We start from the raw sequence: 55,829 nt of genomic DNA, 5'->3' as shown, positions 1-55,829 counted from the left end.
ACGTGCACGTCGTTGTCGACGAAGAACTGCCGCGCCTGCTCCATGACGCCCCAGTCGACCCAGTCCGGCGGGGTCGCCGTCGCCTCGAGGTAGTCGCGCGCCGCGTCGGGCAGGCCGTCGGGAAGCGCTTGGCCGGAGGTCGTGAACCAGCGCATGAGGGTGTTGTACCTGCCCACCTGCCCGCCGCCGAACAGCGCTTCGACGGTCGCGTCGGCGAGCGGGTCGCCCTTCAGCCGCAGGGCGTCCATGTACCGGTCGGTGTACTCAGTCATCGGCGGTCACCTCGCTGATCAGTTGGGCCAGGGCGTCGGCGGCGTCGGGCCGGAAGCCGGCGAGCGCCGCGCGCGCGGCGTGCGCGCGTTCGTCGATCATCTGCCGGACGCGGTGCGGCGCCCGGGCGCGGAGCATGATCTCCCGGATCTCGGCGGCGCCGGCCGGGGTGAGCGGTCCGTCCAGCAGGTCCCGCAGGCGCCGGCGGTCGGGCTCGCACGCCTCGGTCAGGGTCAGCGCGAGCAGGGCGGTGGGCTTGCGGCCGGCCAGGTCGTCCAGCGGCGACTTGCCGGTCCGGCGCGGGTCGCCGAACACGCCCCACAGGTCGTCCCGCAGCTGGAACGCCTCGCCGAGCGGCCGGGCGTAGGCGGCCAGCGCGTCCAGGGTCGGCGCGGCCGCTCCGCCCAGCACCGCGCCGATCCGCACGGGCCCCTCGACGGTGTAGGAGCCGGTCTTGAACCGCACGATCGTCAGCGAGCGGGCCACGTCGGGCGCCGCCCCGGTCCGCAGGATCTCCAGGCACTCGCCCGCCACCAGCTCGCGGCCCATCGCCGTCCACAGCGGCACCGCCCGGCCGAGGAAGGCCCGCGGCAGGCCCGAGGAGTGGAACAGCTGCGCGGCCCACGCCACCAGAAGGTCGCCGACCATGATGGCGAGGCCGTCGCCGAGCCGCTCGTGCGCGCTCGGCCGCCCGCGCCGCATCGGGCTGCGGTCGATGACGTCGTCGTGGACGATCGCCGCGGCGTGCACCAGCTCCAGCGCCGCCGCCGCGCGCACGGCGGCGTCGGTGTCGGGCTGTCCGGCGGCGCGCCACCCCCAGTAGCAGAACGCCGGGCGGATCCGCTTGCCCCCGCCGACCGAGACGCGCAACTGGTCGGCGACGGGCGCCAGCTCGCCGTCCAGGGCCAGCAGCTCGGCGACCTCCGCCTCGACGAACTCCTCCAGCGCCCGGTCGACGCGGGTCCGAAGGTCAGCCATCCTGGAGCCGTGCGGCGGCCTGACGGGCCAGGATCTCCATGTGCGCCTCCGGAGCCGCGCCGTTGCGCCGCAGCGCCAGCTCACCGCGTGCGCGGAGCTCCTGCCGCACCTCCGCCGGACCGGGCATGCGCCGGGTCAGGCCCCGCAACCCCTCCGCCACCACGTCGGCGACCCCGGCCGCCAGGCAGAGCACCTCGTTACGCGAACCGGCTCTTCCGTCAAACTCCGCCATCATCACCTTCCGCTCCCTTGTAGTCGCAGTCAGTGATATCAGGAAAGCGGTGGGTCACCCCCGAAACGGGATGGCAGGACTGCCTCGCCGCCGCACAACGGAATAGTCACTCCCCGGCCGTTGCGATGCGGGGCCCGACCCGCGCGCCAGCATGGACGGGCGGCGTCTGGTTATGAGTGACCAGGTGACGTGCTCGGGGAGTACACCTCGTGGTCGCGCAGCGGGCCGACGGTCAGGCCGCCGGCGCGGCAGGTCGCCACCACGCCGGGCAGGGCGCCGAGGGACGCTCTCCACGCGCCCGGCGCCGAGGTGGCGTCGCTGTCGTGCAGGAGGAGCGTCGCGCCCCCCTCCAGGCCGGGGGAGAGCGTGGCCTGCACGGAACGGGGCGTCGCGGAGGCCGTCCAGTCCTTGCCCCAAGCCGTCCACAGGACGGGTTTCAGGCCGTCGCGGTGGGCCGCGAAGAGGGCCTCGGCGGTGAGGACGCCGTACGGGGGGCGATACCAGGAGGGAGTGGCGCCGCAGACGTCCTCGATGAGGCGGACGGTGCGGCGCACCTCGGCCGAGACGCGGCCGGGGCGGGACCTCAGGGCGTTGCCGTGGTGCCATCCGTGGACGGCGATCTCGTGGCCTTCGGCGACGATGCGCCGGCCCAGGGACGGGTCGCGCTGGAGCATCGCGCCGAGGACGAAGAAGGTCGCGTGGCAGTCGAGACGGGCCAGCTCGTCAAGGAACAGCGGCGTGGAGCGCGCGTCGGGCCCGTCGTCCAGGGTGAGCGCGACATGCCGGGCTCCGCCGCGGCCGGCGAGCCGGGGGGTCAGGAGGCGGACGGGCGGAAGCCAGGTCGCGGCGGGCAGGGCGTGCGCCAGGAGGACCCCGGCGAGAGCCCGCGTCAGGTGCGACATGGGACCAGTTTCACAGGGGGATCGATCGTATGGGCAAACGAGTCCTCATCCTCTCGGCCGCCATGGGAGCGGGCCACGACGCCGTCGCCGGGGAACTGGCGCGCCGGATCGCGCCGTGGGGCGTGGAGGTGTGCGTCGTCGACGTGCTGGACCTGGTGCCGCTGCGCCTCGGGCACGGGCTCAGGCGGATGTACGGGGCGATGCTCCGCGGGGCGCCGTGGCTGTATGAGTGGATCTACCAGGTCTTCTTCGTGGCGCCGCGCCCGCCGCCCGCCTCGCCGCTCACCCTGCTGATCGCCAGGGGGCTGGAGCGGCGGACGGCGGAGCTGCCGCCGGATGCGGTGGTGTCGACCTTCCATGTCGCGGCGCAGGCCGCGGGGTGGATGCGCCTGCGCGGGCGGCTGGAGGTCCCGTCGCTCGTGCTGGTGACCGACTTCGCCGCCCACCGGATGTGGGTCCACCCGGGCAACGACCGCTACCTGTGCCCGGACGAGGCCTCGGCCCGCGCGGTCGCGGATCGGACGGGATGTCCGGTCGCCCGCGTCGCCCCCGTGGTGCGGCCCGGGTTCCGGCGGGCGGACGACGGCGGACGGCTGCGGCGCGCGGTCGGCGCGCGGCCCGGGGAGCGGATCGTGCTGATCTCCGCGGGCGCCTGGGGCATCGGCGGGGTGGCCGAGACGGCCCGCGGGCTCGCGGCGTCCGGCCGGTACTTCCCGGTCGTGCTGTGCGGGCGGAACCGGAGGCTGCTCGCCCGGGTCCGCGAGGGCGGGACCGGGCACGCCCTCGGCTGGCGGGACGACATGCCCGGCCTGATGTCGGGCGCGTACGCGCTGGTCGACAACGCGGCGGGGCAGACGTGCAGGGAGGCGTTCGCGTGCGGGCTGCCGGTCGTCTCCTACCGGCCGATCCCCGGCCACGGGCGTGACGGCGCCGAGGCGATGGCGCGGGCGGGCCTGAGCGCTCTCGCGCGGTCGCCCGCCGAACTCCTCGACGTGCTGGACGGGCTCGGGGACGAGCGGGCGCGCCGGGCCCGGGAACGCCGGGTGGACGCCCTGTTCGACGCCGCTCGGGCCGATCACGTCATTCGCGCCGCGTTGGGGTGACGGCGCGCTCGTCGTGCAGCAGGGGGGACCGGGCGATGATGGCGCTGCCGAGCAGGATCGCCGCGATGCCGAGGACCTCCCCGGCGATCCACGGACCGGTCCGGATGCTCTCGTCGAAGAGGCCGACGCCCAGCAGGATGCTGGCGGCCGGGTCCGTGACCGTCAGGGCGGGCTGCACGGCCACGAGGCTGCCGCTCTGCAGAGCGTTCTGGAGCAGGAAGAGGCTCGCCGCCCCCGCCACGGCCATCGCGTACAGCTCCCAGGAGGTCAGGACGGCGACGACCCCGTCGGAGAACGCGCGCGTGGCCGTCCTCATGAACGCGGCCGTCAGCGCGAAGCCCAGGGACGTCGTCACGCCCAGGAGCACGCCGCGGAACGGTCCGCGGATGGACCACGCCGCCGCCACCAGGGCGGCGGCGCATCCCACCGTGGCGGCCGTCGCGATGATCCACTCGCCGGGCCCCGGCGTGCCGAGGCCCTCGCTGGGGGAGGCGGCGATGAGCAGCGCCGCCAGGCCCGCGGTGAGGACGGCGACCCCCGTCCACGGGACCTGGCGCAGCCCGCGCGGCGGCATCAAGGCGATGAGGATCATGGTGAACGGCAGCTCCGAGGCCAGCAGCGGCTGGACCAGCGCGAGGCCCGCCATCGACAGCGCCGCGGCCTGGAAGACGAACGCGGCGATGAGCGCGCCCACCCCGCCGAGCCAGAGCGGCTGCCGCAGCAGGTCGAGGATGAGGGACGGCTTGAAGGCGTCGGCCTCGGGCGCGGACCTGGCGGCCCGGCGCTGGAGCACCGACGCCAGGGCGTTGGCCGCGCCGCCCAGCAGGCTGAGGATGACGGCGATCATTGACCTCCGCCTCCGTCCCTGGACGTCAGTTCGCCCGGCTTGCCGAGGTACGGCGACCGGCCGAGGACGACGATGCCCGCCACCATGCCCGCCAGCCCCAGCGCCTCCAGGGCCAGGTCGCGGGTGGACAGCCGGATCCTCTCGCCGAAGATCGCGACACCCAGCGCGATCGCGGTCAGCGGCTCGGCCGCGGTGCTGGCGGGCAGCGAGATGCGCAGCGGCGCCGCGTCGAAGGCGCTCTGAGCGAAGAGCAGTGCGAGCGCTCCGATGAACACCAGGCCGTAGGGCTGCCACGTCGTGAAGGCGTCGGCCACGCCCGCGCCGAACAGCAGCACGACGCTGCGGGTCAGCGTGTCCTGGAGCCCGAAGAGCAGTCCGGCGGCCGAGGCGAGCAGCATCGCTCGGACGCGCAGGTCCCGGTGGCCTCCCCCCACCGCGACGAGCGCGGCGAGGGCCAGCACGACCGCTCCGCTCATCCACCGGAAGGACAGCGTCCCGGGCGGCGCGCCTCCGTGCGGCCGCCCGACGCCGAGGAACAGCGCGACCCCGCCGGTGAGCATCAGCGATCCCAGCAGCGCCCGGACGCCGAACGGCTCCCGGTAGATCACGTGCGCGGCGATGAGGGCGAAGACGAGGTTGACGGTCAGCACCGGCGTGGCCTGGGCGACGCCGGCGAGGTCCAGCGCGAACGCGAAGACGAGCTGACCGGCGATCATCAGGGCGATCCCCGCCAGCCACAGCCGGCTGTGCAGCAGGTCCAGCAGCAGCCTCGGATGCAGGATCCGTCCGAGCGGCTCCTGGAAGGCCGCGTGCTGCTGGGCCACGAACCCCAGGCCGATGAGACACGCTGCCGCCACCGCGACGACCATCCCGAGAAGGCTCATCCTCGTCCACGATCTCCCGCCGTGACTCCCGCGCGGGTCCCTACCCCGGTCGGGGTGTCCGAATCGGCACTCTGGACCTGGCCGAAAACTCCGGAGAGGTCGGCTCCTGGTGGAGGCCGCCCGCCGCTCTCCCGGCGTCGCCGCACGTCATGGCCATGCGGGCGGGCTCCGAGGCGATGCCCACAGGGATAAATCAGACTTCGGATTCCGATTCAAATAATGATCAACCCGTGCACCTGACCCAGTGTTGCTCTCGTCCGACCACGCCGCCATCGTGCGGGCCACGCTGCCCGGCGTCGCCGCCAACGGCACCGCGATCACCGGCGAGTTCTACGCCGCGATGTTCGCCGCGCACCTGGTGACGGAGGAGTCGTCCATCCCCTTCCAGCAGATTCTCTCGCGGATCGCGCACAAGCACGCCTCGCTCGGCATCCGCCCCGAGCAGTACACGATCGTGGGCCGGCACCTGATGGACGCGGTCGCCAAGGTGCTCGGCGACGCGGTGACGCCGGAGGTGCACGCGGCCTGGTCCGAGGTGTACTGGCTCTTCGCGGCGCTGCTGATCGCGGAGGAGGCCCGCCTGTACCAGGACGCCGCCTGCGACCCGGCGGCGCCGTCTCGACGTTCCTGCTCCACCACGTCGCCGCGGGCGACGTGGTGGAGCAGGACGACGGCGACCCCCTCGTCCTGATCAGCGCGGGGATCGGCATCACCCCGGTCGCCGCGATGATCGACCACCTGGCCGCCGAGCAGCCGGGCCGCCCCGTCCTGGCCGTGCACGCCGACCGGAGCCCCCGCACCCGCGCCCTGCGGCGCCAGATCGCGGAGGCGGGCGCCAGGACGACCGACTTCCGGCAGCTGACCTGGTACGAGGACCCGGACGGGACCACGGACGCCCGGCCCGGTCGGATCGACGTCGCCCGCCGGCCGTCCGGAGCGCGGTGGCGGCCGCCTATCGAACTGCACTGGAATGGTTCGTTAAAGCGAATCGAATGCGTTATCGGGCGTGAACCGAGTAGTACGCGGTTCTAGGGAATGAAAGTCTGAAAGATCTCTTGCATTGCAGGACATTGAATAGGAAACTTAATTATTAATAGCCCCCCGCCCCAAGGACTCCTCATGTCCGTACAGACATCTCTGCGGCCCTCTCCGCCCGCGGCGAACGTTCACCCGGCCCGCTACGCCCTCGCGACAGGACGGCTCTTCCTGGGCTGGACCTTTCTCTGGGCCTTCGTCGACAAGCTCTTCGGCCTCGGCAAACCCACGGAGAAGGGCTGGCTGGACGGCGTCTCGCCGTCCAAGGGCTTTCTCAGCCACGCCGAGGGCCCGTTCAAGGAGGTCTTCCACGCGATGGCCGGGAAGGTGTGGGTCGACGCCCTGTTCATGTTCGGGCTCGGCGGCCTCGGCGTCGCGCTGCTCCTCGGGATCTGCCTCCGCCTCGCCGCGATCGGCGGCACCGTCCTGCTCGTCATGCTGTGGGCGGCGTCCCTGTGGCCGGACACCAATCCCTTCATGGACATGCACTGGATCTACGCCGCCCTGCTGATCGCCGCCGCGCTCGCCGACGCCGGAAGGACGCTCGGGCTCGGCCGGTTCTGGGAACGGCTCCCGGTGATCCGCCGTCATTCCCTCCTCCGCTGACGGCGAGGAGGCGGAAGGCAGCGCCTTCTGAGGGGCCGGCCCGTCCTGACCCCTCGGAAGGCGCTCGCGCATTACCGGGCGTTCCAGTCGATGGCGGAAACAGCGGCGCGCCAGAAACGCGCGCCACACTGGCACTGGCCTGCCCCGCCGGCGGCGATGCCGGTGCGCCATTCTCCGGGAAGGGGTTCCGGCTGTGGCCGAAACCCCTTTTCCCTTGCGCTCCGCTCCTGGTGCCGGGCAGAGGCCTGGCCGTCGGCACATCCCGGCCGAGGCGATCCGGTTCATGGCCGACCACACCTGCTCGCGGGGCGCCCGGGAGATTCCCGGCGCGCCGCACGCCGTCGCGGCCTCCAAGCCCGGCTGAGCGCGCCCACGGGAAAGTCACTCCCTGTGATCGGAAAATAGCTGTTTGTGCGCCGGTGTGGAGGGGACTCGTCCTGCGAAGGGGGCATCCGGCCGTGTCGGCTCGCGACGCCTTCACCGGGGATGAGGGGACCGAGCGGGCGAGTCCAGGGGAGGCACGGTGCCGGCACTCCACGACCTTCTCCAGCGCTTCCGCCCTGCCGGAGCACCGGGCGCCGCGGCCGCCGTCCCCTCGGAGCCCCGCCCCGTGGAGGACGAGCTGGAGCCCGTCTTCTCCCGGCTGGAGGAAGCGGAGCAGGAACGGCGGCGCACCCTGGCGGTGGCGCACGACCTCGCGCTGACCCTCACGAGGTCGGCGCGAGAGCAGGCGGCCGGCCTGGTAGAGCAGGCGCGGACCGCGGCGCCCGGTGAACGGGCCTCGGCCGCGGCCCAGGCTCTGCGGGCCGTCGAGGACGAAGTGCGGGCCATGCGCGTCGCCGCGGAAGACGAAGCCGGGCGGATCCGGGAGGTCGCCGCCACTCGGCTGGACGGACTGGCGGCCCGCGCCCTGGGGTTCGTCGCGGGCTTCCTGGACGAGACGAGGGCCTCCCCGTGAGCGCGGGGTACGTCGCGGGCCAGGTCCGGGCCCGGGCGCTCGCGCGGAACGCGCTCGGCCCCGCGCGGGTCAGGGCGATCGCGCGGGCGGGCTCCCTCGCCGAGGCGCTCGCGAGCCTGGCGGCGACCCCCTACGGGAGGCGGCTTCCCGCCGGGCCGACGCTGGACGCGGCGCAGCACGCGGTCGCGGAATCGCTGCTCTGGGATCTGCGCGTGCTGGCGGGCTGGCTGCCGCCCCGCGGCGTGATCGCCCTGCGGGCCCTGGCCGGATGGTTCGAGATCGCCGGGATCGACGGCCTGCTCCAGCGGCTGGAGGGGCGGCCCGCCGAGGAGCCGTACGCGCTCGGCGCGCTCGCGACGGCATGGCCGGCGCTGGCGGACGCCCCGGACGCGGGGGCGGTGCGCGAGCGCCTCGCCGCCACCCCCTGGGGCGACCCCGGGGAGGCCGATCCGTACGACATCAGGCTGTTCCTCCGGCTGTCGTGGGCCTCGCGCGTCTCCGGGCTCGGTACGCACGCCGGCGCCTGGGCGGCGGGGGCGGCGGCCGTGCTGGTCGCGGGGGAGCGGTTCGGCGACGGCAGGGTCCTCCCCGAAGCCGCCCTCGTACGGGCTCGCAGGCTGCTCGGCGGCGCGGCGGTGGAGGCGCCCGACATCCCCGCCATGGCCGATCGGCTGCCCCGGGGCGTCCGCTGGGCCCTGGAGGGCATCGACGACCCGGCCGACCTCTGGCAGGCCGAGACGCGCTGCTGGCGGCGGCTGGAGCAGGACGGCGGCGCGCTGCTGCGGGGCTCGGCGTTCGGCCTCGGCCCGGTCGTCGGCGCGGTGGCCGTGATGGCCGCCGACGTCCGGCGGGTGCGCGCCGCGCTGGAGACGGCGGCGCTCGGCGGCGGACCGGTGGAGGCCTACGATGAGGTGGCCTGAGGGCCTGCGGCCGGTGCGGATGGCGCGCGTCGCGGTCGTGGCCCCCGCCGACGCGCTGCGCGACGCCCTGGCGCGGGTGGCGGACGCCGGGGTGGTCGAGCTCGATCCGGGACGCCGCCCGCAGGGCGCACGCGACGACACGGCACGTTCACCGCAGCGGGCGGAGGCCGCGGCCCTGGAACCGGCCGTCCTGCCGTCGGCTCCCGATCCGCGGCGACTGGCCGAGTGGAACCGCCCCGACCTGCTCGAAGGCGAAGCCCGGCTCCGAGAGCGCGCCGCCGCCGCGGTCCGCAAGGGACAGGTGGCCGCGGCCGTCGGCTGGACGCCCCGCGCGGCCCAGGCGGCGCTCGCCGCCCGGCTCGCCGAGGTCGGCGCCGCCCTGGTGCGGCTGCCGCACCCGCGCGGCGTGGAGGCGCCGTCCCTGCTGGCGGGGGAGGACCGCAGGGAGAGCCTGCGCGGTTCCCTCGTCCCGCTGGTGGCGACCTACGGTCCCGTCCCCTACGCCGACCTCGATCCCACCCCGCTCGCGTGGGCCGCCTACGTCCTGATGTTCGGGATCATGTTCGGCGACGCGGGCCACGGGCTGATGCTGATGGCGGCGGCCGCGGCCCTGGTCGCGGGCCGCCCGCGCCGGCCGGCGCGCTGGCGGCGGGCGTGGCCGTTCCTGCTGGGCGCGGGCGCCACCGGCACGGTCTTCGGCGTGCTGTACGGGGAGTTCTTCGGCCCGACCCGTGTCGTCCCGCGGCTGTGGCTGTCGCCGCTCGACAGCCCGGTAGAGCTCCTGGTCTCCGCGGTGGGTCTCGGGGCGGTGCTGCTCGCCGGCGCCTACGCGCTGGGCATCGTCAACCGGTGGAGGGAGGGGGGCTGGTCCGCCGCGCTGTACGAGCCTTCGGGCATCTCCGGCGCTTCGGTCTTCGTCGGGATCGGCGCCCTCGCCGCGGGCGGCTACCTCCACCGGCCCGCCGCCGCCCTCGCCGGCGCGGCCGTCGCGGTCCTCGGGCTGGCGCTCGCCCTCGCCGGCTTCCTCGCCAGGGCGGGCGGCGGCGGGACGGGCGCGGTCGAAGCGGTCGTGGAGCTGTTCGACCTGGTCGTGCGGCTGGGCGCCAACGTGGTGTCGTTCGCGCGCCTGGCGGCGTTCGGCCTGACGCACGCCGCGCTGGCCGCGGTCGTCTGGACGGGGACCGCCGCGCTGTGGCACCACGGCGGCGTCGCGCGGGCCGCCGCCGCGGCCGTCTTCGTCCTGGGGACGGCGCTGACGTTCGCCCTGGAGGCGCTCGTCGCCGGGGTGCAGGCGCTCCGGCTGGAGTACTACGAGCTGTTCTCGCGGCTCTTCACCACGCAGGGCCGGCCGTTCCGGCCCTGGCACATTCGCATGACGGCAGAGGAGGTGGACGCTCCGTGTCCACGGGTGTGATGGCGGCCGGGCAGGTGGCGGCCGCGAACTGGGCCCCGTTCGTGGGCGCGGGGATCGCGGTCGCCGGGGCCTCGATCGCCGCGGGCGTCGCGGTCGCCTACACCGGCGCCGCGGCGCTCGCCGCGCTGAGCGAGCGTCCCGAGCTGTTCGGCCGCGCGATGGTCATCGTCGGGCTGGCCGAGGGCATCGCCATCTACGGCCTGATCATCGGCATCATCCTGATCGGGAAGGCATGACCGCCGCAGGCCGCGTCGCCGTGCTGGGGGAGCGGGCCCGCGTGGAGGGCTACGGCCTCGCCGGGGCGCTGGTCAGCCCGGCGGACGGCCCCGGCGAGGTCCGGTCCGCCTGGGAGGCGCTCGGCGACCGGGCGGCCGTGGTCGTGCTGACGCCGGCGGCGGCCGCGGTCCTGGGGGACGCGCGCCGCCGGCGTCCCGGGGTCGTGACCGTGGTGATGCCGCCGTGACGGGCGGCAAGGGCATCGCGAGCGCGCTCGCCCCGGTGCGCGAGGCGCTGGCGGACGGCGCCCGCGCCGAGGCCGCCCGCCTGGTCGCCGGTGCCGAGCGCGACGCCGCCGCCATCGTGGACGAGGCCCGCGCCGAGGCGTCCCGGATTCTGGACGGCGCGCGGGCGGAGGGACGCGCCGACGGGGCACTGGCCGCTGCGGCGGCGCGGTCCCGGGCGCGCGCGGAGTCCCGGGCGATCGTCCTCGGCGCGCGCAGGCGGGCCTACGAGGAGCTGCGCCGACGGGTCGGCGGCGAGGTCCGGGCCCTGTTCGACGGCCCGGACGCCCCCGCGAACCGGGCGGCGCTGGCGGCGCGGGCCCGGGCGCTGCTCGGATCCGGCGCGCGGGTCGAGCGGGCGGGCGGGGGCGGTCTGGTCGCCCGCGTCCCCGACGCGGAGCTGGACCTGTCCGCGGGCGCCCTGGCGGACCGGGCGTTGGCGGCCCTCGGGACGGAGGTGGCGGACCTGTGGGCGCCGAGGTGACCCGCGTCAACGGGCCCCTCGTGGAGACCGCCGGGATGCGCGGCGCCGCGATGAACGACGTGGTCGAGCTCGGCCCGGCCCGTCTCCCCGGGGAGATCGTCGCTCTGGAGGGCGCCGCGGCCACCGTCCAGGCCTACGAGTACACCGGCGGCCTCGCTCCCGGCGCGCCGGCCGCCACGACCGGCCGCGCCCTGTCCGCGCCGCTGGGCGCGCACCTGCTCGGCGGCGTCTTCGACGGCCTGCTGCGCCCGCTGAGCGGCGCGGGGGTCTGGCTCGACCCCTCGGCCCGCGCCGTGCGGGCGGACGCGGACCGGGCCGAGCACTGGCCGATCCGGCGGCCGCGCCCCTACGCCGAGCGGCTGGACGCCGGCGCCCCCCTGCACACCGGCCAGCGCGTCATCGACCTGCTCTTCCCCGTGCCGTTCGGCGGGACGGTCGCCGTCCCCGGCGGCTTCGGCACGGGCAAGACGATGCTGCTCCAGCAGGTCGCCAAGTGGTGCGACGCCGACGTGATCGTCTATGTCGGGTGCGGCGAGCGCGGGAACGAGATGGCCGACGTGCTCGAGGAGCTGGCGGAGCTGGACGACCCGCGCACGGGTGGCCGGCTCACCGACCGCACCGTGGTCATCGCCAACACCTCCAACATGCCGATGATGGCCCGCGAGGCGAGCGTGCACAGCGGCGTCACCGTGGCCGAGTACTTCCGCGACCAGGGCAAGGACGCCGTCGTCATCGCCGACTCCACCTCCCGCTGGGCCGAGGCCCTGCGCGAGTTCGCCTCGCGGGCCGGCGAGCTGCCCGGCGAGGAGGGGTATCCGGCCGCGCTGCCGTCCGCGCTCGCCGCCTTCTACGAGCGCGCGGGGCGGGTCCGGACGCGCGGCGGCGCCGAGGGGTCGGTCACCGTCATCGGCGCGGTGTCCCCGCCGGGCGGCGACATGACCGAGCCCGTCACCGCCTACACCGAGCGGTTCGTGCGGGCGCGCTGGAGCCTGGACAAGGATCTGGCGTACTCGCGGCACTACCCCGCGGTGTCCTGGTCGGGATCCTTCGCGCGGGACGTCCCGGCCGTGGCCCGCGCCCACGCCGACGCCGGGGACCCCGAGTGGGCGCGCCGCCGCGCGCGCACGTCGGGGCTGCTGGCGGAGGCCGACCGCCTGACCGCCCTCGCCGAGCTCGTCGGCACCGGCACCCTGCCCGCCGCCGAAAGGGTGACGCTCCTGGCCGGGCGCCTGCTGCGGGAAGGCGTCCTGCAGCAGAGCGCCCTCAGCCCCACAGACGCGTCCTGCACCCCCGAGCGCACCGCCGCGCTGACCGATGCCGTGATCGCCGTGGCGGACCGGTGCCAGGACCTGGTCGGCGGAGGCGTCGCCGTGTCGGCGATCGAGGACCTGGACTACTCGCCCCTCGTGCGGGCCCGCGAGGACGCCGCGGCCCCGGCGGACGTCCGCGACCGCCGGGACGCGGTCCTGGCCAGGCTGGACGGCCTGCGGTGACCGACTGGCCGAGACCGTCCTACACCGGCATAGCGCGGGTGCGCGGACCGCTCGTGGTCGTCACGGGCGCCGGGGACGTGGGGTGGGACGAGTTCGCCGACATCCGGGTCGGACGGGACGGGGACGCGGCGGACGGCGAGGCGGCGGAGGACGACCGCCACGGGCTCGTGCTGGACACCGCGCGCGACCGGGTCCTGGTGCAGGTGCTGGAGGGAACGGGCGGCATGAGCACCGAAGGCATGCGCGTCACCTTCAGCGGCGCGCCGCTGCGCGTCCCGGTCGGGACGGCCTGGCTCGGGCGGGTCTGCGACGGGATGGGGCAGCCGCTCGACGGCGGCCCGCCGGTGCTGGGCGCCGCCGCCCCCGTCGCCGGGGTCCCCCTCAACCCCGTGCACCGCGAGCCGCCCGCCGAGCCGGTGCTGACCGGCGTCTCCGCCATCGACGCGCTCACCACGCTCGCCAGGGGCCAGAAGCTGCCGGTCTTCTCCCGCGCGGGCCTCCCGCACCTGGAGCTGGCCGCCCAGATCGCGGCGCAGGCGTCGGCGGGCGACGAGCCGTTCTGCGTCGTCTTCGCCGCGATGGGCCTGACCCACGCCGACGCCGCCGCCGTCCGGGAGACCCTGGAAGGACGGTCGGCGTCCGGCGAGCTGGTGCTGCTGCTCAACCTGGCCGACGCCCCCGTGATCGAGAGGATCGTCACTCCGCGCATCGCGCTGACCGTGGCCGAGCACCTGGCCTTCCAGGAGGGCCGGCACGTCCTGGTCGTCATGGGCGACATGACGTCCTACTGCGAGGCGCTGCGCGAGGTGTCGGCCGCCCGCGGCGAGATCCCCGCGCGCCGCGCCTACCCCGGCTACCTCTACAGCGACCTGGCCTCCCTCTACGAGCGCTGCGGCCGCGTCCGCGGACGCCCCGGATCGGTCACGCTCGTCCCCGTGCTGACCATGCCCGGCGGCGACATCACCCACCCCGTGCCCGACCTCACGGGCTACATCACCGAGGGCCAGATCGTCCTGTCCGGCGACCTGCACGCGCTCGGCGTGTACCCGCCCGTCGACGCGCTGGAGTCGCTGTCGCGGCTCATGCGCAAGGCCGCCGGGCCCGGCCGCACCCGCGCCGACCACCTCGACGTCGCCGCGCAGACGACGGCCGCGCTCGCCGGGGCGCGCCGCGCCCGCGAACTCGGCGAGCTCGTCGGGGCCGGCGCCCTCAGCGACACCGACCGCCACTACCTCGACTTCGAGCGCGCCTGCCGGGAGACCCTCATCTCCCAGGGCAGGGCGGAGGCCCGCCCGCTGGAAGAGACCCTGGACCTGGCATGGCGGGCGCTCGCGGCACTGCCGCGCCGCGAGCTCACCATGCTGCCCGCCGAGGCGATCGACGAGCACCTCGGGCGCGAGCGGTGAGCACGGGGCCGCGAGGACGCGCGGGACGCCTCTGGCACCGCCGGCGCATCGCGGCCGCCGAGGCCGCCCTCGACCTGCTGGAACGCAAGCTCGGCATCCTGCGGGACGAGCAGGACGGCCTGCACCGGCTCGCCCGCGCCACGAGCGAGGACTGGGAGCGCCGCTGCCGGGAGGCCGACAGGCTGCTGAACCGCGCCACGCTGCTGGGCGGGCGCCGGGTGCTGCCCCTGGCCTCGACCGGTGACCGGGCCGAGCTGACCGTGGAGCACGCCGTCCTCATGGGCGTGACCTACCCCCGGCGCATCGTCTTCGACCTGCCCGACCGGCCCGCGCCGTCGCCGTCCGGCACCGCGGTGGCGCCCGCGCGGCGGGCCTGCCGGGCCGCGCTCGAAGCCGCCTGCGCCCACGCCGCCGCGACCGCGGCGGCGGCCGCCGTCGACGCCGAGGTGGCCGCCACGCGGCAGCGCGTCCGCGCGATCGAACGCCGCCGCCTTCCCCGGCTGCGCGCCGCCCTGACCGAGATCGAGGCCGCCCTGGAGGAGCGCGAACGCGAGGACGGCGCCCGCCTGCGCCTCCTCGCCGGCCGCGAGGGCCGCCCGGACGGCCGTCCCTGAATCCGGCCCGGCCGCTAAGAGGCCGTCAAGTTCCGCCAAAACTCCCCGAGCGGGCGCTTTGCTTCATGCGCTCCTGGAAGGAAGACGACCATGGGCGACGTCGTGTTCGTTCTGCTGACGGTGGCGGTCTTCGTCCTGCTCGCCCTCGTGGTGAAGGGACTGGAGAGGCTGTGACGGCCGAGAACGCGATCGGTCTCGTGCTGGCCGCGGTGCTGACCGTCTTCCTGATCATCGCCCTGCTCTTCCCGGAGCGTTTCTAGATGAGCCCGACCGCCGCCGGAACCGTCTTCATCGCCTCCCTCGTCCTCGCTCTGGCGGCGGTGTACCGGCCGCTGGGCGACTACATGTACCGCGTCTACACCGGCACGCGGCACGCACGCGTCGAGCGGATCGTCTACCGGCTGACCGGGGTCGCGGCGGACGCCGAGCAGACCTGGCCCGTCTACGCGCGCAGCGTCCTGGCGTTCTCGGCCGTCGGCGTCCTGTTCCTCTACGGGCTGCAGCGGCTGCAGAACCACCTGGTGCTGAGCCTGGGGTTCCCGCCGGTCGGGCCGGGCCAGGCGTGGAACACGGCGGTCAGCTTCGTGACGAACACCAACTGGCAGTCGTACGCGGGCGAGTCGACGATGGGCGACCTGGTGCAGATGGCGGGCCTGGCGGTGCAGAACTTCGCGTCCGCCGCCGTCGGCATGGCCGTCGCCGTCGCACTGGTGCGGGGCTTCGCCCGCAAGCGGACCGACCACGTGGGCAACTTCTGGGTCGACCTGCTCCGCGGCACCCTGCGGATCCTGCTGCCCGTCGCGTTCCTCGCCGCGCTCGTCCTGGTGGCCGGCGGGGCGGTGCAGAACTTCTGGGATCCGGCGCACCACGTGGTGCGCACGATCGCGGGCGGCGCCCAGACGCTGACGGGCGGGCCGGTGGCGAGCCAGGAGGCGATCAAGCTGCTCGGGACGAACGGCGGCGGCTTCTACGCCGTCAACTCCGCCCACCCGTTCGAGAACCCCACCGCCTGGACGAACTGGCTGGAGGTCTTCCTGCTCCTGGTCATCGCGTTCTCGCTGCCGCGCACGTTCGGCCGGATGGTCGGCGACAACGGGCAGGGCTACGCTCTCGTCTCGGTGATGGCGGCGCTGGCGATCGTCAGCGCCGTGCTCCTGCAGGTCTTCCAGTTCATGCACCACGGCACGGTCCCGACCGCGATCGGCGCCGCGACGGAGGGCGTGGAGACCCGGTTCGGGGTGCCGGACTCCGGGGCTTTCGCCACCGGCACGACGATGACGTCGACGGGGGCGACGGACTCGGCGCACGACTCCTACACCGGTCTCGGCGGCATGATGGCGATGGTCGGCATGATGCTGGGCGAGGTGGCGCCCGGCGGCGTCGGCTCGGGCCTGTACGGGATCCTGATCCTGGCGGTCGTCACCGTGTTCGTGGCGGGGCTGATGGTGGGCCGCACGCCCGAGTACCTGGGCAAGAAGATCGGGTCGCGGGAGATCAGGTTCGCCGCGCTGTACTTCCTGACCACCCCGATCCTGGTGCTGGTCGGCACGGGAGCGGCGATGGCGACCGGCGACGGCAGGGCCGGGATCCTGAACCCCGGGCCGCACGGCCTGTCGGAGGTGCTGTACGCGTTCACCTCGGCGTCCAACAACAACGGCTCGGCGTTCGCCGGACTGGCCTCCGGCACCCTCTGGTACGACACGGCGCTGGGGCTCTGCATGGCCCTCGGCCGGTTCCTCCCCATGGTCTTCGTGCTGGCGCTCGCGGGGTCGCTGGCGAGGCAGGGCCGCGCCCCCGCCTCGGAGGGCACGCTGCCCACGCACCGGCCGCAGTTCGTCGGGCTGGTCGTCGGCGTCACCGTCGTCCTCGTCGCCCTGACGTTCCTGCCCGCGCTGGCGCTGGGACCGCTCGCCGAAGGCATCCACGCATGACCGCGCGGGTCCGCCGTTCGACGGGCCCCTCGCCGCGGCCGCCGGAACGCCGCGGCGGCAGGGCACGGGGCGGCCTGCTCGACCCGAAGCAGGTGCTGAGATCCCTGCCGGACGCGGCGGCCAAGCTCGACCCGCGCACGCTGTGGCACAACCCCGTCATGCTGATCGTCGAGGTGGGCGCGGTGTTCACCACGGTCCTGGCCGGCCTGCGCCCGAGCGTCTTCGCCTGGTCGATCGCGGTGTGGCTCTGGCTCACGGTGCTGTTCGCCAACCTCGCGGAGGCGGTGGCCGAGGGCCGCGGCAAGGCGCAGGCCGACTCGCTGCGCAAGGCGAAGACCGACGCCGTGGCCCGCCGCCTGCTCGACTGGACGCCGGGCCGGGAGCGGGCCGGGGAGGAGGCGGTCGCCGCCACGCGGCTGCGGGAGGGCGACCATGTCGTCGTCGAGGCGGGGGAGGTCGTCCCCGGTGACGGGGACGTGGTCGAGGGCATCGCGAGCGTGGACGAGTCGGCGATCACGGGGGAGTCGGCCCCGGTGATCCGGGAGTCGGGCGGGGACCGCTCGGCGGTGACGGGCGGGACCAGGGTGCTCTCGGACCGCATCGTCGTGAAGATCACCCAGCGGCCGGGGGAGTCGTTCGTCGACCGGATGATCGCGCTGGTGGAGGGTTCGAGCCGGCAGAAGACCCCCAACGAGATCGCCCTGCACATCCTGCTCACCGCGCTGACGGTCATCTTCCTTCTGGCGGTGGCGACGCTGCAGCCGCTGGCGATCTTCTCCAGGGCCATCAACCCCGGAGTCGGCGACAGCCTCGCCCTGAACGCCAACGGGGTGACCGGGATCGTGCTGGTGTCGCTGCTGGTGTGCCTGATCCCGACGACGATCGGTGCGCTGCTGTCGGCGATCGGGATCGCGGGCATGGACCGGCTGGTCCAGAGGAACGTGCTGGCGATGTCGGGGCGCGCGGTGGAGGCGGCGGGCGACGTCAACACTTTGCTGCTGGACAAGACCGGCACCATCACCCTCGGGAACCGGGAGGCGGCGGAGTTCCTGCCCGTCCAGGGCGTCGGCGATGACGAGCTGGCCGACGCGGCGCAGCTGTCCAGCCTCGCGGACCAGACGCCCGAGGGCCGCTCGGTGGTGGTGCTCGCCAAGCGGCGGTACGGCCTGCGGGAGCGCTCGCCGGGCGAGCTGTCGCAGGCGCGGTGGGTGCCGTTCTCGGCGCAGACCCGGATGAGCGGCGTCGACCTGGGCGAGCCCGGGGACCGCGGGCCGGACAGGATGCTGCGCAAGGGCGCGGCCGGGGCGGTCGCCGACTGGGTGCGCCGGCGGGGCGGGACCGTGCCCGCCGAGCTGAGCCGCGTCGTGGACGGCATCTCCGCCTCCGGCGGCACTCCGCTGGTCGTCGGCGAGGTCGCGCACGGCGCGGCCAGGGTCCTCGGCGTCATCCACCTCAAGGACGTGGTGAAGGCGGGGATGCGGGAGCGGTTCGAGGAGATGCGCCGGATGGGCATCCGCACCGTCATGATCACCGGGGACAACCCGCTCACGGCCAGGGCGATCGCGGACGAGGCGGGCGTGGACGGCTTCCTCGCCGAGGCCCGGCCCGAGGACAAGCTCGCCTTGATCAAGAAGGAGCAGGAGGGCGGCCGCCTGGTCGCGATGACGGGGGACGGCACCAACGACGCCCCGGCGCTCGCCCAGGCCGACGTGGGGGTGGCGATGAACACCGGCACCTCCGCCGCCAAGGAGGCCGGGAACATGGTCGATCTCGACTCCGACCCGACCAAGCTGATCGAGATCGTGATGATCGGCAAGCAGCTGCTGATCACGCGGGGGGCGCTGACCACGTTCTCCATCGCCAACGACATCGCCAAGTACTTCGCCATCATCCCGGCGATGTTCGCCGGGCTGTACCCGGGCCTGGACGCGCTCAACGTCATGCGTCTGCCCAGCCCGCAGTCGGCGATCCTGTCGGCCGTGGTGTTCAACGCCCTGATCATCGTCGCGCTGATCCCGCTGGCGCTGCGCGGGGTGCGGTACCGGCCGAGCAGCGCGTCCAGGCTGCTGTCGCGCAACCTCCGCGTCTACGGGCTCGGCGGCATCGTCGCGCCCTTCGCCGGGATCAAGCTCATCGACCTGGTCATCCGGCTACTACCCGGGATGTCGTGACATGTCATATCCGAGCTGGGTCCGGCAGCACCTCGCCGCGCTGCGCGCCCTGCTCGTGCTGACGGCCGTGTGCGGCGTCGCCTACCCGCTCGCCGTCTTCGCGGTCGCGCAGGCGCCCGGCCTCCAGAGCCGCGCCGGCGGCTCGACCGTCTCGCTGCGCGGCCGGACGGTCGGCAGCGCCCTGATCGGCCAGTCGTTCACCGGCAGGGGCGGGATCCCGCTCAGGCAGTACTTCCAGAGCCGCCCGTCGGAGGCCGGGAGCGGATACGACCCGACCTCGACGGCCGCGAGTAACCTGGGACCCGAGGACATCGTGGACACCCTGCCCGGTCCGGAGACGGCCGCGGCGGGGGAGAGTGCCAGGCTGAGCCTGCTCACCCGGGTCTGCTCGCGGAGCAAGGCCGTCGGCGCCCTCGAAGGCGTCAGCGGTGCGCGCCCGTTCTGCACCCCGGGCGGGGTCGGCGCGGTGCTGGCGGTGTTCGGGCGCCGCGCGGCCGACGGCACCGTCCCGCACCCGACCCGGGTGGTCAGCCTGAACGAGGAGCAGGGCGTGGTGAAGGCTCCGTTCATCGCCGCCTACAGGGGCGTTCCCGTGGAACCGGCCCGTCCCGGCGCGAACTACGCCGACGGCCTGGTCGTCGCCGTCAGGGGCGGCGCCCCCGCCGATCCGGCCGTCCCGGCCGACGCGGTCACCGCCAGTGGCAGCGGCCTGGACCCGCACATCTCGCCCGCCTACGCCGCCCTCCAGACCGGCCGGGTCGCCCGGGCCCGCGGCGTCACCCCCGGCCAGGTGAAGCGGCTGGTCCAGGCAAGCACCGACGGCCGCGACCTCGGCTTCATGGGCGAGCCCAGGGTGAACGTCCTCAGGCTGAACATCGCGCTGGACCGGATGTACCCGGTCCGCGGCTGACCCCGCGAGGGGCCTCGGCGACTGGAGGTGTGATGGCACGCGGCAGGTTGCGCGTCTACCTGGGCTCGGCGCCCGGCGTGGGTAAGACCTACGCGATGCTCGCCGAAGGCGGCCGCCGCGCCGGCCGCGGGACCGACGTGGTCGTCGGCTTCGTGGAGACCCACGGCCGGCCCCGCACCGCCGCGCTCCTGGAGGGGCTGGAGATCGTCCCGCGCGCCGCCGTGTCCTACCGCGGCGCGAGCTTCACCGAGATGGACACCGGCGCCGTCATCGCCCGGCACCCGCAGGTCGCGCTCATCGACGAGCTGGCCCACACCAACGTGCCCGGCTCCCGCCACGCCAAGCGCTGGCAGGACATCGAGCAGATCCTGGACGCCGGCATCGACGTCGTCACCAACGTCAACGTCCAGCACCTGGAGTCGGTGAACGACGTCGTCGAGCAGATCACCGGCGTGCCGCAGCGCGAGACCGTCCCGGACGAGGTCGTCCGCCGCGCCGACCAGGTCGAACTCGTCGACATGACCCCCGAGGCGCTGCGCCGCAGGATGGCGCACGGCAACGTCTACCCGCCCGAGAGGATCGACGCCGCCCTCGGCAACTACTTCCGGCCCGGCAACCTCACCGCCCTGCGCGAGCTGGCGCTGCTGTGGCTGGCCGACAAGGTCGACGACCAGCTCGACCGCTACCGCGCCGACCACGGCATCGCCGGGACGTGGGAGGCGCGGGAACGCGTCGTCGTGGCGCTCACCGGCGGGCCGGAGGGCGACACCCTGATCCGCCGCGCCGCCCGCGTCGCCGCCCGCACCAAGGGCGCCGACCTGCTGGCCGTCCACGTCGCGCGCAGCGACGGGCTGGCCGGCGTGAGCCCGGCGAACCTGACCCGGCAGCGCGCCCTGGTGGAGAGCCTCGGCGGCAGCTACCACCAGGTCGTCGGCGCGAACGTGCCGGACGCGCTGCTGGACTTCGCCGGCGGCGTCAACGCCACCCAGCTCGTCCTGGGGGCGTCCCGGCGCGGAAAGGTCGCGCAGATGTTCTCGCCCGGCGTCGGCGTCACGACGACGGCGCGGTCCGGATCCATCGACGTGCACCTCGTCACCCACGAGGAGATCGGCCAGGGGCGCCGCTGGAGGGCGCACCGGGCGGCGGGCCTTCCGTCCGTCCGCCGGTACGCCGGGTTCGCGCTGGCCGCCGCCGGGCTGCCGCTGCTGACCCTCCTGCTGGTGCAGATGCGCTGGCAGGTGCCCCTGGCCAGCGACATCCTGCTCTTCCAGGCCGCGGTGGTCGGGGTGGCCCTGGTGGGCGGGCTGTATCCCGCGCTGTTCGCCGCCATCGGCGGTTCGGTGCTGCTGAACTACTTCTTCACCCCGCCGACCGGGCAGTTCACCGTCGACCGAACCCAGGGGCTGCTCCAGCTCGTCGTCTTCGTCGTGGTGGGGGTGACGGTCAGCACGGTCGTGGACGTCACCGCCCGCCGCGGCAGAGAGGTGGCCGGGGCCCGCGCCGACGCGGAGGTGCTCTCCACCCTCGCGGGGGACATCCTGCGCGGAGAGCACGGCGCGGTCACCGCCCTCGGGCGTCCCCACGACGCGCTCGGCGGCATCCTCGAACGGCTCCGCGAGACGTTCGCGCTGACCACCGTCACGCTGCTGGAACGCGACCCCGAAGCGCCGGTGACCCCCGACAGCCTCAGCGACCCGGACTGCTGGGACGTCGTCGCCAGCACCGGCGGCGAGCCCTGCACCTGCCCGGACGCCGGCGAGGTCGACGTCCTGGTCGAGGACGGCACCCTGTCGCTCGTCCTGCGGGGACGGACGCTGCCCGCCTCGGACCGGCGCGTCCTGGAGGCGTTCGCCGCGCAGGCCGCCGTCGCGCTGCAGCACCGGCGCCTCACCGAACGGGCCCGGCGGCTCCGGCCGCTGGAGGTCGCCGAGGAGATGCGCACCGCGCTGCTCACCACCGTCAGCCGCGACCTGCGCGCCCCCCTGGCGTCCGCGAGGGCCGCCGTCGAGAGCCTGCGCGGCCCGGGCGCGCCCGCCCCCGGCGAGCGCCGCGACGACGCGGTCGCCACGGCCGCCGACTCCCTGGCCCGGCTCGACCATCTGGTGGACGACCTGCTGGACATGAGTCGTCTGCAGTCCGGCTCGCTCGACATCTCCCCGCGCCGGGTCGCCGCCGGGGACGCCGTCCCCCGCGCCGTCAGCGAGAACGACCGGGAGGCCGTCGGGCTCCGCATCCCCGAGGGCCTGCCCGACATGGTCGCCGACCCGGCCCTGCTGCGCCGCGTCCTGGCCAACGTCATCGCCAACGCCGTCCGTTTCAACCCGCCGGGCGCACCCGTCCTCGTCACCGCCAGCGCTCTCGGCGACCGCCTGGAGATCCGCGTCATCGACCGCGGGCCCGGGGTCCGGCTCGGCGACCGCGACCGCCTCTTCCAGCCGCTCCGGCGCCTCGGCGGCCGGGACGACGAGGCCGGCGTCGACCTGGCCCTCGCCTGCGGCCTCGCCGAGGCCATGGACGGCGACCTCACCCCCGAGGAGACCCCCGGCGGCGGGCTGACCATGGTCCTCACCATGCCGACCCGCCCGCCGCGGCCCCCGCCTCCGTCCGGGGAGCCGCCCGCCGCACCGGTCGGGGACGTGCCGGAATCCGACCTCGCCGACCCACTGATCGTCGACCGGGTCGCCGCCTGGCGCGACCGCATCGGCCACGGGAGGGACCGCCCGCCCCCACCGGACGGACCCGGGCAAGGCTGACGGTGCGGTTATACAGGGCAGGACTGGACGATCTGGTGGTCGCACCCGATGGCAAGGCAGCCGTCCGGCGGTGACGATGGAGGCTGAGGAGACCAGGCGAAGCGCCGGACCAGCGGGGGAGGGTTCATGACCAAGGGCCTCGCGAGGGAGCAACTGCTGCCCGGTTTCCTCACGTGGCCGTCGCTGGCGCTCCTGGCCTGCCTCGTCCTGATCACGATGCTGGCCGTCGCGTCGCTGCGGGTCGTCCCCGAGGGGGAGCGCCTGGTGGTCTCCCGCCTGGGCGGCCCTCCCACGGTGCGGGGGCCCGGCCGCACGCTGGTGGTGCCGGGCGTGCACCGCTCGGTCCGCGTCCCCATGCGATGGGGACCCCTCGACATATGGCTGGAGGCCCCCACCCGCGAGGGGGTGCCCCTGCGGCTGAAGGCCGTGGCCCTGGTGTCGGTGTCGGATCCCGCCCGCTGCGCGCTGCGGCCGGTTCCCCAGACGGCCGCGATCAGCGTCATCGTGGAGGGCCGCCTGCGCCGCCACGTGGCCCAGCGGCGCCTGAACGAACTCGGCGACCTGCTTCCCGGCCGGGCTAACCCCCTGGCCGCCGACCTGGACGCCGCCGTCGCCGAGTGGGGCCTGAAGATCACCGCGCTGGAGGTCGTCCGGGCCGACGTGCCCCTCCCGGCGCTTCACCGCTGGCTGACCGGCGAGGCCGCCCGCTGACCACGGCCACCACCATGACGGCCGCGGTGGCTCCGCCCAGCATCATGACCGTCGAAGGGGAGGTGCGGTCCATGATGACCCCGCCGACCAGGGCGCCGGTCGACAGCGTCGCCTGGAACGAGGCCGTGAAAAGGACGGATGCCGCCTCCGGCGCGTGCGGGGCGGCTCTGGCGAACCAGGTCTGCGAACAGACCGGGACCGCCCCGTAGCCGGCGCCCCACAGGATGAGCAGCGTGAGGGCGCCAAGATCCCATCGCCCCAGAAGAGGAAGCGCCAGGGTGGCGATGGCGATCAGACCTCCGGCCGCGCCGAAGGTGGCGTGCGGATGGCGGGCCAGAGCCGTGCCCGCCAGGAAGTTGCCCAGGATGCCCGCGGCACCGTAGGCCAGCAGGAACACCGTGATCAGCCCCGGGGACACCTGCGTCACCCGTTCCAGGAAGGGCGTGACGTAGGTGTAGGCGCCGAAGTGCGCGAGGACGACCAGGACGGTCACCAGGAGCGCGCGACGTGTGTCGAGGCCGCGCACCATGCCGCGCAGCGCGGTGAGGCGGGTGGCCCCCTCCGCAGGCAGCGGGGGGACGAGCACGGCGAGCGCGATGAGCACCGCCACGGACAGCAGGCCCATGACCGCGAAGCTGGTCCGCCAGCCCGCGAGGTCTCCGATCAGCGTCCCGAGCGGCACGCCGAGAACCGATCCCAGCGGGACGGCCGAGAAGACGACCGCCGTCGCCCGGCGCGCCGACCGTGCGGGGACCAGCCGGTCGGCGAGGCCCGCGCCGATCGACCAGAAGCCGCCGATGACCACCCCGACGAGGACGCGTGAGACGAGCACCGCCCAGAACGCCGGGGCGGCCGCGGCGATGAAGTTCGCCGCCGCCAGCAGGAACATGCAGGCGCACAGCATGAGCCGCCGGTCGATCCGCGCCGTCGCGACGGTGACCGTGGGCGCGGCCGCCGCCGCGAGGTAGCCGGGCATGGTCATCATCAGCCCGGCCGTCCCGTCGGAGACGGTGAAGCCGGAGCCGATGGACGTCAGCAGCCCGATCGGCAGGATCTCGGTGGTGACGATCGCGAAGATCCCCATCATCACCGAGACCACCGCCGGCCAGTTGTTCGAGCCCGACCGAGCTGACATGGGAGAGCCGTCGGCCGAGGCGGTCACTGTTGACATCGGGTTCCGTCCTGTGAGGGGGAGTGGTCGTGCCTGCCCACTCAACAGGCGGTAACGGCCCAGGTCTGGCGGGTTCACGACGTCAACGTCGCCGACCCTGTTGGGGGTACGACAATAAGATCGCCGCCGTCCTGCCCCCCGCCGGCATCGTCTCCGGCCGGTCCACGCGTAAGTGAAGATCCGCCTGGACCTCGGTCAGTCGATGCCCTCGACGATGCGGAAGTCGCGCTCGACGCCGTCGGAGAGGGCGGCCAGCGCCTCCTGGTAGGCCGCGCTCTCGTGCGCCGCGACGGCCTGCTCGAAGCTGTCGAACTCGATCAGGACGGTGCGCTCGGCGATTCCGGCGTCATGCGCCTCGACCCGGCCGCCACGGACGAGGGCCCGGCCGCCCCCGGCCTTGACGGCCGGACCGGCCAGCTTGTTGTAAGCAGCCAGCTTCTCGGGGTCTGAAATGGTGCGGTAGGCGCTGACCCAGTAGCCCTTGGGCATGGAACCTCCAGTGTTGGGATGAGTGCATCTGACTTACGGGTTGGTCTCGGACGAGCGTCGGCGGGCGAGAGCGAGGCTTGTCGGCGTCGTGATCGCCATGGCGCTCGACGTCCCGCTCTCGGGCGTGACGGCCGGCCCTTCGCGGTCCTGGCATTCGAACTCTGCCAGATGCTTCAGCGCCGGAAGGGCCGCCACCAGCGCCTCGACCTCGTCGCCGGTGAGCTCGCCGATCAATCGCTCGAAGGTCTGGACGCCCGCCTGGCGCCGCGTCCGGACGTAGGAGGCCCCGGCCTCGGTCAGGCATACCAGCGTGACCCGCCTGTCGGACGCGTCGCCCCGCCGCTCGACCAGGCCGGACTCCTCCATCACCCGGACCAGGGCGGTCATCGCGGGCTGGGTGACGCCCTCGACCGCGGCCAGGTCGGTGATGCGCCGCGGGCCGGTCCGGTCCAGGGTGGCCAGGGTGGCGGCGGACGTCAGGCTCATGTCCCGGGGCAGGCGTCTCGCGGCCCTGGTGGCCAGGCCGTAGAGGGCTTCCCCGATGGCGGCGGACGCGCCGGGAGCGGCGGCGTGACGATCCATGCCCGAAGCATAGCGCTTTTATATTCATAGTTTATGTAAATGGAACTCGCTCGCGCCGCCATCGACCGGACCGCCGAGGAGATGCGGGCCTCCATCGACGCGCAGTTGTCCGGGCCGGGCACGGCCGTCAGGCGCATCACCATCGCGCCCCGCAGGGCGGCCGGACTGCACGTGCACAACGGACCGGTCTTCGGCAGCGTCGAGACCGGGTCGGTCGTCTACCAGATCGAAGGCGAGGCCGCGGCCGTCCTGCGTCCCGGCGACGTGTTCCACGAGCCCGAGGGCGCCCGGATCGCGCGCTTCGACGCCGGGGAGGACGGCGTGACGTTCCTCGGGTACTTCCTGCTCGGCGCCGGCGAGGCCGCCGAGATCGAGTTCCCCGGCGGCTGAGCGAGGAGGGTCAGGCGTCCAGCCGCCTCAGCGCGGCGGCCAGCCGCTCCGCCGCCTCGTCGGCGACCGGTCCGAGGTCGCGCTGTTCGCTGACCGACACCATCACCTGCGGGTCCATCGCCTCCACGACGGTGTCGTCGCCGTCGGTACGCACCACGACGTTGCAGGGCAGCAGCAGGCCGATCCGCCGGTCGACGCCGAGCGCACGGTGGGCGAGCCGCGGGTTGCAGGCCCCCAGGATGAGGTAGTCCTCCATCGCCTCGCCGAGCTTCTCGCGCAGGGTGGCCCGCACGTCGATCTCGGTCAGCACGCCGAAGCCCTGGTCCTTCAGGACCGCGCGCACCTGCTCGACCGTCTCGCCGAACGGCCGGCGCAGGCGGACGCTGATCGCGTAACCCATGATGCTCCCCCCAGGGAACCCTTCCCCGTGCGGCTCGGCCGACGCATCGGCTCCTTCGGGCCGGTCAGTCCTCGATGGTGATGCCGAGCTCCGCGGCGAACGCGTCCAGGAGGCTCATGGCGTCGCCGCTCGCGACGATCGCCCCCTGGAAGGAGTCCAGGCCGGCGACGCCGCGCAGGTCGCAGCCGCGGAACCGGACCGTCCTCATCCTGGCCTTGGAGAACTGGGCGCCGCCGAGCCGGCAGTTCTCGAACCGGACGTCGGTCATCTCGGCGGCCTGGAAGGTCGCCTCGGTCAGGTTGCAGTCGCGGAACACCACGTCCCGCAGATGCGCGTGCCTGAACCCGGTGAGGTCGGCGCGGCACCCCTCGACCAGCACCTCGCGCAGCCCGCTCTCGGCGAGCTGCATCCCCGTCATCCGCGCGTTCGCGATCCGCGTGTTGAACATCCGCGAGTTGAACGCCCGCAGGTTCGCCAGGTCGGCGTCGCTGAACGCGCAGTCGGCGAACCCCGCCCTGTGCAGGACCAACCCGGAGAAGCCGGTCTGGGTGAACCGGCAGCGTTCGAACTCGACGTCCTCGACACCGTCCGGGTCGTCCATGGAGAGGGCGTCCGCGCCGTACTCCAGCGACAGGTACTTCCCGTCGTGCCGGATGTGCCGCTCGACCTTCCCGGCGGGCGTGAGGCTGCGGGGGATGCGCGGTGGCCTGGGCTCTCTCACCGGGGACGAGGCGGGGGTACGAGCGGGCATGCGGCCGACCCTACTAGCCGGCCGCCCGCAGGTTGCGCGGGGTGCGGGTCTCCCAGTACACAGCACCATCGAGCAGGGCCGGTCAACGTTTTGCGGGAAATTTGCGGGTAGCAGAGCGTCGGCGGGGTCTGGATCCGCGCCAGGGCGCCGGCACCGGCGTTCGCGTGGCGGTCGTGGACGGAAGGGAGAGCCGTGCAGGGAGCGTTGCAGGCCGGAGGGTGGGGCCTGCTGGCCGGGTCGGCGCTGGTGATGGGGGCCCTGGTCGGCTACCTCGTGCCGGTCCCGGCCCGCATCGTCGCGAGTGTGATGGCGTTCGGCAGCGGCGTGCTGCTGTCGGCGGTGTCGTTCGACCTCATCGCCGAGGCGCATGAGAAGGGCGGGCTGACCCCGACGGCGATCGGCGCGGTGATCGGCGCGGTGCTCTACGCGGGCGCCAACGCCGTCCTGGCCTGGAGGGGCGCGCGGCACCGCAAGCGGTCGGGCGGGCAGCAGCCGTCGGAGGAGCAGCGGCCCGGCTCGGGCGGCGCGATCGCGCTGGGCGCGCTGCTGGACGGCGTGCCCGAGTCCATCGTGATCGGCACGAGCCTCCTGGGCGGCGGCGCGGTCAGCGTGGTCACCGTGGTCGCGGTGTTCATCAGCAACGTGCCCGAGGGACTGTCCAGCGCCTCGGGGATGCGCCGCGCGGGACGCGGCCGCGGGTACGTCTTCGGGCTGTGGAGCGGGATCGCGGTGATCAGCGCCCTGGCGGCGGTCTCGGGCTACACGGTGCTCGGCGGGGCCTCCGCCGACGTCCTGGCCGGCATCACCGCCCTGGCCGGCGGCGCCATCCTCACCATGATCGCCGACACGATGATCCCCGAGGCCTACGAGGACACCCACCTGTTCACCGGCCTGATCATGGTCGTGGGGTTCCTGGCGGCGTTCGCCCTGTCGCACGCCTGAGCCGCCCGGCCGCCTCACGCGGCCGCGAGGGGCCCTCCGGACGACCCCTCGGGCGGCTCGGCGGCCGGGGCCCCGTCGTGCACGACCACCTCGACCCCCGGGGCCAGGACCGCCGACCGCCCGGCGGCCAGGGCGCGGGCCGCGCGGTGGGAGGAGGCCACGTTCAGCCCCGCGCCGTGGAGGCGGACCATCAGCGCGGCGACGCGGACCTCCTCGGCGCTGTAGTCGCGGGCGTGGCCCGCGCCTTCGCCCGCCTGCGTCGCGCGCAGGTAGCCGGCGTTGGTCCATCTGTCGAGCTGCCGGTACGTCAACCCAGGGAGCCGGTCGAGCAGTTGACCTGCGTTCACATGCACCTCCTGCAACGGAGGTGTTCCCGCCCGGCGGGGTTCATGCGCGTCCGGAGGCGAGGGGGCCAGTGCCGGAAGCAGGACCGGGGACGGTCGAACCACCACCTGCCGGGCTAGCGGTCGGCGACCAGCACGCGGCCGGAACCGAGAGTCCGCCGGCTGCGGACGGGTATGGCGAGCGCCCCGGCCAGGGTGAGCAGGTCGGTGTCGCGGGCCACCGCGTAACCCTGCCCGGTCAGCAGCTCCCGCATGGCGGCCTGCGTCCATGCCGACCGCCACGGTTCGTGCGCCATCGGGTCGGGCTGCCGGGACAGCCGCCTCATCGCACGGGCCACCGGCCGGCCGAGCGAGGCGACCAGCGACGGCGCCTGGTAGTGGACGACGAGCCGGCTTCCCGGCGCGGACGCCTTGGCGAGGGCTTGCAGCGTGGCCGCCGTCTCGGCGCGGGTCAGGTAGGGGACCACGCCCTCCCAGATCCAGGTGGTGGGCCGGTCGGTCCGGTGCCCCGCCGCGTCCAGGGAGTCGTCGAGCCTGTCGGCGGTGAAGTCGACGGGCACGTAGGCGATCTTCCCGGCGGGCGGGGAGAGAGCCGCGGCGCGCCGCCGCTTGTCCTGCTGGGAGCGGGGGTGGTCGACCTCGAAGACGGCGGTCCCGGCCAGCTCGGGCATGCGCCAGGCCCGTCCGTCCAGGCCGGCGCCGAGGATCACGACCTGCGGGTGGGGGCGCTCCCTGACGGCGTCGTCGACGGCCACCGTGCGGGGCGCCAGCCCCTCCGCCGTGGCCCGCAGGAACTCGTACTCCATCCGGGGCCCCCAGCCCTCGGGAGGCACGCCCGAGCGGGCCTGCTCCACCGCCGCCAGCTCGCCGGGCTCCAGCAGTGCCGACGCGGTGGGATCCGCGAACCGGTCCGGGGCCAGGCGGCCGTGCGCTACGGCCCGGGCCTGGCAGACGAGCACGGCGGTGCGGCTTCCTTCCCTCGTGTCCATGGCGGGTGTCCCTTCGTTCGCGGCCGCCTCGTCGCCCGGACGACCGCGGCGCGCCGTACCCTCGTGACGGTGCTGCTCGATCTCATCACGATCGTCGTGGACGACTACGACGAAGCCGTCGAATTCTTCACCGGCGCCCTCGGGTTCGACCTGGTCGAGGACTCGCCTTCGCTCACCAACGACGGGCGTCCCAAGCGGTGGGTGGTCGTCCGGCCGCCGGGCGCCCAGACCGGGATCCTGCTCGCCCGCGCGGACGGCTCCCGGCAGGCCGCCGTTGTCGGCGACCAGGTCGCCGGGCGGGTGGGGTTCTTCCTGCGGGTGGAGGACTTCGAGGCCGCCCGCGAGCGCATGACGGCCGCGGGCGTCGAGTTCGTCACGCCGCCCCGCTCCGAACCCTACGGACGCGTCGCCGTCTTCCTCGATATCGCCGGCAACCGCTGGGACCTGCTCGGTCCGGCCGAGGACCCGCCGCGCCCCTAGCGGCCGGAACCCCGGGTGCGGAGGGCCGACAGCTCCTCGTTCATCGCGCGCAGGAAGCGCAGGACGAGACGCAGTTCCTCCTCGCTGAACCCGCTCCGCGCCGCGTCGGTGCTCTCCGCCAGGGGACGGAAGTACTCGCGGCCCATGGCCATCGCCGACGGCTCGTACCGCAGATGGACGACCCGCCGGTCGGCGGGGTCGCGCGTCCGGGTGATGTGGCCGAGGCGTTCGAGGCGGTCGAGGCAGGCGGTGACCGCGCCGGAGGTGACGTTCAGCTCCTCGCGCAGCCGCCCCGGCGTCATCGGCCGGCCGGGGGAGCGCAGCGGCGCGTCCATGATCGCTACCAGGGCCTGGACGTCGGTGGGGTGCAGGCCGCTGGCGTGGGCGAACTCGTGCGCGATCCGGTTGAACTCGGCGTTCATCCGGCGCAGCTCGACGGCGAACGTCCGGAGGCCGGCGGGACCCTCCGTCTCCTCCGCTCCCTCGGGCATGCGGACAGATTACATTAACTCAATCATTGAGATAGTTAATGATTGAGCTATTTGTGGGTAGGGCCGCCGCAGGTCGAACTCGCTGGAGGAACCGATGCGTACACCGCCGCGCCCCGTCCGCTGGGCGATCCCGGCCGTGCTGCTCCTGGTCTGGCTGGCCGTCGGCGGCGCCTTCGGCCCGTACGCCGGGAAGCTCGGCGACGTCTCCACCAACGACCAGGCCGCCTTCCTGCCGCGCAGCGCCGAGTCCACCCAGGTCCTGCGGGCCCAGCAGGCCTTCGCCGAGAAGGAGACCGTGCCCGCCATCGTCGTGTGGACGGCGAACGGCCGGGTCTCCGACGCCCAGCGGGACGCGGCGACCCGCGCGCTCGCCGGCCTGCGGGGCGCGCCCGGCACGCTCGGGGCGCCGTCGCCCGCCCTGCGCTCGGACGACGGCCGGGCGCTGGAGGGCGTCGTCCCCCTCAGACCCGACCTCGGCGACGAACTGCCGGCCGTGCTGGACGAGGTCCGGGCGGCGGCGAAGACCGTCCCCGGGACGAAGGCGCAGATCAGCGGGCCGGCCGCCACCCAGGCCGACCTGTCGGACGCGTTCGCCGGGATCGACGGGCTGCTGCTGGGCGTCGCGCTCGTCGCCGTCCTGCTCATCCTGCTGCTGGTGTACCGCAGCCTGCTGCTCCCACTGGTGATCATCCTCGGGGCGGTGTTCGCGCTGGGCCTGGCGTGCGCGGTGGTCTACGCGCTCGCCAAGAACGACATCGTCAGAGTCGACGGCCAGGTCCAGGGCATCCTGTCGATCCTGGTCATCGGCGCCGCCACCGACTACGCGCTGCTGCTGGCGGCCCGCTTCCGGGAGGAGGCGGCGGGCCGGGACCGCTTCGCCGCCGGCTGGGCGGCCGTGCGCGGATCGTTCGGCGCCATCGTCGCCAGCGGCGCCACCGTCGCGCTCGGACTGCTCGCGCTGCTGCTCAGCAACCTCACCAACAACCGGGCCCTCGGGCCCGTCGGCGCCATCGGCATCGCCTGCGCCGTCCTCAGCGCGCTCACGTTCCTCCCCGCGGTCCTCGTCGTGCTCGGACGGGTCGCGTTCTGGCCCGCCAAGCCCAGGCCCCCGGCCGAAGGCGCCCACGGGGGGAGGGGGCTGTGGGCCCGCGTCGCGCGCCTCGTCGACCTGCACCCGCGCCGCGTCGTCGCCGGGACGGGCATCGCCCTCATCGCCTGCGCCGCGTTCGCGCCGGGGCTGCGCGCCCACGGCGTCCCGCTGGACGAGACGTTCATCAACGACGCGCCCTCCGTCGCCGCGCAGCGCACGCTCTCCCAGCACTTCCCCGGCGGGTCCGGCCAGCCGGCGATCATCATCGCCGACGCGGCGCAGGCCAGGGCCGTGACCGACGCCGCCGCCCGCACCGAGGGCGTCGCGGACGCCGCGCCCGTCGGCGCGTCGGGCCGTCCCGGCGGGCCGCCGAAGATCGTGGACGGGCGGATCCGGATCGACGCGACGCTGAAGGCGGCCGCCGACAGCGACGCCGCGAAGGCCACCCTCAAGCGCCTGCGCGCCGCGGTGCACGGCGTCCCCGGGGCGGACGCGCTGGTCGGCGGCTACACCGCGCAGCAGTACGACACCCAGCAGACCGCCGCCCACGACCGGACCCTCATCATCCCGGTCGTCCTGGCGATCATCCTGGTCATCCTGGTGGTGCTGCTGCGCTCGCTGCCGCTGCCCGTCCTGCTCATCGCGACCGTCGCGCTGAACTACGTCGCCACGCTCGGCGTCGCGGCCCTGGTGTTCCGCCACCTGTTCGGCTTCACCGGCCTGGACGCCTCCGTGCCGCTCTACGGTTTCGTGTTCCTGGTCGCGCTCGGCGTCGACTACAACATCTTCCTGATGTCGCGGGTCCGGGAGGAGACGCGGCGCTGGGGCGTGCGGGAGGGCGTCCTGCGCGGCCTGACGGCGACCGGCGGCGTCATCACCTCGGCGGGGGTCGTGCTGGCCGCCACGTTCGCCGCCCTCGTCGTCATCCCGCTGTCCTTCCTGGCGCAGATCGCGTTCATCGTCGCGTTCGGCGTGCTGCTGGACACGCTCGTGGTCCGGTCTCTGCTGGTTCCGGCGCTCGTCCGTATGATCGGCCCCAAGGTGTGGTGGCCCGCCCGTTTCGACCACCATCCGCAGGACGCCGGAACGGCCGAGACCGTCCGGTCCGCCCGGGGAGACAGGTGACGAGGCGTGAGCAACACCTTCGAAGCCCTCGGGACGTCCGAGGGTGATCTGCACCTGTCCAACGGCGGGACGGACGTCTTCTTCGACGTGCTCACCCTTGCCGGGTGCGCCCTCACGGGATCCGCCTGGGAGAGCAATCTCGTGCTGTACTTCGCGGACGGGCACCGCCTCGGCCGCGGTACGGACGGGTTCGATCTGAACGAGCTCCCGTGGACGGCGAACTGGCCGGCCGAGAAGGCGTTCCTGCTGCGCGTCCTCGACCTGGCGCTGACCCGGCACGGCTGGGACCTGCTCGCCTACCACCCTCCTTTCGCGCTCGACTACCTCGGCCGGTACCGCGCGATGGTGGACGGATGGCCCGCGCCCATCCCGGTGCGGACTCCGGCGACACGACCCGACTGGACCGTCCCGCCGCCCCCCGAACACCTTGAGCGCTGCCCGAAGCACGCCCTCTACAACGGCATGCTGGGCTGCCGCCTCTGCGACCTGAGCCTTCAGCCCCTGCCCGAGTAGCGCCTGGGGAGTGCTCGGAGGAGGCCGCCCGTCATTCCACGGGGCAGCGGCGACGGGACCGCCTCAGGACTCGGAGAAGTCGTCCCGGGACAGCCCCTTCTCCGCCATCTTGTCCTCAAGCTCGGCGCCCAGTTCGGTGCGCACGTCAGGCCGCTTCCCGCGTTCCTGGCCGGGCTCCGCCTGGTCGGTGTCCTCGGTCTTCGGAGCGTTCTCCTCCGGCGTGGTCAACTCCGCCCCCTCGGTGTCGATCGAGTCGCCGGCTCCTCCGGCCACCGCATACGGCTACCCGGTCACATCCGGCTCTAACGACCCGGCCGCCCCGCCCTCCGCCCCGGGAGGCCGGGACGTGGCGCAGGTCACAGGGCGGCGCTGTCACGTGGAGCGGGGCGCCGGCATCTCCATGGTCGTCAGGCCGCCGCGGGAACGATCCGCGCGGTGCGCACCTCAACACGCAGGGAGCAAAGGCATGGAACCCCGTCTGAACCTGATGACCAACGAGTTCGCCGCCAGGGTGGGCCGGCGGTTCGCCGCCGTCAGCGTGGCGATCGAGCAGTCGTCGCTGCCCCGGGACCTGCAGGAGCTGGTGATGCTGCGCGCCAGCCAGATCAACGGCTGCGGCTGGTGCGTGGACCTCCACACCAAGGAGGCCGCGGCCGCCGGGGAGAGCGCGGTCCGGCTGCACCTGGTCGCCGCCTGGCGCGAGTCGACCGTCTTCACCGAGGCCGAGCGGGCCGCGCTGGCGCTGGCCGAGGAGGGCACCCGGCTCGCCGACGCGCACCAGGGCGTCTCGGACGAGACGTGGGCCCGGGCCCGCGAGCACTACGACGACGACCAGCTCGCCGCGCTGGTCTACCTGGTGGCGATGATCAACGCGGCCAACCGGCTCGGCGTGATCGCGCGCAACCAGGGCGGCTCCTACGAGCCCGGCATGTTCGCCGCCCTGGCGGACTGACCGGCGCGCGAACGTCAGGGCCGGCCGCCACGATGGGGAGGACACCCGAAGAGGAGGACGGAATGTCGTATCCGAAAGAGCTCTTCCACGGAGACGAGGGCGAGGTCAGCGGCAGGATGCGGGAGGGCGGCTCCGCGCCCGACCTGCTGATCGGCACGCGCTCCGAGGTGCACTACCTGGCCACGGGCGCATCCACCGGCGGCCAGTACGGGCTCTACCGGTGGGACATGAGTGCCGAGCCAGGGCGCGGCGCGGGGGCGCACTTCCACAAGACGATGTCGGAGTCGTTCTTCGTCCTGTCCGGCACCGTCGCGCTCTACGACGGGGACCGCTGGGTCGACGCCTCGCCCGGCGACTTCCTGTTCGTCCCGCCGGGTGGGATCCACGCGTTCGACAATCCGCACGGGGCGGCCTCGATGCTGGTCCTGTTCGCCCCGGGGGCTCCGCGCGAGGCCTACTTCGAGGAGCTGGCGGAGATCGTGAAGAGCGGGCGGCGGCTCAGCGAGCAGCAGTGGGCCGACCTCTACCACCGTCACGACCAGTACATGGTCTGAGGTGGGGCCGGGAATCCGGGGGAATGGAGGGCGCGCGTAGGGCAACTCTCCCCTCCACTCTCAACGTATAGCGCACCGGGGGGCTTGCGGCAAGACCCGGGTCGTGCCGCAGAATCGTCCGCCGAGGCCGGAACCTGCGAAGACCGGGGGCGCAGCGCAGGGCCGTCGTCGTCGTGCCGGTGGCGCGGGGACGGCGGTCCGCCGGCGGCTCCCCGGCGGTCGCGGGAACTCGCCACCACGACCAGCGATCACGACCCGGAGCCGATACGTGAATCCTCTGACCGCCAGCGTGTTCGACCTCCCCGAGCGCCTGTCCGCCAAGGCCGACCCGGCGCTGATCGAGCGTGACGAGCGGCATTTCGCGGCCGTCGCGCGGTGCCTCGACCAGACGATCTCCGACCTGTCCGACCGCCTCGAAGCCGAGCGCAGGGCGCCCGGGGGGATCGGCCAGGGCGCGATGGACCGGGACATGGAGATCCACCGGCTGACCGCCCGCCTGCGCACGCTGCGCCGGTTCGGCCTCGACCTCTGCCTCGGGCACATGGCCGCCGCGGACGGTTCCGAGCCCGTGTACATCGGGCGGCTCGGGCTCACCGACGGCGAGGGCCGCCGGCTGCTGCTCGACTGGCGCTCGCCCGCGGCCGAACCGTTCTTCGGGGCGACCCACGCCGACCCGATGGGGCTGGCGAGCCGCCGCAGGTACCGCTGGACCCGCGGCCGGATCAGCGACTACTGGGACGAGGTGTTCACCGCCGAGGGGTTCGCGGGGCACGCGGCGCTGGACGACCAGTCCGCGTTCATCGCGAGCCTGGGGAGCGACCGCTCGGACCGGATGCGCGACGTGCTCGGCACCATCCAGGCCGACCAGGACGCGATCATCCGCGCGGGGTCCCGCGGCGCCCTCGTCGTCGACGGCGGACCGGGGACGGGCAAGACGGTCGTCGCCCTGCACCGCTCCGCCTACCTCCTCTACTCCGACCCCCGCCTCGGCCACCACCGCGGCGGGGTGCTGTTCGTCGGCCCGCACCAGCCCTACCTGGCCTACGTGTCCGACGTGCTCCCCAGCCTCGGGGAGGAGGGCGTGCAGATCTGCACCCTGCGCGACCTCGTCGCCGAGGGGCCCGGCGCGGCGGTCGAGACCGACCCGGAGGCGGCCCGCCTGAAGTCGTCCGCGGACATGGTGAAGGCGATCGAGAAGGCCGTCGCGTTCTACGAGAACCCGCCCACCGAGGGCATGGAGGTCAGCGCCCACTGGGGCGAGGTCTGGCTGAGCCCCGCCGACTGGGCCGAGGCGTTCCAGGCGCCGGAGCCCGGCACGCCGCACAACGAGGCGCGCGACCAGATCTGGGAGGAGCTGCTCACGATCCTCGCGGACAAGCACGAGGGGGTGGACGAGGGCGAAGGGGCGGCGTCGCCCGAGATGCTCCGCAGGTCGCTCGGGCAGGACCGGGGGCTGCGCACCGCCTTCAACCGGGCGTGGCCGCTGATCGAGGCGGCCGACCTCGTCGGCGACCTGTGGTCGGTTCCCGCCTACCTGCGTTTGTGCGCTCCCTGGCTCGGCAGGGACGAGATCCGCAGGCTGCAGCGCGAGGACGCCCAGGCCTGGACGGTGTCGGACCTGCCGCTCCTGGACGCGGCGCGGCAGCGCCTCGGCGACCCGGGGGCCTCGCTGCGCAGGCGCCGCCGCGAGGCCGCCCTCGCCGCCGAGCGCGAGCGCAGGGAGAGGGTCGTGGACGACCTCGCCGAGGTGGCCGACGACGAGTACGGGACGGGGCTCGTGACGATGCTCCGCGGCGAGGACTTCCATGACGCCCTCGTCGACGAGAGCGCGCTGGCCGTCGCCGACCCCGACCTGCTCGCCGGCCCGTTCGCGCACGTCGTCGTGGACGAGGCGCAGGAGCTGACCGACGCGGAGTGGCAGATGCTGCTGCTGCGCTGCCCGTCGCGGAGCTTCACCATCGTCGGGGACCGCGCGCAGGCCAGGCACGGGTTCACCGAGTCGTGGCGGGAACGGCTCGAACGGGTCGGGCTCGACCGGATCGAGCTGGCCTCCCTCGGCATCAACTACCGGACGCCGGAGGAGATCATGGCGGAGGCCGAGCCGGTCATCCGGGCCGCGCTCCCGGACGCCAACGTGCCGACCTCGATCCGCGCCACCGGCATCCCCGTCGTCCGGGGACCGGTCGCGGACCTGGACCGGGTTCTCGACGCCTGGCTCGACGCGAACGACGACGGGGTCGCCTGCGTCATCGGCGCCCCCGCGTTCAAGGGAAGGCCCCGCGTCCGGTCGCTGACCCCCGAACTGGCCAAGGGGCTGGAGTTCGACCTGGTCGTGCTCGTCGACCCGGACGGGTTCGGCGAGGGCATCGAAGGCGCGGTCGACCGCTATGTCGCGATGACCCGGGCGACGCGGGAGCTCGTCGTCCTCACGGGCTCCTGACACCGTCCGCGCGGACCCCGGGCCGGCCGGGCCCCGGTGGGTCAGTCCCCGACCTGGCTCGCCGGGCTCGGGCCGCCGAGCCCGGCGAGCAGCTCGCGCAGCAGGTCGGCGAGCTGCTCGCGGCGGTCGGGGGCGAGATGGCCGATGAGCCGGTCCTCGGCGGCGAGGAGGTCGGCGACGACGCGGTCGAGCAGGGCGTTGCCCTCCCGGGTGAGGGTGACCGCGCGCGCGTGGTACCCGGACCCGGGGGTGGTCCGCTCGACCAGCCCGGCCCCGGCGGCCCGCTCCACGCGCTGGGTGATCGCCCCGCGGGTCACCATGCAGGCGTCGGCCAGCTCGCCCGGGCTCATCCGGTACGGCGGGCCGGAGCGGCGCAGGGTGGACAGCAGGTCCAGCGTCGCGACGTCCACCCCCAGCCTCGCCAGGAGGCGGCGGCGTTCGTCGCCGAAGACCTTGGCGGCCCACCAGATCCGGGTGACGACCCCGATCGACTCCACCGGGACGCCCGGCAGTTCGCGCCGCCAGGCGTCCTGGATGGCGTCGGCGCCGTCGCGCGGCGGCTCAGCGGCCACGTTCGGCACCGCCGTTGACCTGGACGATCTGTGCGGTGACGTGCCCGGCGCCGGGCGAGGCGAGCCAGTGCACGGTCTCGGCGACGTCCCCCGGCGTCCCGGCCCGCCCGGTGTGGGTCTGCGCGACGAGCGCCGCGCGGCGCTCGTCGCTCATGGAGCCGCCGAAGAACTCGGTGTCCTCGATGAACCCGGGGGCGACCACGTTGACCGTGATGCCGCGCGGCCCGAGCGCGGCGGCGAGGTCGAACGCGTACGGGTGCAGGGCCGCCTTCATCGGGCCGTAGGACGTGCCGCCCGAGCCGCGCAGCGCCGCGACCGAGGAGATGAACACGACCCTCCCGGACGGGTTCAGCAGGTCGCGGAGCGCCTCGGTCGGCAGCACCGACGTCAGGACATTGGTGCGGAAGTTGCTCGTCCACCGCTCCAGGACGCCGCCGGAGCCGCCCTGGTACTCGGCGTTGCCGCCCGCGGCGTGGACCAGCACGTCGATCGATCCGAAGCGCTCGGCCAGCTCGGCGCGGACCCGCTCGACCCCGTCCGGATCGCTCAGGTCGGCCGGCAGCGCGGTGCCGCCGATCTCTCCGGCCGCCTTCTCCAGCACCGCGGCGCGGCGGCCGACGACGGCCACCCGGTCCCCGCCGGCCGCGAAGCGAGCCGCCACCGCCCTGCCGATGCCGGTGCCGCCGCCGCTGACCACGATCGTGCGCGCCATGTCGGAACCCCCTCTGAGTTTAGGTCTAAATTCACCCTAGCAGGGAGCCCCCGGGGCGCAGCCCGCCGCGCCTTCAGCCGGCGGCCCGCTTCACCAGGCCGGCGATCCGCGCCTCGCCCTCGGCGGTCAGCTCCGGCAGGGCGAAGGAGGTCGGCCACATGGCGCCGTCGTCGAGGGCCGCCACGTCGCTGAACCCGAGGGTCGCGTACCGCGTCTTGAACTTCGCCTTCGCCTGGAAGAAGCAGAGGACCTTGCCGTCCTTGGAGTACGCGGGCTGGCCGTACCAGAGCCTCGGCACGAGGTGCGGAGCGGCGGCCCGGACGATCTCGTGCACCCGTTCGGCGATGGCGCGGTCCGCGTCCTCCATCTCGGCGATCTTGGCGAGGACGTCGCCCTCCCCGTCGGCCTTGGCCTTGCCCGGGCTGCGGCGCGCGGCCTTCTTCAGCTCCTGGGCGTGCTCCTTCATCGCGGCCCGCTCCTCGGCGGTGAAGCCGTCGAACTTCTCGCCGGACGCCGCGCTCGTGCTCTTCTTCGTGTCGCTCATGACGGGATTCTCCTGGTTCGTTGAGGGGGTCGCCGGACGGGGCGCGCTCAGCCCCACGCGCCGGCGATCTGCCGGGTCGTGGCGTTGAGCCGGTTGAACAGGTTGGTGACGCTGATCATCAGGACGATCGCGGCCAGCTCCTTCTCGTCGAAGTAGGTGGCGGCGGCGTCCCAGACGTCGTCGCTCACGGCGTCGGCGCGGTCGGCCAGCCGCGTCGCGGCCTCGGCCAGCGCCAGCGCCGCGCGCTCCTCCTCGGTGAAGTACGGGGCCTCCCTCCAGGCGGCGACGGTGGCCAGCCGCTCGTCGGTCACCCCCGCCTTGCGCGCCGTCTTCGCGCCGGCGTCCACGCAGGCGCTGCAGCCGTTGATCTGGCTGACCCGCAGGTGCACCAGCTCCAGGGTCTCCTCCGAGACGCCGCCGGCGTGCACGGCCTTGAAAAGCTCCTGGATGGGCTTCATCGCGCCGGGTAGGACCATCGCGGGGTTCTTCATACGGGACTGCATCTGCGTTCTCCTCTGCGGTCGTGCCCCCGTCCGTCGGGGGCATGTCCCAATTCCAGCCCGGGCGGCCTACGATGACGACGTCGATGGGACACCGTGGGACAGGCGCAACGCACGTGAGCAGCGGCGACGCGCTCCGCAGGAGTTCTGCCGCGGTGGGACGGAAGGCGGGGACGGTGGTCGTGCAACAGCGCGGAGCAAAGAAGGGCGACCCGCAGGACGAGCTCGCGGCCCGGCTGCGCATGTTGCAGGAGCTGTCCGGGCTCGGCGTCCGGGCCCTCGCGCGGGACGCCGGGCTCAGCTCGTCCTCGCTGTCGCGCTACCTCAGCGGGCAGACGGTGCCGCCCTGGACGGCGGTGATCGCGCTCTGCCGCCTCCTCAAGCGCGACCCGCGCCCGCTGCGCCCCCTCTGGGAGCGGGCCTCCAGCCCGCTGCCCGCGCCGCCGAAGACCAGCCGGCAGGTGCAGCCCCCGGCCCCGCCCTCCGGCGCGCCGCGCCCGCCCCGCAACGACCTGCCGCGCGACGTCCCCGACTTCACCGGGCGCGAGGCCGAGCTCGCGGCCGTGCTCGCCGCGGTGGACGCCGGCGGCGTGGTCGCCGTGGACGGCATGGCGGGCGTCGGCAAGACGTGCCTGGCGGTGCACGCCGCGCACCGGCTCGCCGCCGCCTATCCCGACGCCCAGCTCTACATCGACCTGCACGGGTTCACCGCCGGGCGGGAACCGCTCGGCGCCGACCCCGCGCTGCGGGCCCTCCTCGCCGCCCTGGACGTGCCGTCGGAGAAGATCCCGCAGGAGGGAGGCATCGAGCCGCTGGCCGCCTGCTGGCGCTCGGAACTGGCGCACCGGCGGGCCGTGGTGGTCCTCGACAACGCCGTGGACGCCGACCAGATCCGCCCGCTGCTGCCCGGCGCGGGCCCGTCCGTCGCGCTGGTCACCAGCCGCAACCGGCTGCTGGGCCTGGAGGAGGTGCCCCCCGTGTCGCTGGACGTGCTGACGCCGGGGGAGGCCGCCGACCTGCTGGCCCGCGCCAGCGGCGACCCGGGCGGATCCGACGGCCGGCTGGCCCGCGAGCCGGAGGCCGCGGCCGAGGTGCTGCGGCGGTGCGGCCACCTGCCGCTGGCGCTGCGGCTGGCGGCGGCGCGGCTGCGGCACCGGCCGGGCTGGACCGTGGGCATCCTCGTCGAGCGGATGGCCGAGGGGGCCACGGAGTTCGACACGGCGTTCGCGATGTCCGTGCGGCAGCTGGACCGGGGGCGGCGCCGCTTCTTCCGCCTGCTGGGCCTGGTGCCCGGTTCGACCTTCGACGAGCACGTGGCCGCGGCGCTGGCGGACGTCCCGCTGCGCGCAGCCCGGGCGATGCTGGAGGACCTTCTCGACGCGCACCTTGTCCAGCAGCCCGCGGCCGGGCGCTACCGGCTGCACGACCTGGTGCGCCAGCACGCGCTCCGCGCCGCCGCCGAGGAGGACCCGCCCGCCGAGCGGGAGCGGGCGCTCGGCCGGGTGCTCGACTACTACGTGCACGCGGCGGCGGCCGCGGACGCCGCGGTGTCGTACCTGCGCTCCGGCCTGGAGGTCGCGGCGGGCCCGCCGCCGGCCGACCTGCCGGAGTTCGCCGGCAAGCACGCGGCGCTCCTGTGGTTCGCCACCGAGTACACCAACCTGATGGCCGTCTTCGAGGCGGCGGTCGCCGCCGGAGCCGACGCGCACGTGTGCGAGCTGCCCCGCCGCATGCGGGCCTTCTTCGCGCGGCGGTGCGGCACCACGCACCTCAACGTCCTCTTCGAGCACTCGCTGGTCGCCGCGCGGCGGCTGGACGACCCGGCGCGACTGGGGGAAGCGCACAGCGACCTCGGCTTCGCCCGCTACAACGCGGGACGGATGGCGGAGGCGGACGCCGCGTACGAGGCGGCGGAGCCGCTGGTGTCCCGGGCCGGGAACGCCAGGACGGAGGCCGAGCTGACCATGCGGCGGGGCTACCTGAAGTGGGACGAGGGCCGGGTCGAGGAACCGCTCGACCTCTTCCGGCGGGCGGGCGGGCTGTACCAGGACGCCGGCTGCCCGACGGGCTCCGCCCACGCGAGCGCGTACGAGGCGTGGGCGATGCTGCAGCTCGGGCAGCGCGAGGAGGCGGCGCGGCTCGCCCGTGCCGTGCTGGAGATCCCGCACGCCGACCCCGCCTGGCCGCCCGCGCTGACGGCCCGGATCACCCTCGGCGTCGCCATCGCCGCCGAGGAGCCCGGCGAGGCGACGGAGCACCTGGAGCGGGCGCTGGCGCTGGCCCGCGAGGACGGCCACCGGCACAACGAGGCATGGTGCCTGAACTGCCTCGGCGTCGCCCTGCGGCAGGCGGGCCGCCACGAGGAGGCGCTGGCCGCGCACCGCCGGGCCTTCGCCCTGCTGGACGAGCTGTTCGAGGAGCACTGGAAGATCCACTTCCTCTACGGCCACGCCGAGACGTGCCGGCTGGCGGGACGGCCGGAGGAGGCCCTGCGCCTGCACCGGCAGGCGCTGGAACTGGCCCCGAGGCTGGGGAACCGCCACGCCGAGGCGCTGGCCCGCGAGGGGATCGCCGCCGTCCTCGACGGGACGGACCCGGCGGCGGCCGCCGAGCACCGCGCGGCCGCGCTGGCCGTCCGGCGGGACCTCGATCCGGGCGGTCCCGCGTCCCGCACTGTTGCGGAGGCCCGATCCGGGGCATGACCCGGATGTTCCGGCTGGAAGGGGGGCCCTCGTGGAACGGCAGGCCTGGCCACGGCTGCGCGTCGCCGACTGGACGCCGACGCGCGACACCCTGCACATGTGGACGCAGATCGTCGGCAAGGTGCGTCTGGCCCACGCACCGCTGGTGAACCACTGGTGGAACGTGACGCTCTACGTCAGCCCGCGCGGGCTGACCACGTCGGCGGTCCCGTACGACGGGGGCGCTTTCGACATCGAGTTCGACTTCGTCGACCACCGGCTGCGGCTGCGGACCTCAGACGGCAGCCTCCGGGAGTTCGAGCTCGCGCCCATGCCGGTGTCGCGGTTCTACGCCCGGACGATGGCCGCCCTGCACGAGCTGGGGATCGAGACGCGCATCCAGGCGCGCCCGAACGAGGTCGAACCGGCGATCCCGTTCGAGGAGGACGACCAGCACGCCTCGTACGACCCTGAGGCGGCGCACCTGTTCTGGCGCCAGCTGCTCCAGGCGGCGCGCGTGCTGGGGGAGTTCCGGGCCCGCTACATCGGCAAGGTCAGTCCCGTGCACTTCTTCTGGGGCGCCATGGACCTCGCCTGCACGCGCTTCTCCGGGCGGGACGCGCCCGAGCACCCGGGCGGCGCCCCGAACTGCGGGGACTGGGTGATGGTCGAGGGGTACTCGCGGGAGCTCAGCAGCTGCGGGTTCTGGCCGGGCGGCGGCGAGGAGGGGTCCTTCTACGCCTACGCCTACCCCGAGCCCGCCGGGTTCGCCGACCGTCCGGTGGGCCCGTCCGGCGCCTTCTACAGCAGGGAGAACGGCCAGTTCCTGCTCCCGTACGAGGTGGTGCGGGAGAATCCCGACCCCGACCGGGCCCTCCTGGAGTTCCTGCAGGGCACCTACGAGGCGGCGGCCGACCTCGGAGGCTGGGACCGCGCCGCGCTGGAGGCCGATCCGGCGCGATGGGACCACAAGATCCGCGAAGGGACCTGAGCCGAGGCGCCGCCGCGGTCGGGTGACCGGGATGTCGGACGCCGCCGCTAGCTTGCGGTGCCATGGTCGAGACGGTGGAGATCCCGGTCGAGTGGCGCGAGCACATCCATCCGAGGCGCGGCGGCGTCCCCGGCCCGCCGGTCGCCGTGGACGAGGGGGCGGCGCGGCGGGCCCGCGAGTGGGACCTCGCGGCCCGTCCGATCGCCGAGGAGATGCTGGAGCACGAGCGCACCGACCCGGAACTCGGGCGGGCCCTGCGGGCATGGCTGGCCAAGGAGGCCGACCCGGCGGGCGCGGCGGCGGTCGCCGCCGTCGCGCTGAAGTACCTCGACGGAGTCGACGCCGCGGCGTTCCTGGACGCGTGGGTGCTCGACCACGGGCTCGCCTTCGCCGCCTGCGCGGTCACCGAGGCGATTTCGATCGAGCCCGGCCCGGTGCCGCGCCCCGCGAAGCCCGGCCCCGGCGGGTTCGTCGTCGGGCTCGTCGCCTACGGAGACGGCGGAGCCCCCGGAGGATGGCGCGGCGAGATCCGGCGCGTCACCGTCCACGACCACTTCCCGGCCGGCCGGTGGGTCTTCGGGGACGCGGTGCTCAAGCGCCTCCGCACGCTGCTGGCCGCCGCGCCCGAGGACGAGTACGGCGAAGCCGTCGAACGGCTCTCGCGCCACCGCGGCGACGCCTGGAGGCGGCGCGTGGCGTCCTACCTCGTCCCGACCGAGACGGCCTGGCTGGACGTCTCTCCCGGCGTCTCCCTCGGAACCGGAGAGCACGACCACGAGTACCTGCTCTGCTCCCTGTCCAGCGCGGCGCAGATCCGGGAGGTGAGATGGGTGCCGGCCACCCCCGCCGTGATCGGGACCCTGCTCGACGGTCTGGGCGCGGACGCGCTCCCGCTGCTCGCCCTCGCGCTCCGGCACAGCCACGACGCCGACGGGACGCATCCGATCGTGCTGCGGGCGCTCATGGAGATCGCCGACGAGGCGGTCTTCGCGCTCCTGCTCGACCACATGGGCGACAGGGGCGTGCCGGCCGCCTTGCAGGAGGCGGCGGAGAGGCACCCGGAACTCGCGCTCCGGGCGCTGGCCCCGCTGGCCGGCGACGACACGACCAGGGGCCTGCAGGCGGCGGGCACGGTGCGCGGGCTGCTGTACGCCAGGCCCGACCTGGCCGAGGCGGCGCCTTCGGGAAGCGTCGAGGCGCTGCTGCCCCGTCCGGCCGTTCCGGACTGCGCCGACCTGCCCGACGTGCTCACCGGCAGGCCCGCCCGCGGCGCGAAGACCGACTGGGCCGACCCGACGCTGCTGCCCCGGATCCTCACGCGCGGCCGCGACCGGGCCCTGCCCGCGAGCGCGACCCGGCGCCTGCTGGGCCTGCTCGCCAAGAAGGCGCCCGAGGCCGCGCGGGTTCGCGCGTTCTGCGACCGGCACTCGCTGGCCGAGTTCTCCTGGGCGGTGTTCGAGCGCTGGCACGCGCTCGGCGCACCGACGCGGCACAACTGGGCGCTGGCGCAGCTCGGCCTGATCGGCGACGACACCACGGTGCGGCGGCTCAGCCCGCTGATCAGACTCTGGCCGGGCCAGGGGCTGACCGCACGGGCCGCGGCCGCGCTGGACGTCCTGGCCGCGATCGGCTCCGACACGGCCCTCACCCACCTGTTCGAGCTGACCCGCCGCGGCCGGTACAAGGGGCTGAAGGCCAGGGCCGCCCGCAAGATCGACGAGATCGCCGCGGCGCGCGGCATGACGCGCGACGCCCTCGCCGACCGGGCCGTCCCCGACTTCGGGCTGGACGAGCGGGGCACGCTCGTCCTGGACTACGGCCCGCGCCGGTTCACCGTGACCTTCGACGAGCAGCTCGTCCCGCTGGTGGAGGAGCCCGGCGGCAAGGTGCGCAGGAGCGCGCCGAAGCCCGGCCCGAAGGACGACCCGGCCCTCGCCCCGGCCGCGCACGCCCTGTTCACCGGCCTCAGGAAGGACCTGCGGACGATCGCCGACCAGGAGATCAGGCGCCTGGAGCTGGCCATGACCACCCGGCGGAGCTGGACGGCGGAGGACTTCCGCTCCCTGTTCGTCGCCCACCCGCTGCTGGGGCACATCGTCCGCCGGCTCGTGTGGACGACCGACTCCGGGACGGCCTTCCGCGTCGACGAGGCGGGCGACTACGCCGACGTCCGCGACGACCCGTTCGCCCCCGCCCCGGACGACCGCATCGCCATCGCCCACCCGGTCCTGCTGGGCGACGACCTGCACGCCTGGGCCGAGCTGTTCGCCGACTACGAGATCCTGCAACCGTTCGAGCAGCTCGGACGGCCCGTCCACCGGCTCACCGAGGCCGAGCGCGCCGCGCACCGGCTCGCCCGGGTCGAGGGGCTCGTCCTGCCCTACGGCAAGGCCAAGGGCCACTCGCAGGGGCGCTGGGAGTCCGTGGACGCGGACGGCGGTTTCGCGGGCGGCTGGCTCGCCCGGCGCGACCCGGCCGGCCTGTACGTCGTGGCCCGCCTGAGCCCCGGCCTGGGCCACTACATGTACGGGGAGGGCGAGGACCAGAAGATCGAAGCCGTGTGGGCCGCTCCGGCCCCGGGGCGCGTCCCCGAGGGCACGGTGCCGCTCGGCCGGGTCGATCCGGTCACGATGAGCGAGGCCGTCCACGACCTCGTCCGCAGCGCCTCCTAGCAGGGCGGGGGAGAAGCCGGGCTCGGGGTCCGGCCGGTTCCGAGCCCGGCGCCGCCGCGGTGCCCGCGCCCTCGGGCACCGCGGGCGCCTCGGGTCAGTAGTGCGGGTTGTTGGTCTGCGGGATCTCGATGCTGATCGGCATCTTGAAACCGGACAGGTAGAGCAGGGCGCCCTGGCGGAGGATCTCGTCGAAGGCCCAGTAGAGCTGCCGCAGCTCCTTCGGCGCCTTCGTGAGGTCGAGGAGGCCTTCGCGGACGGCGACGAAGGGCGGCCAGAGGTTCCGGATGAGCGGGTCCCACAGCGGGTCCCGCGGGATCTTCAGCCATCCGGCGATCTCGTCGCCGAGCATGAAGCGCGTGAGCGAGCCGAGGATGGGCTTGGTGAGGAGCCCGCCGTCGATCGTGGAGCCGAGGTTGAGCAGGATGTCGGCCAGCTTGACGCCCTCGGGGGTCGGCGCGAGCACCGGGGTCAGCACCTGCTCGGCCTGGGAGTTCGCCTCGTTCCACGATTTCGGGAGGTACTCGTCCCTGATGCCGAGCATGTGCCCGGCGAGCTGCCAGGACAGCAGGAACGCCTCGGACTCGGCGTCCGGGATCGGAACCTTCCACCGGACCAGGTTCTGCATGACGGTCGTGGGCAGGCTGTGCCAGGTGACCATCATGTCCGCCTGGCTGATCGGGATCTTCTCGTCGGCCGCCTTCGTCCAGTACGGGGACTTCGGCAGCAGGTGCCGCACGGCGGCGTGCACCAGCCGCGTCTTGACGCAGGTGACGATCATCTCGCCGTCGGGCTCGAACGCCTTCTCGGTGCCGATGTCGTAGCCGAGCTTGGCGGTCTTGGTGATGCGGTCCCTCATGTCCGCGCCGCCCTTGGAGTAGTAGACCGCGCGCGCCTCCTTGGGGATGGCCGTGCTCATCATCCCGCTGGCGAAGCCGTAGGTGACGCCCAGGTAGAGGCCGCGCTTCTCGTTGAACTCGAACGCGGTGGCCAGCTTGCCCGGGTCGGCCCACTCCGGCAGCCGGCGGGCGCGCTCCATGAAGTCGCGCAGGTCCGCCGGCAGCCCGTCCGGCAGCGGCTGGCCGTTCCTGGTCCACGTGCGCAGCAGCTCGTTGACCCTGGGCACGTCGCCCCGGTCGAGCAGCGAGGCGACCAGCGCGTCGGCCTCCGGGTCCCACACCCACCGCGGGTCGGCGCCCGCGCCGGCGCCCGCCACCGAGCCCTCGGGCGACCACGTCCACAGGGGGGACGCCTGCGCCGGCGAGGCGACGCCGAGGGCGCCGAGCGCTCCGAGCGCCCCGCCGGTCATCAACACGTTGCGTCTGCTGTGTCTGTCCATGCCTTCGCTCCTCCTGGGGGCCGGAGGCGTGCCGCCGATCGCGAAGCCGGACACCCCCGGGTTTCCTGAGCTGACCGGAACACTAGACCCTTATTGGCGACGTGCCAATAGCTGGCGATCAGCGGAGCGGGAAGCCGAGCTCGCGGCCCTGCTCGCGCAGCTCGTCGCGGGCGGAGGGGTGGGCGACGTTGTCGATGATCTGCTGGGCCTGGGAGGCGGCGTCGTTCCCCCAAACGGTGGCGGCGCCCCGCTCGCTGACGATGTAGCTGTGCTGGAACGAGGTGACCGGACCGGAGAGGCGCGGGATGACGGTCGAGACGTCCGCGCGCGGATGCCAGGACGGCAGGGCGATGACGGCGTGCCCGCCGGGGGAGTGCAGCGCGCCGACGACGAAGTCGGTCTGCCCGCCGAAGCCGGAGTAGATCACCCCGCGGACGCGGCTGGCGTTGGCCTGGGCGAACAGGTCGACCTGGAGCGCGGAGTTCACCGAGACCATGCGGGGACGGCGGGCGATGAGGCTCGGATCGTTGGTCTTCTCGGTGCGCAGCATCCGGATCCGCTCGTTGCGGTCGGCCCAGGCGTACAGCTCCGGACCGCCGAAGGCGAAGGACGCGGTGATCGGTGTCGCGGCGTCGAGCGCGCCCGCCTTCTCCAGCGCCAGCACCCCGTCGCTGAACATCTCCGACCAGACGCGCAGCCCCCGCCGGTCGAGCAGCGACGAGAGCACGGCGTCCGGTATGGCGCCGATGCCGAGCTGCAGGGTGGCGTCCTGCGGGACGAGCCGGGCCACCCGCTCGCCGATCTCATGAGCGACCTCGCCGGGAGGCCGGGGGACCGGGGTCGCGAGCGGCTCGTCGTCCTCGATCGCCAGGTCGATCTCGTCGGTCGACAGGACCGCGTCGCCGAACGTGTAGGGCATGCGGGGGTTGAGCTGGGCGACGACCAGGCCGCCGCGCGCGCGGACCGCCTCGATGGCCGCGGGCAGGATGTTGACCTCGATGCCGAGCGAGACGGTCCCGCCGACCGGCAGGGAGGTCTGCACGATCACCACGTCCGGCGGCAGCGAGTCCTTCAGCAGGTTCGGCACCAGCGACAGCCGCGACGGGAAGTAGCGGAGGTTCGCGCGGCCGCGCATCCCGGCGCCCACGAAGGGCGTCTCCAGGTCCACCCCGTCGCGCTCAGGCAGATCCAGCTGGGCGTTGAGCATGAACAGGCGGTACTCGGCGACCGCGGAGTCCAGGAGCCGCAGGGCCCGCCGGGGGGCGGCGAAGTTGCCGCCGGCCACGATCCGGGGCCGTCCCGGCAGCCCGGCCAGCACCCGTGCCAGATCCTCCTGGGAGACAACGCGCATCGAGATCCCTTTCCGAGAGACTTCACGACCAGGTCGCGGCGGGTCCGCGTGGCCAGTCTGCCCGACCGGCGGGACGGCGCCGGGGCCGAGGGCGGCGACGCCATGGGCGGCGATGAGTTCGCGGCCCCGCCGCGGTCAGCACCTGTGACGCATCCCCACGCACGAGGAGCGACATGTCTCTCGATCTCTTCGCAGGCATCCCCGTCACCGACTACGCGGAGGCGCTGCCGTGGTACGAGCGGTTCTTCGGCGCGGAGCCGTCGTTCCTGCCCAACGACGTCGAGGCCGTCTGGGAGGTGGCCGAGCACCGGTACGTCTACATCGTGCAGGACCCGGAGCGGGCCGGGCACGCCCTGGTGCTCGCGTTCGTCGACGATCTCGCCGACCGGGTCGCGGGGGTCGCGCGGCGGGGCATCCCGCCGGCGGGACGCGAGGAGTACGGCGGCGGCGTGACCAAGGTGGTCTTCCGCGACCCGGAGGGCAACGAGATCGGTTTCGGCGGCGCCGGCTGACGCGCTAGGCCGCCCGCCTCCCGGCGAGGTGCCGCAGCTCGGCGGCGCACATCATGAGCCTGCGCACCGGAAGGTGCCGGGCGTAGTGGTCCAGGTCGGCGCCGAGCGCGAACACGTGCACCGGGACCCCGGCGCCGCGGCCGGACTCGACGGCCTGGCGCAGCGCGGCCAGGACCGCCGGATGCCGGGTCTGGTAGGCGGCCGAGACCAGGTGGTTCCCGCGGTCGGCGGCGAGATAGAACTGGATCAGGTCCTTGGTGCCGACGAACAGCTCGCCCGCCCCGGAGGCGCAGAAGTCGGCCGCCGAGTGCACCGCGGCCGGCGTCTCGACGAAGACGGCGAGCGGCGTCTCGTCCCCGAGGCCGAGGAACCGCCGCAGCCGCACGTACTCGTCGCGGTCGTTGATGAACGGAACGGCGAAGCGCACCCGGTCCGCGTCCGCGCCCAGCCGGTCCCGCAGGCGGGCGCGCAGCGCCCGGAAGGCGTGCGGGTAGCGGCGCTCCCGCAGCAGCCACCGGGCGCCGTGCCGGCCGAGTTCGGGGTTCGGCTCGTCGTCCACGTGGGCGCCGGACGTGATCTTGGCGGCGTCGTCGGAGCGCAGGTCGAGGAGCCTCATGATCAGTCGCTGGCCGGGCAGGAGTTCGCGCACCATCGGGCACAGCTCCGACGCCACGGCCGCGCCGTAGCGCTCGGCCTCCCGGACGCCCTCCCGGAGCGAGTCGATCGGGCTCAGCCCGGCGGAGAAGCAGACGAACTCCTCGCGAATGAAGAAGGAGTCGGCGTGCTCCACGCGCGGTGCGAGGGCGTTGGTCGCCCGGATGTCGGTGGTGTCGGCGACGACCACGCAGATCGACTCGACCCCGCCGAAGGCGGCGGCCGGGCGCCCCGGGGCGGGCGCCGCCGGCGCGGCCTCGCCGAGGACGACCGACGCGCGATCGAGCAGGAGCGTGGCCTCCCCGGCGAGCGATTCCAGATCGGACGGCGCGACGCGCAGCACGGGGATTCCGCGGGAACGGCAAAGGGATTGCATGTGGCCGGTCCGGCCGCCTTTGGCGCAGATCACGGCGGAGCAGGCGACGATGGCGTCGTAGAGGTCGGGACCGAGCGCATCGACGACGAGAATGGCGCCGCCGACCGGTTTCCTACTGCGGTTGCAAGGTCCTTGAACGGATCGCTGGTGCGAATCGACGAGCACAACCCCTGGAACTTCGCGAGGGCTCACGGACGTCCTCTCTCTCGCCGGACCCGGGTGGCGGCGCCGGCCCGGCCGCGCCGAAAGCGACGCGCGGTCGGGCCCGTCCCGGGCAGAGCATGAATAGAGAGTTACAGCCGTGGACGAGAAAACGCACCCGCTCGAATGCCGATACGCCTTTTCGGGCTATCGGGAATCCGGCGGCCCGTCGAGTTCGAGCAGCGCACGGAGGTCCCGTGGCGTTACGGACAGGTCGTTGAGCTCGGCCGTGGCCTCGATGTTCACGACGAAGCGCAGCGCCCCCTCCGAAGCGGCGGCCTCGCCGTCGGCGGTCATGGCGCCGCGCAGGGCCCGGAGACCGCTCGCGAGCCGCGCCGCCGCCACCCGCCGGTCGCGGCGGCGCCGGGCGGCCATCCGGTGCACGTCGAGGCGGACCGCGCGGGCGAACGCCTCGCGCACCGCGTCGTCCGCGCCGTGGGCCACCGCCTTGGACACGGTCTCGGCCGGTTCCTCGTAGCGGGATTCGAGGTCGCGCAGCACGGCCGCGGCGACGCCGACCGAATGGTTCTTGATCGCGGCGAGGTTGAACGTGAACGCGCCCATCCGGCCGTACCGGGTGATCTCGTCGCCCTCCCGGGGGCAGCCGACCACGGTGATCGGGGCGGTGCGCACGCCGGCCGGTCCGAGCAGGAAGCCGTGGCCGTCCACCTCGACGCCGCGCCCGGTCCGCCGGTGCCGCACCGCGAGCCCCCTGCGCAGCAGGTTCCTCCAGAGCGCCGAGCCGACCCGCCCGTAGTCGGTCTCCCGACCGAAGTTGGAGATCACCAGGTCCGCCTCGACCGTCCTCGCCGGCGCGGGCCCGGACACCGCCACCCGCAGGGCGCCGGCCTCGGTGGCGGTGATCGAGCGGACGGCGCCGGTGGTGAGGACGACCTGACCGCCCTCCGCCATCGCGGCGTCGACGAACTCGGTGATGTCGGAGACGGCGCCGACGCGCAGCGTGGCCAGCAGGCTCGCGTACCGGTCGAGGAGCGCGCGGAGATCGGCCGAGGGGACCCGGGCGAGGACCTCGGGCAGGTGGGGCTCCCAGGACTTGGCGATGCGCTCGCTCACGACCGCGGGCGGCACGCCGGGGTGCCGCCGGGCGACGTGGGCGCGGGCGCGTTCCCACTCGTCCCTGAAGAGCCGGACGAGCTCGTCGCACCCCTCGTAGCCGTCGGCGTGCAGCCGCGGGGCCGGAAGGTCGAGGACGTGGTGCCGGTGGTCGGAGGGATAGGTGCGCAGCGTCAGCCCGGAACGGGAGATCATGTGGATCTTCCCGGTGTGGCCGTGCCGCAGCAGGAGCGACGCCGAGTCGTACGCGCTCAGCAGCGTGCCGATGATGGCGACCTCGGCGTCCCGCCGCACGCCGAGGATCCGCTCGATGCCCTGCTCGGAGTACGGATGCCGGACGAAGCAGGGGTGGTCCTCGACGCCGGCGGCGAACGGGAGCTCCCGCTCTTCCAGCCCCGTGGCGAGGACGGCGTGGTCGGCCTCGATCGTCAGCGGGTCAGGCCCGGCGCCGGTCCGGGGCGAGGAGCGCCTCTCGACGACCACGCGAACGCGGTCGGCGCCGCCCTCGGTGCGGACCGTCATGTCGACCGCCTCGCCGTCGACTTCGAGCAGCTCCACGCCGTCCGACGCCTCGCGCGCGGCCTCGGCCAGGCGCGTGCTCAGGTAGTCGGCGTAGAGCCTGCGGGGCGCCGGCCCGGACTCGGTGAAGGTGAAGCCGCTCCACCTCGGGGGCCAGCCGGTCCGGTCGGCCTCGGTGTTGGCCCAGTCCACGAAATCGTCGACGTCCTCCCGGAACATCGACATCCGGCCCGCCTGAATATTGAAGACGTGATGCCAGTGGTTGCCCGAAGGATGATAGGCCACGCCCGCACTGCGATATTCGGGCCGCCGCTCTATCAGCACCACTTGTAAAGGTTCCCGGGCGAACTGCATGAGACGTATGGCGGTGGCGGTTCCGGCTAAGCCCGCTCCGACGACGACGACTCTTCGGGTCTCTGGAAAGCCCACGTGGCAACCCCCGCCCGCACCGAACGGCTACAAAGCATTCACTGTTGAGCGTAGCGCATTGTCATCCGCGCTCAATGGTTCGGCGGCCGATCGGGTGGAGCATATTCGTGCGGCGGCGCCCCGCTCGGCGCCGGGGCCAATGCGCCGGCGTTCGCGCGCCGGAAAATCGGCTTCCCGTGAATGGCCTCGCCCGTTGAGCAATTCGCTATATGAATTATTAGCGATTGCCTGGACGGTCGAACGGCGGGCGGGGCGTTCGGGAGCCGCGTCACGTGGGCGGGGCCGCGCCGGCCCGCGCCCGTCCGGGTCTCCGGGCGCTACCGGTTTTCCCTGTGGCGGCCGCGCGGCGCTCCAGGTGATCTTTCGCGTCTCAGACGGTGAGGCGGCGCCAGACCTCGTCGAGGGCCAGGTGCAGGGCGCCGGTGAGGACGGTGTCCTCGGCGAGGCCGGAGAACTCCACGGCGGGCGGGGTCAGGGTCAGCTCGGTGAGGTGCCGGGTGATCGCGGTGAGCAGGACGGGCCCGGCCCGGGCGACGCCGCCGCCGATCACGACGGCGTCGGGGTCGAGGACGAGCACGGCGGGCGCGATCGCCTGCGCGAAGGTCGCGGCCACGGCCTCCACGACCCGCTGGGCGGCGGCGTCGCCGGCCGCGGCGGCGGCGAAGACGGAGGCGGCGTCGGGCTCGCCGTGCCGCAGGGCGGACTCGGGGTGGCGGCGGGCGGCGCGGCGGGCCCGCGCGGCGATGGCCTCGGCGCCGATGGTGCGCTCCAGCGGCCCCCGCCCGTCGCCGGTCTCCGGGACGCGTCCGGGCGGGCGGATGAAGCCGATCTCCCCGGCGGCGCCCGAGCCGCGGTGGAGGCGGCCGTCGATCACGACGCCGGCGCCGAGGCGCTCGCCCCACTGAACGGCCAACAGGGTCCCGCGCTCCCCGGCGACGGCCAGGGCGGCGAGGTTGGCGTCGTTCTCCACCTGGACGGGGCAGGGGAAGCGGTCGCGCAGGTGGCCGGCGAGGTCGACCGACGTCCAGCCCGGGACGCTCGGTGCCAGCAGGACGCGTCCGGCTCCGGGGTCGACGATGCCCGGGGTGGCGGCCACCACGCCGGCGATCTCGTCCGCGCCGAGGCCGGCCTCGCCCAGGGCGCGCCCGACCACCTCGTCGACGGCGCGCAGGAGGTGGCCGGCCTCGCTCCGCCCGACCGGGCGGCGCACGGCCGCCAGGCGCCGGGCGGCGAGGTCGCTCACCCCCGCGCTGACCGTGTGGGGGCCGACGTCGAGCCCCAGCACGGGCGCGGCGCGTCCCCGCAGCGAGACGCGCACGGCGGGGCGGCCGCCGTGCCGCGAGGCGGCCGCCGGATCGTGCTGCTGGAGCCAGCCCGCCTCGACCAGGTCGTCCACCGCCTGCCCCACGGTGGGGCGGGTGAGCCCGGTGAGCTCGACGAGTTCGGCGAGGCGCAGCGGATCGGGCGCGCGCCCGCGCACCGCGCGCAGGACGGCGGCGGTGTTGAGGCGGCGCAGCACCGGGGTGCCGACCGCGCGATCCTCTCCCATGCCCCTCCAGAAGATCGCGGACGGACCCTTGACCGAGGGCCCCGGCGCCCTCATGATGAAGGCCGCTCCAGTTTTTCAACGAGCTTAACAAACCTCGCGGTGGAGGTGTCCGCCATGGTCCCGGGCCGACGGAGGGAAGCCGGTGGCCGCATGCGGTCGGCCATCGTCATGCTGGTCGCACTGCTCGCGCTCCCGCTGACCGCGGTGGCCCCGGCGGCGGCGCTCGGCGCGGAGCCGGCGGCCCCCGCCACGGGACCCGCCGCCCGCGCGCTGGAGCGGCTCCTCGGCCGGGGCAGGGCCGCCCAGGTCGTGCTGCGGACGCTCCTCAACGGCTCCGGCCCCGACCGCTTCAGGGTCTCCGCCGAGGACGGTCGCCTGGTCGTCGCGGGCACCACCCCGGCCGTCCAGCTCACCGGGTTCGGCCGCTACCTGCGGGAGGTCGCGCACGCGAACGTCGCGATCGGCGGGACGCAGCTCGACCTGCCCGGGCGGCTTCCCCTGCCCTCCGCGCCGATCGAGGCGGACTCCTCGGTCGCGCACCGGTTCGCGCTCAACGACACCAACGAGGGATACGCCGGCGCGTACCTGAGCTGGGAGGAGTGGGAGCGCCGCATCGACGCGCTCGCGCTGCTCGGCATCAACGAGGTCCTGGTGTACGAGGGGCAGGACGCGGTCTACCAGCGGACGTTCCAGCAGTTCGGCTACAGCGCGGCGGACATGCGCGCCTGGATCCCGCAGCCGGGCCACCAGGCGTGGTGGCTGCTGCAGAACATGTGCTGCACCGACTCGCCGATCTCCCAGCAGCTGATCGACCGGCGCGCGGCGCTCGCGCGGCGCATGGTCGACCGGCTGCGCGAGCTGGGCATGACGCCGGTGCTGCCCGGCTACTACGGCACCGTCCCGACCGACTTCGAGACCCGCAACCCGGGGGCGAACACCGTCCCGCAGGGCACCTGGAACGGTTTGGAGCGCCCCGACTGGCTCGACCCGACCGGGCCCGAGTTCGGCAAGGTCGCGGCGGCCTTCTACAAGGCGCAGACCCAGCTGTACGGGGCGAGCACGATGTACAAGATGGACCTGCTGCACGAGGGCGGGCGGGCCGGGTCCGTGCCGGTGCCCGAGGCGTCCCGGGCCGTGCAGGACGCCCTCGAAGCGGCGCATCCCGGCGCGACCTGGGTGATCCTCGGCTGGCAGAACAACCCCCGCGCGGAGACCCTCCAGGCGGTCGACCGCTCGCGGATGTTCATCGTGGACGGCATCACCGAGCAGCCCGGGGTGACCGACCGCGACAAGGACTTCCTCGGCACGCAGTACGCGTTCGGCACGATCTGGAACTTCGGCGGCCACCAGAACTTCGGCGCGGGCCTCACCGTGTGGAACGAGAAGTTCCACGCCTGGCGCGCCAGGCGGGGCACGGCCATGAACGGCATCGCGCTGATGCCCGAGGCCATCGACAACAACCCGGCGGCGGTCGCGTTCTTCGCCGACATGCCGTGGCGGGACGGCCCGGTCGACGTGGACGCCTGGTTCGACGAGTACGCCACGGCCCGGTACGGCGCCGCCGACCCGCACGCGCTCGCGGCCTGGCGGATCATCGGCCGGACCGCCTACGCGTGGCCCGCGGGCAAGGACACCCGGCACGTGACCGGCCTGTTCGACGACCAGCCGAGCCTCACCACCACCGGGACGCCGCTCCAGTACGACCCGGGCGAGTTCGAGAAGGCCCTGCGCGAACTGCTCGACGTCGATCCGCGCCTGCGGCGCTCCGGCGCGTACCGCTACGACCTCGTGGACGTCGCCAGGCAGGTGCTGGCGAACCGCGGCCGGCTGCTCCTGCCGAAGATCCGCGCCGCCTACCGGGACGGCGACCGCACCGCGTTCGCGCGGCTCACCGCCCGCTGGACGAGCGAGATCCGCCTCATGGACGACGTCCTCGGCGCCGACCCGCACTTCCTCCTCGGGACCTGGCAGCGCGAGGCGGCCCGGCAGGCGGCGGACCCCCGGGAGGCGCGGACCCTCGACTACAACCTCAAGTCGCTGGTCACGCTGTGGGAGAGCGACAGCCCCGGCCTCCAGGACTACGCGCGCCGCGAGTTCAACGGGCTGGTCGGCGGCTACTACGCCGAGCGCTGGAAGCTGTTCTTCGACGAGCTCGGGCGCGCGATGAGGACCGGCGCCGAGCCGCGGCGGATCGACTGGCGCGCCGTCGCCGAGCGCTGGGCGCGCGCGGGCACCCGCTACGCCGCCGAGCCGCGCGGCGACGCCCACCGGCTGGCGCGGCGGGTGGCCGAGGAACCGGCGGGCGCGCTGGCCCTCGCCCCCGACCGCAAG

At 74.2% G+C, this 55,829-nt stretch carries 56 protein-coding genes (1 of these 56 running past the window's edge); 32 read left to right on the top strand and 24 right to left on the bottom strand.

Translation table 11 applies throughout. From position 1 onward, the window contains the following. From ABD944_RS27275 to ABD944_RS27260, 4 genes are all read right to left on the bottom strand, one after another. Positions 1-272: the beginning of an oxygenase MpaB family protein gene (locus ABD944_RS27275; RefSeq protein ID WP_345181378.1), read on the bottom strand. The gene continues 871 nt to the left of window position 1, outside the view; 272 of the gene's 1,143 nt are visible here — the first part of the coding sequence; the start codon lies at positions 270-272; its stop codon lies beyond the left edge, outside the window. After that, positions 265-1,248, bottom strand: a complete 984-nt coding sequence (locus ABD944_RS27270; protein WP_345181376.1) for a polyprenyl synthetase family protein — start codon at positions 1,246-1,248, stop codon at positions 265-267. Before ABD944_RS27270 ends, ABD944_RS27275 begins: the two co-directional genes overlap by 8 nt. Next, a complete protein-coding gene (locus ABD944_RS27265; RefSeq protein WP_345181373.1) occupies positions 1,241-1,441 on the bottom strand; it encodes a hypothetical protein in 201 nt (66 codons plus the stop codon). Before ABD944_RS27265 ends, ABD944_RS27270 begins: the two co-directional genes overlap by 8 nt. 209 nt (positions 1,442-1,650) lie before the next feature. After that, positions 1,651-2,382, bottom strand: coding sequence for a polysaccharide deacetylase family protein (locus ABD944_RS27260; protein ID WP_345181369.1), 732 nt, complete (start codon positions 2,380-2,382; stop codon positions 1,651-1,653). 29 nt (positions 2,383-2,411) lie between these two features. Here ABD944_RS27260 and ABD944_RS27255 point away from each other — a divergent pair, with 29 nt between their 5' ends. Further along, positions 2,412-3,485 carry an MGDG synthase family glycosyltransferase gene (locus tag ABD944_RS27255; RefSeq protein WP_345181367.1) on the top strand — a complete coding sequence of 358 codons (1,074 nt, stop codon included), beginning with the start codon at positions 2,412-2,414 and terminating at the stop codon, positions 3,483-3,485. Here ABD944_RS27255 and ABD944_RS27250 read toward each other — a convergent pair. Both ABD944_RS27250 and ABD944_RS27245 read right to left on the bottom strand, forming a co-directional pair. Continuing rightward, on the bottom strand, positions 3,463-4,332 hold the full coding sequence (locus ABD944_RS27250; RefSeq protein WP_345181365.1) for a DMT family transporter: 870 nt from the start codon (positions 4,330-4,332) through the stop codon (positions 3,463-3,465). The genes ABD944_RS27255 and ABD944_RS27250 overlap by 23 nt on opposite strands. Continuing rightward, positions 4,329-5,216 carry a DMT family transporter gene (locus ABD944_RS27245; RefSeq protein ID WP_345181362.1) on the bottom strand — a complete coding sequence of 296 codons (888 nt, stop codon included), beginning with the start codon at positions 5,214-5,216 and terminating at the stop codon, positions 4,329-4,331. The genes ABD944_RS27250 and ABD944_RS27245 overlap by 4 nt, the downstream gene beginning before the upstream one ends. Positions 5,217-5,460: 244 nt before the next feature. On the opposite strand from ABD944_RS27245, the gene ABD944_RS27240 reads away from it, so the two are divergent. From ABD944_RS27240 to ABD944_RS27155, 18 genes are all read left to right on the top strand, one after another. Beyond that, positions 5,461-5,907, top strand: a complete 447-nt coding sequence (locus tag ABD944_RS27240; RefSeq protein WP_345181359.1) for a globin domain-containing protein — start codon at positions 5,461-5,463, stop codon at positions 5,905-5,907. Beyond that, positions 5,874-6,248, top strand: a complete 375-nt coding sequence (locus tag ABD944_RS27235) for a ferredoxin reductase domain-containing protein (protein WP_345181357.1) — start codon at positions 5,874-5,876, stop codon at positions 6,246-6,248. Before ABD944_RS27240 ends, ABD944_RS27235 begins: the two co-directional genes overlap by 34 nt. Positions 6,249-6,335: 87 nt before the next feature. Then, positions 6,336-6,857: a DoxX family membrane protein gene (locus ABD944_RS27230; protein WP_345181354.1), complete on the top strand. Its 522-nt coding sequence runs from the start codon at positions 6,336-6,338 to the stop codon at positions 6,855-6,857. 523 nt (positions 6,858-7,380) lie between these two features. After that, complete coding sequence (locus ABD944_RS27225; RefSeq protein ID WP_345181350.1) at positions 7,381-7,815, top strand: hypothetical protein; 435 nt, start codon at positions 7,381-7,383, stop codon at positions 7,813-7,815. After that, on the top strand, positions 7,812-8,735 hold the full coding sequence (locus tag ABD944_RS27220) for a hypothetical protein (protein ID WP_345181347.1): 924 nt from the start codon (positions 7,812-7,814) through the stop codon (positions 8,733-8,735). Before ABD944_RS27225 ends, ABD944_RS27220 begins: the two co-directional genes overlap by 4 nt. Continuing rightward, positions 8,722-10,149 carry a V-type ATPase 116kDa subunit family protein gene (locus ABD944_RS27215; RefSeq protein WP_345181343.1) on the top strand — a complete coding sequence of 476 codons (1,428 nt, stop codon included), beginning with the start codon at positions 8,722-8,724 and terminating at the stop codon, positions 10,147-10,149. The genes ABD944_RS27220 and ABD944_RS27215 overlap by 14 nt, the downstream gene beginning before the upstream one ends. After that, positions 10,134-10,385, top strand: coding sequence for an ATP synthase subunit C (locus tag ABD944_RS27210; protein WP_345181340.1), 252 nt, complete (start codon positions 10,134-10,136; stop codon positions 10,383-10,385). The genes ABD944_RS27215 and ABD944_RS27210 overlap by 16 nt, the downstream gene beginning before the upstream one ends. Further along, entirely contained in the window at positions 10,382-10,612 is a 231-nt protein-coding gene (locus tag ABD944_RS27205; protein ID WP_345181338.1) for a hypothetical protein, read from the top strand. The genes ABD944_RS27210 and ABD944_RS27205 overlap by 4 nt, the downstream gene beginning before the upstream one ends. Next, the gene (locus ABD944_RS27200; protein ID WP_345181336.1) at positions 10,609-11,133 is read left to right on the top strand and encodes a V-type ATP synthase subunit E family protein; all 525 of its coding nucleotides are present in this window, start codon (positions 10,609-10,611) and stop codon (positions 11,131-11,133) included. The genes ABD944_RS27205 and ABD944_RS27200 overlap by 4 nt, the downstream gene beginning before the upstream one ends. Next, positions 11,118-12,626, top strand: a complete 1,509-nt coding sequence (locus ABD944_RS27195) for a V-type ATP synthase subunit A (RefSeq protein WP_345181333.1) — start codon at positions 11,118-11,120, stop codon at positions 12,624-12,626. The genes ABD944_RS27200 and ABD944_RS27195 overlap by 16 nt, the downstream gene beginning before the upstream one ends. Continuing rightward, positions 12,623-14,032, top strand: coding sequence for a V-type ATP synthase subunit B (locus tag ABD944_RS27190; RefSeq protein ID WP_345181330.1), 1,410 nt, complete (start codon positions 12,623-12,625; stop codon positions 14,030-14,032). The genes ABD944_RS27195 and ABD944_RS27190 overlap by 4 nt, the downstream gene beginning before the upstream one ends. After that, positions 14,029-14,646 carry a V-type ATP synthase subunit D gene (locus ABD944_RS27185; protein WP_345181328.1) on the top strand — a complete coding sequence of 206 codons (618 nt, stop codon included), beginning with the start codon at positions 14,029-14,031 and terminating at the stop codon, positions 14,644-14,646. Before ABD944_RS27190 ends, ABD944_RS27185 begins: the two co-directional genes overlap by 4 nt. 170 nt (positions 14,647-14,816) lie before the next feature. Continuing rightward, the gene (gene kdpF, locus ABD944_RS27180; RefSeq protein WP_345181326.1) at positions 14,817-14,906 is read left to right on the top strand and encodes a K(+)-transporting ATPase subunit F; all 90 of its coding nucleotides are present in this window, start codon (positions 14,817-14,819) and stop codon (positions 14,904-14,906) included. Continuing rightward, positions 14,907-16,577, top strand: a complete 1,671-nt coding sequence (kdpA, locus tag ABD944_RS27175) for a potassium-transporting ATPase subunit KdpA (RefSeq protein ID WP_345181323.1) — start codon at positions 14,907-14,909, stop codon at positions 16,575-16,577. Next, positions 16,574-18,748 (top strand): potassium-transporting ATPase subunit KdpB, encoded by a 2,175-nt coding sequence (gene kdpB, locus ABD944_RS27170; protein WP_345181321.1) that lies wholly within the window; start codon positions 16,574-16,576, stop codon positions 18,746-18,748. Before kdpA ends, kdpB begins: the two co-directional genes overlap by 4 nt. Before the next feature lies 1 nt (position 18,749). Continuing rightward, positions 18,750-19,658: a potassium-transporting ATPase subunit C gene (locus ABD944_RS27165; RefSeq protein WP_345181318.1), complete on the top strand. Its 909-nt coding sequence runs from the start codon at positions 18,750-18,752 to the stop codon at positions 19,656-19,658. A gap of 32 nt (positions 19,659-19,690) precedes the next feature. Next, complete coding sequence (locus ABD944_RS27160) at positions 19,691-22,411, top strand: sensor histidine kinase (RefSeq protein ID WP_345181315.1); 2,721 nt, start codon at positions 19,691-19,693, stop codon at positions 22,409-22,411. Between the two features lie 126 nt (positions 22,412-22,537). Further along, a complete protein-coding gene (locus tag ABD944_RS27155) occupies positions 22,538-23,122 on the top strand; it encodes an SPFH domain-containing protein (RefSeq protein ID WP_345181313.1) in 585 nt (194 codons plus the stop codon). Here the strand turns inward: ABD944_RS27155 and ABD944_RS27150 are convergent. The 3 genes from ABD944_RS27150 to ABD944_RS27140 all read right to left on the bottom strand — a co-directional run bounded on the left by ABD944_RS27150 (position 23,043) and on the right by ABD944_RS27140 (position 25,364). Then, entirely contained in the window at positions 23,043-24,257 is a 1,215-nt protein-coding gene (locus ABD944_RS27150; protein ID WP_345181310.1) for an MFS transporter, read from the bottom strand. The two genes, ABD944_RS27155 and ABD944_RS27150, sit on opposite strands and share 80 nt — an antisense overlap. A 231-nt stretch (positions 24,258-24,488) precedes the next feature. Further along, positions 24,489-24,782 (bottom strand): DUF1330 domain-containing protein, encoded by a 294-nt coding sequence (locus tag ABD944_RS27145; RefSeq protein ID WP_345181306.1) that lies wholly within the window; start codon positions 24,780-24,782, stop codon positions 24,489-24,491. Between the two features lie 33 nt (positions 24,783-24,815). Beyond that, positions 24,816-25,364: a MarR family winged helix-turn-helix transcriptional regulator gene (locus ABD944_RS27140; RefSeq protein ID WP_345181304.1), complete on the bottom strand. Its 549-nt coding sequence runs from the start codon at positions 25,362-25,364 to the stop codon at positions 24,816-24,818. 39 nt (positions 25,365-25,403) lie between these two features. Between ABD944_RS27140 and ABD944_RS27135 the strand changes: the two genes are divergently transcribed. Continuing rightward, positions 25,404-25,754: a cupin domain-containing protein gene (locus ABD944_RS27135; RefSeq protein WP_345181301.1), complete on the top strand. Its 351-nt coding sequence runs from the start codon at positions 25,404-25,406 to the stop codon at positions 25,752-25,754. A 10-nt stretch (positions 25,755-25,764) separates the two neighbouring features. On the opposite strand, the gene ABD944_RS27130 is transcribed toward ABD944_RS27135, so the two are convergent. Beyond that, the gene (locus ABD944_RS27130; protein ID WP_345181299.1) at positions 25,765-26,154 is read right to left on the bottom strand and encodes a DUF302 domain-containing protein; all 390 of its coding nucleotides are present in this window, start codon (positions 26,152-26,154) and stop codon (positions 25,765-25,767) included. Between the two features lie 64 nt (positions 26,155-26,218). Continuing rightward, entirely contained in the window at positions 26,219-26,905 is a 687-nt protein-coding gene (locus tag ABD944_RS27125) for a pentapeptide repeat-containing protein (protein WP_345181297.1), read from the bottom strand. Positions 26,906-27,097: 192 nt separating this feature from the next. On the opposite strand from ABD944_RS27125, the gene ABD944_RS27120 reads away from it, so the two are divergent. Next, positions 27,098-27,847 carry a ZIP family metal transporter gene (locus ABD944_RS27120; RefSeq protein ID WP_345181294.1) on the top strand — a complete coding sequence of 250 codons (750 nt, stop codon included), beginning with the start codon at positions 27,098-27,100 and terminating at the stop codon, positions 27,845-27,847. 14 nt (positions 27,848-27,861) lie between these two features. Here the strand turns inward: ABD944_RS27120 and ABD944_RS27115 are convergent, their stop codons facing one another. Both ABD944_RS27115 and ABD944_RS27110 read right to left on the bottom strand, forming a co-directional pair. Further along, positions 27,862-28,194 carry a MerR family transcriptional regulator gene (locus tag ABD944_RS27115; RefSeq protein WP_345181292.1) on the bottom strand — a complete coding sequence of 111 codons (333 nt, stop codon included), beginning with the start codon at positions 28,192-28,194 and terminating at the stop codon, positions 27,862-27,864. Positions 28,195-28,307: 113 nt separating this feature from the next. Next, on the bottom strand, positions 28,308-29,180 hold the full coding sequence (locus ABD944_RS27110) for a class I SAM-dependent methyltransferase (RefSeq protein WP_345181290.1): 873 nt from the start codon (positions 29,178-29,180) through the stop codon (positions 28,308-28,310). Positions 29,181-29,249: 69 nt separating this feature from the next. On the opposite strand from ABD944_RS27110, the gene ABD944_RS27105 reads away from it, so the two are divergent. Continuing rightward, positions 29,250-29,660 carry a VOC family protein gene (locus ABD944_RS27105; protein WP_345181287.1) on the top strand — a complete coding sequence of 137 codons (411 nt, stop codon included), beginning with the start codon at positions 29,250-29,252 and terminating at the stop codon, positions 29,658-29,660. Here ABD944_RS27105 and ABD944_RS27100 read toward each other — a convergent pair. Next, the gene (locus ABD944_RS27100) at positions 29,657-30,151 is read right to left on the bottom strand and encodes a MarR family winged helix-turn-helix transcriptional regulator (protein ID WP_345181285.1); all 495 of its coding nucleotides are present in this window, start codon (positions 30,149-30,151) and stop codon (positions 29,657-29,659) included. The two genes, ABD944_RS27105 and ABD944_RS27100, sit on opposite strands and share 4 nt — an antisense overlap. A gap of 94 nt (positions 30,152-30,245) precedes the next feature. Here ABD944_RS27100 and ABD944_RS27095 point away from each other — a divergent pair, with 94 nt between their 5' ends. Beyond that, on the top strand, positions 30,246-32,366 hold the full coding sequence (locus ABD944_RS27095) for an MMPL family transporter (protein WP_345181282.1): 2,121 nt from the start codon (positions 30,246-30,248) through the stop codon (positions 32,364-32,366). 6 nt (positions 32,367-32,372) lie between these two features. After that, positions 32,373-32,879 carry a hypothetical protein gene (locus ABD944_RS27090; protein WP_345181280.1) on the top strand — a complete coding sequence of 169 codons (507 nt, stop codon included), beginning with the start codon at positions 32,373-32,375 and terminating at the stop codon, positions 32,877-32,879. Positions 32,880-32,942: 63 nt separating this feature from the next. Here the strand turns inward: ABD944_RS27090 and ABD944_RS27085 are convergent, their stop codons facing one another. Further along, complete coding sequence (locus ABD944_RS27085; protein ID WP_345181279.1) at positions 32,943-33,152, bottom strand: hypothetical protein; 210 nt, start codon at positions 33,150-33,152, stop codon at positions 32,943-32,945. 193 nt (positions 33,153-33,345) lie between these two features. On the opposite strand from ABD944_RS27085, the gene ABD944_RS27080 reads away from it, so the two are divergent. From ABD944_RS27080 to helR, 3 genes are all read left to right on the top strand, one after another. Further along, positions 33,346-33,831: a carboxymuconolactone decarboxylase family protein gene (locus tag ABD944_RS27080; RefSeq protein WP_345181277.1), complete on the top strand. Its 486-nt coding sequence runs from the start codon at positions 33,346-33,348 to the stop codon at positions 33,829-33,831. Positions 33,832-33,893: 62 nt separating this feature from the next. After that, the gene (locus ABD944_RS27075; RefSeq protein WP_345181275.1) at positions 33,894-34,385 is read left to right on the top strand and encodes a cupin domain-containing protein; all 492 of its coding nucleotides are present in this window, start codon (positions 33,894-33,896) and stop codon (positions 34,383-34,385) included. Between the two features lie 268 nt (positions 34,386-34,653). Beyond that, a complete protein-coding gene (helR, locus tag ABD944_RS27070; RefSeq protein ID WP_345181272.1) occupies positions 34,654-36,825 on the top strand; it encodes an RNA polymerase recycling motor ATPase HelR in 2,172 nt (723 codons plus the stop codon). 41 nt (positions 36,826-36,866) lie between these two features. On the opposite strand, the gene ABD944_RS27065 is transcribed toward helR, so the two are convergent. The 4 genes from ABD944_RS27065 to ABD944_RS27050 all read right to left on the bottom strand — a co-directional run bounded on the left by ABD944_RS27065 (position 36,867) and on the right by ABD944_RS27050 (position 39,156). Beyond that, positions 36,867-37,397, bottom strand: a complete 531-nt coding sequence (locus tag ABD944_RS27065) for a MarR family winged helix-turn-helix transcriptional regulator (protein ID WP_345181270.1) — start codon at positions 37,395-37,397, stop codon at positions 36,867-36,869. Next, complete coding sequence (locus tag ABD944_RS27060) at positions 37,387-38,109, bottom strand: SDR family NAD(P)-dependent oxidoreductase (protein WP_345181268.1); 723 nt, start codon at positions 38,107-38,109, stop codon at positions 37,387-37,389. The genes ABD944_RS27065 and ABD944_RS27060 overlap by 11 nt, the downstream gene beginning before the upstream one ends. Positions 38,110-38,182: 73 nt before the next feature. Further along, positions 38,183-38,653 carry an iron chaperone gene (locus ABD944_RS27055; protein ID WP_345181266.1) on the bottom strand — a complete coding sequence of 157 codons (471 nt, stop codon included), beginning with the start codon at positions 38,651-38,653 and terminating at the stop codon, positions 38,183-38,185. Between the two features lie 47 nt (positions 38,654-38,700). After that, positions 38,701-39,156, bottom strand: coding sequence for a carboxymuconolactone decarboxylase family protein (locus ABD944_RS27050; RefSeq protein ID WP_345181264.1), 456 nt, complete (start codon positions 39,154-39,156; stop codon positions 38,701-38,703). 152 nt (positions 39,157-39,308) lie between these two features. Here ABD944_RS27050 and ABD944_RS27045 point away from each other — a divergent pair, with 152 nt between their 5' ends. From ABD944_RS27045 to ABD944_RS27035, 3 genes are all read left to right on the top strand, one after another. Beyond that, positions 39,309-41,855: a helix-turn-helix domain-containing protein gene (locus ABD944_RS27045; protein ID WP_345181260.1), complete on the top strand. Its 2,547-nt coding sequence runs from the start codon at positions 39,309-39,311 to the stop codon at positions 41,853-41,855. A gap of 31 nt (positions 41,856-41,886) precedes the next feature. Continuing rightward, positions 41,887-42,825, top strand: coding sequence for a DUF5996 family protein (locus tag ABD944_RS27040; RefSeq protein WP_345181258.1), 939 nt, complete (start codon positions 41,887-41,889; stop codon positions 42,823-42,825). A 62-nt stretch (positions 42,826-42,887) separates the two neighbouring features. Further along, positions 42,888-45,497, top strand: a complete 2,610-nt coding sequence (locus ABD944_RS27035) for a DUF4132 domain-containing protein (protein WP_345181256.1) — start codon at positions 42,888-42,890, stop codon at positions 45,495-45,497. 94 nt (positions 45,498-45,591) lie between these two features. Here the strand turns inward: ABD944_RS27035 and ABD944_RS27030 are convergent, their stop codons facing one another. Then, positions 45,592-46,833 carry an oxygenase MpaB family protein gene (locus ABD944_RS27030; RefSeq protein ID WP_345181252.1) on the bottom strand — a complete coding sequence of 414 codons (1,242 nt, stop codon included), beginning with the start codon at positions 46,831-46,833 and terminating at the stop codon, positions 45,592-45,594. Positions 46,834-46,951: 118 nt separating this feature from the next. Beyond that, positions 46,952-48,184: an acetyl-CoA hydrolase/transferase family protein gene (locus ABD944_RS27025; protein ID WP_345181250.1), complete on the bottom strand. Its 1,233-nt coding sequence runs from the start codon at positions 48,182-48,184 to the stop codon at positions 46,952-46,954. Between the two features lie 173 nt (positions 48,185-48,357). Here ABD944_RS27025 and ABD944_RS27020 point away from each other — a divergent pair, with 173 nt between their 5' ends. Further along, positions 48,358-48,696, top strand: coding sequence for a VOC family protein (locus tag ABD944_RS27020; RefSeq protein WP_345181248.1), 339 nt, complete (start codon positions 48,358-48,360; stop codon positions 48,694-48,696). A 4-nt stretch (positions 48,697-48,700) separates the two neighbouring features. Here the strand turns inward: ABD944_RS27020 and ABD944_RS27015 are convergent, their stop codons facing one another. The 3 genes from ABD944_RS27015 to ABD944_RS27005 all read right to left on the bottom strand — a co-directional run bounded on the left by ABD944_RS27015 (position 48,701) and on the right by ABD944_RS27005 (position 53,498). Then, positions 48,701-49,891: a putative PEP-binding protein gene (locus tag ABD944_RS27015; RefSeq protein WP_345181246.1), complete on the bottom strand. Its 1,191-nt coding sequence runs from the start codon at positions 49,889-49,891 to the stop codon at positions 48,701-48,703. Positions 49,892-50,074: 183 nt separating this feature from the next. Continuing rightward, positions 50,075-51,949 (bottom strand): FAD/NAD(P)-binding protein, encoded by a 1,875-nt coding sequence (locus tag ABD944_RS27010; RefSeq protein WP_345181244.1) that lies wholly within the window; start codon positions 51,947-51,949, stop codon positions 50,075-50,077. A gap of 370 nt (positions 51,950-52,319) precedes the next feature. Beyond that, positions 52,320-53,498, bottom strand: a complete 1,179-nt coding sequence (locus ABD944_RS27005) for an ROK family transcriptional regulator (protein ID WP_345181241.1) — start codon at positions 53,496-53,498, stop codon at positions 52,320-52,322. Positions 53,499-53,648: 150 nt separating this feature from the next. Between ABD944_RS27005 and ABD944_RS27000 the strand changes: the two genes are divergently transcribed. After that, the coding region (locus tag ABD944_RS27000) for an alpha-N-acetylglucosaminidase (protein WP_345181238.1) at positions 53,649-55,829 on the top strand (2,181 nt) is incomplete at its 3' end.

Origin of the sequence: Actinomadura verrucosospora (assembly GCF_039540335.1) — a bacterium.
In the GTDB taxonomy this organism is placed as follows: domain Bacteria; phylum Actinomycetota; class Actinomycetes; order Streptosporangiales; family Streptosporangiaceae; genus Spirillospora; species Spirillospora verrucosospora.
This window is presented reverse-complemented; position numbering and strand designations above follow the sequence as displayed.

Coding starts and splice junctions, on each gene's coding strand:
- ABD944_RS27270 (WP_345181376.1), bottom strand. CDS start 1,248: ATGGCTGACCTTCGGACCCGCGTCGACCGGGCGCTGGAGGAGTTCGTC.
- ABD944_RS27260 (WP_345181369.1), bottom strand. CDS start 2,382: ATGTCGCACCTGACGCGGGCTCTCGCCGGGGTCCTCCTGGCGCACGCC.
- ABD944_RS27255 (WP_345181367.1), top strand. CDS start 2,412: ATGGGCAAACGAGTCCTCATCCTCTCGGCCGCCATGGGAGCGGGCCAC.
- ABD944_RS27250 (WP_345181365.1), bottom strand. CDS start 4,332: ATGATCGCCGTCATCCTCAGCCTGCTGGGCGGCGCGGCCAACGCCCTG.
- ABD944_RS27245 (WP_345181362.1), bottom strand. CDS start 5,216: ATGAGCCTTCTCGGGATGGTCGTCGCGGTGGCGGCAGCGTGTCTCATC.
- ABD944_RS27230 (WP_345181354.1), top strand. CDS start 6,336: ATGTCCGTACAGACATCTCTGCGGCCCTCTCCGCCCGCGGCGAACGTT.
- ABD944_RS27215 (WP_345181343.1), top strand. CDS start 8,722: ATGAGGTGGCCTGAGGGCCTGCGGCCGGTGCGGATGGCGCGCGTCGCG.
- ABD944_RS27205 (WP_345181338.1), top strand. CDS start 10,382: ATGACCGCCGCAGGCCGCGTCGCCGTGCTGGGGGAGCGGGCCCGCGTG.
- kdpA (WP_345181323.1), top strand. CDS start 14,907: ATGAGCCCGACCGCCGCCGGAACCGTCTTCATCGCCTCCCTCGTCCTC.
- kdpB (WP_345181321.1), top strand. CDS start 16,574: ATGACCGCGCGGGTCCGCCGTTCGACGGGCCCCTCGCCGCGGCCGCCG.
- ABD944_RS27165 (WP_345181318.1), top strand. CDS start 18,750: ATGTCATATCCGAGCTGGGTCCGGCAGCACCTCGCCGCGCTGCGCGCC.
- ABD944_RS27160 (WP_345181315.1), top strand. CDS start 19,691: ATGGCACGCGGCAGGTTGCGCGTCTACCTGGGCTCGGCGCCCGGCGTG.
- ABD944_RS27155 (WP_345181313.1), top strand. CDS start 22,538: ATGACCAAGGGCCTCGCGAGGGAGCAACTGCTGCCCGGTTTCCTCACG.
- ABD944_RS27150 (WP_345181310.1), bottom strand. CDS start 24,257: ATGTCAGCTCGGTCGGGCTCGAACAACTGGCCGGCGGTGGTCTCGGTG.
- ABD944_RS27145 (WP_345181306.1), bottom strand. CDS start 24,782: ATGCCCAAGGGCTACTGGGTCAGCGCCTACCGCACCATTTCAGACCCC.
- ABD944_RS27140 (WP_345181304.1), bottom strand. CDS start 25,364: ATGGATCGTCACGCCGCCGCTCCCGGCGCGTCCGCCGCCATCGGGGAA.
- ABD944_RS27135 (WP_345181301.1), top strand. CDS start 25,404: ATGGAACTCGCTCGCGCCGCCATCGACCGGACCGCCGAGGAGATGCGG.
- ABD944_RS27130 (WP_345181299.1), bottom strand. CDS start 26,154: ATGGGTTACGCGATCAGCGTCCGCCTGCGCCGGCCGTTCGGCGAGACG.
- ABD944_RS27125 (WP_345181297.1), bottom strand. CDS start 26,905: ATGCCCGCTCGTACCCCCGCCTCGTCCCCGGTGAGAGAGCCCAGGCCA.
- ABD944_RS27110 (WP_345181290.1), bottom strand. CDS start 29,180: ATGGACACGAGGGAAGGAAGCCGCACCGCCGTGCTCGTCTGCCAGGCC.
- ABD944_RS27100 (WP_345181285.1), bottom strand. CDS start 30,151: ATGCCCGAGGGAGCGGAGGAGACGGAGGGTCCCGCCGGCCTCCGGACG.
- ABD944_RS27095 (WP_345181282.1), top strand. CDS start 30,246: ATGCGTACACCGCCGCGCCCCGTCCGCTGGGCGATCCCGGCCGTGCTG.
- ABD944_RS27080 (WP_345181277.1), top strand. CDS start 33,346: ATGGAACCCCGTCTGAACCTGATGACCAACGAGTTCGCCGCCAGGGTG.
- ABD944_RS27075 (WP_345181275.1), top strand. CDS start 33,894: ATGTCGTATCCGAAAGAGCTCTTCCACGGAGACGAGGGCGAGGTCAGC.
- ABD944_RS27060 (WP_345181268.1), bottom strand. CDS start 38,109: ATGGCGCGCACGATCGTGGTCAGCGGCGGCGGCACCGGCATCGGCAGG.
- ABD944_RS27055 (WP_345181266.1), bottom strand. CDS start 38,653: ATGAGCGACACGAAGAAGAGCACGAGCGCGGCGTCCGGCGAGAAGTTC.
- ABD944_RS27050 (WP_345181264.1), bottom strand. CDS start 39,156: ATGCAGTCCCGTATGAAGAACCCCGCGATGGTCCTACCCGGCGCGATG.
- ABD944_RS27035 (WP_345181256.1), top strand. CDS start 42,888: ATGGTCGAGACGGTGGAGATCCCGGTCGAGTGGCGCGAGCACATCCAT.
- ABD944_RS27030 (WP_345181252.1), bottom strand. CDS start 46,833: ATGGACAGACACAGCAGACGCAACGTGTTGATGACCGGCGGGGCGCTC.
- ABD944_RS27025 (WP_345181250.1), bottom strand. CDS start 48,184: ATGCGCGTTGTCTCCCAGGAGGATCTGGCACGGGTGCTGGCCGGGCTG.
- ABD944_RS27020 (WP_345181248.1), top strand. CDS start 48,358: ATGTCTCTCGATCTCTTCGCAGGCATCCCCGTCACCGACTACGCGGAG.
- ABD944_RS27005 (WP_345181241.1), bottom strand. CDS start 53,498: ATGGGAGAGGATCGCGCGGTCGGCACCCCGGTGCTGCGCCGCCTCAAC.